General features: G+C 45.5%; 50 protein-coding genes, 5 pseudogenes and 1 riboswitch (2 of these 56 cut by a window edge). Of the genes and pseudogenes, 42 read left to right on the top strand and 13 right to left on the bottom strand.

Annotation, left to right across the window (positions count from 1 at the left end; translation table 11 throughout):
* Positions 1 to 723: pseudogene (locus ETP43_RS15650) on the top strand (NAD(P)/FAD-dependent oxidoreductase); its annotated part reaches 126 nt to the left of the window's first position; the annotation flags it as partial.
* Here the strand turns inward: ETP43_RS15650 and ETP43_RS18845 are convergent.
* Positions 627 to 932 carry a DUF6783 domain-containing protein gene (locus ETP43_RS18845; protein ID WP_408608705.1) on the bottom strand — a complete coding sequence of 102 codons (306 nt, stop codon included), beginning with the start codon at positions 930 to 932 and terminating at the stop codon, positions 627 to 629. The pseudogene ETP43_RS15650 and the gene ETP43_RS18845 sit on opposite strands and share 97 nt — an antisense overlap.
* Between ETP43_RS18845 and ETP43_RS18840 the strand changes: the two are divergent.
* Positions 831 to 1070: pseudogene (locus tag ETP43_RS18840) on the top strand (DUF6783 domain-containing protein); the annotation flags it as partial. The gene ETP43_RS18845 and the pseudogene ETP43_RS18840 sit on opposite strands and share 102 nt — an antisense overlap.
* Here the strand turns inward: ETP43_RS18840 and ETP43_RS18835 are convergent.
* Positions 1005 to 1160, bottom strand: a pseudogene (locus tag ETP43_RS18835) (DUF6783 domain-containing protein); the annotation flags it as partial. The pseudogenes ETP43_RS18840 and ETP43_RS18835 overlap by 66 nt on opposite strands.
* Between ETP43_RS18835 and ETP43_RS15640 the strand changes: the two are divergent.
* From ETP43_RS15640 to recQ, 12 genes and pseudogenes are all read left to right on the top strand, one after another.
* Positions 1159 to 2394 carry an O-acetylhomoserine aminocarboxypropyltransferase/cysteine synthase family protein gene (locus ETP43_RS15640; RefSeq protein ID WP_129259210.1) on the top strand — a complete coding sequence of 412 codons (1236 nt, stop codon included), beginning with the start codon at positions 1159 to 1161 and terminating at the stop codon, positions 2392 to 2394. The pseudogene ETP43_RS18835 and the gene ETP43_RS15640 overlap by 2 nt on opposite strands.
* 12 nt (positions 2395 to 2406) lie before the next feature.
* Complete coding sequence (locus tag ETP43_RS15635; RefSeq protein ID WP_129259208.1) at positions 2407 to 3276, top strand: 4Fe-4S binding protein; 870 nt, start codon at positions 2407 to 2409, stop codon at positions 3274 to 3276.
* Between the two features lie 13 nt (positions 3277 to 3289).
* Positions 3290 to 3541, top strand: coding sequence for a sulfurtransferase TusA family protein (locus ETP43_RS15630; protein WP_129259206.1), 252 nt, complete (start codon positions 3290 to 3292; stop codon positions 3539 to 3541).
* Positions 3541 to 3858, top strand: coding sequence for a thioredoxin (gene trxA / locus ETP43_RS15625; RefSeq protein WP_129259204.1), 318 nt, complete (start codon positions 3541 to 3543; stop codon positions 3856 to 3858). Before ETP43_RS15630 ends, trxA begins: the two co-directional genes overlap by 1 nt.
* A 33-nt stretch (positions 3859 to 3891) precedes the next feature.
* Entirely contained in the window at positions 3892 to 4098 is a 207-nt protein-coding gene (thiS, locus tag ETP43_RS15620) for a sulfur carrier protein ThiS (protein WP_106491304.1), read from the top strand.
* A complete protein-coding gene (locus ETP43_RS15615) occupies positions 4099 to 4935 on the top strand; it encodes a HesA/MoeB/ThiF family protein (protein ID WP_129259202.1) in 837 nt (278 codons plus the stop codon).
* Complete coding sequence (locus ETP43_RS17970) at positions 4935 to 5063, top strand: hypothetical protein (RefSeq protein WP_279222208.1); 129 nt, start codon at positions 4935 to 4937, stop codon at positions 5061 to 5063. Before ETP43_RS15615 ends, ETP43_RS17970 begins: the two co-directional genes overlap by 1 nt.
* Positions 5029 to 5460, top strand: coding sequence for a M67 family metallopeptidase (locus tag ETP43_RS15610; protein ID WP_129259200.1), 432 nt, complete (start codon positions 5029 to 5031; stop codon positions 5458 to 5460). Before ETP43_RS17970 ends, ETP43_RS15610 begins: the two co-directional genes overlap by 35 nt.
* A 440-nt stretch (positions 5461 to 5900) precedes the next feature.
* Positions 5901 to 6110, top strand: coding sequence for a hypothetical protein (locus tag ETP43_RS15605; protein WP_129259198.1), 210 nt, complete (start codon positions 5901 to 5903; stop codon positions 6108 to 6110).
* A gap of 344 nt (positions 6111 to 6454) precedes the next feature.
* A complete protein-coding gene (locus ETP43_RS15600; RefSeq protein ID WP_129259196.1) occupies positions 6455 to 7114 on the top strand; it encodes an IS607 family transposase in 660 nt (219 codons plus the stop codon).
* On the top strand, positions 7062 to 8225 hold the full coding sequence (locus ETP43_RS15595) for an RNA-guided endonuclease InsQ/TnpB family protein (RefSeq protein ID WP_129259194.1): 1164 nt from the start codon (positions 7062 to 7064) through the stop codon (positions 8223 to 8225). Before ETP43_RS15600 ends, ETP43_RS15595 begins: the two co-directional genes overlap by 53 nt.
* A gap of 277 nt (positions 8226 to 8502) precedes the next feature.
* A pseudogene (recQ, locus tag ETP43_RS15590) lies at positions 8503 to 10266 on the top strand (DNA helicase RecQ); the annotation flags it as partial.
* On the opposite strand, the gene ETP43_RS18675 reads toward recQ, so the two are convergent.
* The gene (locus tag ETP43_RS18675; protein WP_334295545.1) at positions 10152 to 10439 is read right to left on the bottom strand and encodes a DUF6783 domain-containing protein; all 288 of its coding nucleotides are present in this window, start codon (positions 10437 to 10439) and stop codon (positions 10152 to 10154) included. The pseudogene recQ and the gene ETP43_RS18675 sit on opposite strands and share 115 nt — an antisense overlap.
* Between ETP43_RS18675 and ETP43_RS18670 the strand changes: the two genes are divergently transcribed.
* Entirely contained in the window at positions 10359 to 10526 is a 168-nt protein-coding gene (locus ETP43_RS18670; protein ID WP_334295544.1) for a DUF6783 domain-containing protein, read from the top strand. The genes ETP43_RS18675 and ETP43_RS18670 overlap by 81 nt on opposite strands.
* Here ETP43_RS18670 and ETP43_RS15585 read toward each other — a convergent pair.
* Complete coding sequence (locus ETP43_RS15585) at positions 10489 to 11079, bottom strand: sensor histidine kinase (protein ID WP_129259190.1); 591 nt, start codon at positions 11077 to 11079, stop codon at positions 10489 to 10491. The genes ETP43_RS18670 and ETP43_RS15585 overlap by 38 nt on opposite strands.
* A gap of 238 nt (positions 11080 to 11317) precedes the next feature.
* Here ETP43_RS15585 and ETP43_RS15580 point away from each other — a divergent pair, with 238 nt between their 5' ends.
* The 6 genes from ETP43_RS15580 (at position 11318) to ETP43_RS15555 (ending at position 17657) form a co-directional block, all read left to right on the top strand.
* Positions 11318 to 12274 (top strand): 3'-5' exonuclease, encoded by a 957-nt coding sequence (locus ETP43_RS15580; RefSeq protein WP_022172863.1) that lies wholly within the window; start codon positions 11318 to 11320, stop codon positions 12272 to 12274.
* Position 12275: 1 nt separating this feature from the next.
* Complete coding sequence (locus ETP43_RS15575; protein WP_129259188.1) at positions 12276 to 12665, top strand: VOC family protein; 390 nt, start codon at positions 12276 to 12278, stop codon at positions 12663 to 12665.
* Positions 12666 to 13018: 353 nt separating this feature from the next.
* The gene (locus tag ETP43_RS15570) at positions 13019 to 13807 is read left to right on the top strand and encodes an electron transfer flavoprotein subunit beta/FixA family protein (RefSeq protein ID WP_129259186.1); all 789 of its coding nucleotides are present in this window, start codon (positions 13019 to 13021) and stop codon (positions 13805 to 13807) included.
* A gap of 15 nt (positions 13808 to 13822) precedes the next feature.
* Positions 13823 to 15013, top strand: a complete 1191-nt coding sequence (locus tag ETP43_RS15565) for an FAD-binding protein (RefSeq protein WP_129259184.1) — start codon at positions 13823 to 13825, stop codon at positions 15011 to 15013.
* A gap of 3 nt (positions 15014 to 15016) precedes the next feature.
* Positions 15017 to 16435 carry an FAD-binding oxidoreductase gene (locus ETP43_RS15560; protein ID WP_129259182.1) on the top strand — a complete coding sequence of 473 codons (1419 nt, stop codon included), beginning with the start codon at positions 15017 to 15019 and terminating at the stop codon, positions 16433 to 16435.
* Positions 16436 to 16478: 43 nt separating this feature from the next.
* The gene (locus ETP43_RS15555) at positions 16479 to 17657 is read left to right on the top strand and encodes a YkvI family membrane protein (RefSeq protein ID WP_129259180.1); all 1179 of its coding nucleotides are present in this window, start codon (positions 16479 to 16481) and stop codon (positions 17655 to 17657) included.
* Positions 17658 to 17868: 211 nt separating this feature from the next.
* Here the strand turns inward: ETP43_RS15555 and ETP43_RS15550 are convergent, their stop codons facing one another.
* Positions 17869 to 19464: a D-alanyl-D-alanine carboxypeptidase family protein gene (locus ETP43_RS15550; RefSeq protein WP_129259178.1), complete on the bottom strand. Its 1596-nt coding sequence runs from the start codon at positions 19462 to 19464 to the stop codon at positions 17869 to 17871.
* Positions 19465 to 19738: 274 nt separating this feature from the next.
* Between ETP43_RS15550 and bglX the strand changes: the two genes are divergently transcribed.
* From bglX to ETP43_RS15535, 3 genes are all read left to right on the top strand, one after another.
* Complete coding sequence (gene bglX, locus ETP43_RS15545; RefSeq protein ID WP_129259176.1) at positions 19739 to 21985, top strand: beta-glucosidase BglX; 2247 nt, start codon at positions 19739 to 19741, stop codon at positions 21983 to 21985.
* A gap of 465 nt (positions 21986 to 22450) precedes the next feature.
* Positions 22451 to 25609, top strand: coding sequence for an isoleucine--tRNA ligase (gene ileS, locus ETP43_RS15540; protein WP_129259174.1), 3159 nt, complete (start codon positions 22451 to 22453; stop codon positions 25607 to 25609).
* Between the two features lie 162 nt (positions 25610 to 25771).
* Positions 25772 to 28234: a glycogen/starch/alpha-glucan phosphorylase gene (locus ETP43_RS15535; RefSeq protein WP_129259172.1), complete on the top strand. Its 2463-nt coding sequence runs from the start codon at positions 25772 to 25774 to the stop codon at positions 28232 to 28234.
* 807 nt (positions 28235 to 29041) lie between these two features.
* On the opposite strand, the gene ETP43_RS15530 is transcribed toward ETP43_RS15535, so the two are convergent.
* Both ETP43_RS15530 and ETP43_RS15525 read right to left on the bottom strand, forming a co-directional pair.
* Positions 29042 to 29731, bottom strand: coding sequence for a response regulator transcription factor (locus ETP43_RS15530; protein WP_129259170.1), 690 nt, complete (start codon positions 29729 to 29731; stop codon positions 29042 to 29044).
* The gene (locus ETP43_RS15525) at positions 29724 to 31217 is read right to left on the bottom strand and encodes a HAMP domain-containing sensor histidine kinase (RefSeq protein ID WP_129259168.1); all 1494 of its coding nucleotides are present in this window, start codon (positions 31215 to 31217) and stop codon (positions 29724 to 29726) included. Before ETP43_RS15525 ends, ETP43_RS15530 begins: the two co-directional genes overlap by 8 nt.
* A 375-nt stretch (positions 31218 to 31592) precedes the next feature.
* On the opposite strand from ETP43_RS15525, the gene ETP43_RS15520 reads away from it, so the two are divergent.
* Both ETP43_RS15520 and glgD read left to right on the top strand, forming a co-directional pair.
* Positions 31593 to 32732 (top strand): glucose-1-phosphate adenylyltransferase, encoded by a 1140-nt coding sequence (locus tag ETP43_RS15520; protein ID WP_129259166.1) that lies wholly within the window; start codon positions 31593 to 31595, stop codon positions 32730 to 32732.
* Position 32733: 1 nt separating this feature from the next.
* The gene (glgD, locus tag ETP43_RS15515) at positions 32734 to 33849 is read left to right on the top strand and encodes a glucose-1-phosphate adenylyltransferase subunit GlgD (protein ID WP_129259164.1); all 1116 of its coding nucleotides are present in this window, start codon (positions 32734 to 32736) and stop codon (positions 33847 to 33849) included.
* 316 nt (positions 33850 to 34165) lie between these two features.
* On the opposite strand, the pseudogene ETP43_RS15510 reads toward glgD, so the two are convergent.
* Positions 34166 to 34929 (bottom strand): annotated as a pseudogene (locus tag ETP43_RS15510) (IS5 family transposase).
* Between the two features lie 94 nt (positions 34930 to 35023).
* On the opposite strand from ETP43_RS15510, the gene ETP43_RS15505 reads away from it, so the two are divergent.
* From ETP43_RS15505 to rsmI, 7 genes are all read left to right on the top strand, one after another.
* On the top strand, positions 35024 to 36433 hold the full coding sequence (locus ETP43_RS15505; RefSeq protein ID WP_243114315.1) for an MATE family efflux transporter: 1410 nt from the start codon (positions 35024 to 35026) through the stop codon (positions 36431 to 36433).
* A 100-nt stretch (positions 36434 to 36533) separates the two neighbouring features.
* Positions 36534 to 36631: riboswitch (SAM riboswitch) on the top strand.
* A 151-nt stretch (positions 36632 to 36782) separates the two neighbouring features.
* Positions 36783 to 37970, top strand: a complete 1188-nt coding sequence (gene metK, locus ETP43_RS15500; RefSeq protein WP_129259162.1) for a methionine adenosyltransferase — start codon at positions 36783 to 36785, stop codon at positions 37968 to 37970.
* A 460-nt stretch (positions 37971 to 38430) separates the two neighbouring features.
* Positions 38431 to 39012, top strand: a complete 582-nt coding sequence (locus tag ETP43_RS15495; protein ID WP_129259160.1) for a nucleoside/nucleotide kinase family protein — start codon at positions 38431 to 38433, stop codon at positions 39010 to 39012.
* 107 nt (positions 39013 to 39119) lie between these two features.
* A complete protein-coding gene (gene holB / locus ETP43_RS15490; protein WP_129259157.1) occupies positions 39120 to 40109 on the top strand; it encodes a DNA polymerase III subunit delta' in 990 nt (329 codons plus the stop codon).
* 1 nt (position 40110) lies between these two features.
* Positions 40111 to 40992 (top strand): PSP1 domain-containing protein, encoded by an 882-nt coding sequence (locus ETP43_RS15485; RefSeq protein ID WP_129259155.1) that lies wholly within the window; start codon positions 40111 to 40113, stop codon positions 40990 to 40992.
* A 15-nt stretch (positions 40993 to 41007) separates the two neighbouring features.
* Complete coding sequence (locus tag ETP43_RS15480; protein ID WP_129259153.1) at positions 41008 to 41748, top strand: tRNA1(Val) (adenine(37)-N6)-methyltransferase; 741 nt, start codon at positions 41008 to 41010, stop codon at positions 41746 to 41748.
* Between the two features lie 15 nt (positions 41749 to 41763).
* Positions 41764 to 42609, top strand: a complete 846-nt coding sequence (gene rsmI, locus ETP43_RS15475; protein ID WP_129259151.1) for a 16S rRNA (cytidine(1402)-2'-O)-methyltransferase — start codon at positions 41764 to 41766, stop codon at positions 42607 to 42609.
* A gap of 541 nt (positions 42610 to 43150) precedes the next feature.
* On the opposite strand, the gene ETP43_RS15470 is transcribed toward rsmI, so the two are convergent.
* A complete protein-coding gene (locus tag ETP43_RS15470; protein ID WP_129259150.1) occupies positions 43151 to 45034 on the bottom strand; it encodes a beta-N-acetylhexosaminidase in 1884 nt (627 codons plus the stop codon).
* A gap of 287 nt (positions 45035 to 45321) precedes the next feature.
* Between ETP43_RS15470 and ETP43_RS15465 the strand changes: the two genes are divergently transcribed.
* A complete protein-coding gene (locus ETP43_RS15465; protein ID WP_243114314.1) occupies positions 45322 to 46005 on the top strand; it encodes a nucleoside recognition protein in 684 nt (227 codons plus the stop codon).
* Between the two features lie 77 nt (positions 46006 to 46082).
* Complete coding sequence (locus ETP43_RS15460; protein WP_118619212.1) at positions 46083 to 47429, top strand: MATE family efflux transporter; 1347 nt, start codon at positions 46083 to 46085, stop codon at positions 47427 to 47429.
* Positions 47430 to 47855: 426 nt separating this feature from the next.
* Here the strand turns inward: ETP43_RS15460 and ETP43_RS15455 are convergent, their stop codons facing one another.
* From ETP43_RS15455 to ETP43_RS15445, 3 genes are all read right to left on the bottom strand, one after another.
* Positions 47856 to 48380, bottom strand: coding sequence for a spore maturation protein (locus ETP43_RS15455; protein ID WP_129259148.1), 525 nt, complete (start codon positions 48378 to 48380; stop codon positions 47856 to 47858).
* Between the two features lie 225 nt (positions 48381 to 48605).
* Positions 48606 to 49871, bottom strand: coding sequence for a M56 family metallopeptidase (locus tag ETP43_RS15450; RefSeq protein WP_279222227.1), 1266 nt, complete (start codon positions 49869 to 49871; stop codon positions 48606 to 48608).
* Positions 49872 to 49890: 19 nt separating this feature from the next.
* Positions 49891 to 50262 carry a BlaI/MecI/CopY family transcriptional regulator gene (locus ETP43_RS15445; RefSeq protein WP_129259143.1) on the bottom strand — a complete coding sequence of 124 codons (372 nt, stop codon included), beginning with the start codon at positions 50260 to 50262 and terminating at the stop codon, positions 49891 to 49893.
* A gap of 502 nt (positions 50263 to 50764) precedes the next feature.
* On the opposite strand from ETP43_RS15445, the gene ETP43_RS15440 reads away from it, so the two are divergent.
* From ETP43_RS15440 to ETP43_RS15420, 5 genes are all read left to right on the top strand, one after another.
* Positions 50765 to 51175 (top strand): hypothetical protein, encoded by a 411-nt coding sequence (locus tag ETP43_RS15440; protein ID WP_129259141.1) that lies wholly within the window; start codon positions 50765 to 50767, stop codon positions 51173 to 51175.
* Between the two features lie 78 nt (positions 51176 to 51253).
* Positions 51254 to 52387, top strand: a complete 1134-nt coding sequence (locus ETP43_RS15435) for a hypothetical protein (protein WP_129259139.1) — start codon at positions 51254 to 51256, stop codon at positions 52385 to 52387.
* 21 nt (positions 52388 to 52408) lie between these two features.
* The gene (locus tag ETP43_RS15430) at positions 52409 to 53182 is read left to right on the top strand and encodes a hypothetical protein (RefSeq protein ID WP_129259137.1); all 774 of its coding nucleotides are present in this window, start codon (positions 52409 to 52411) and stop codon (positions 53180 to 53182) included.
* Positions 53179 to 54018 carry a hypothetical protein gene (locus tag ETP43_RS15425; RefSeq protein ID WP_129259135.1) on the top strand — a complete coding sequence of 280 codons (840 nt, stop codon included), beginning with the start codon at positions 53179 to 53181 and terminating at the stop codon, positions 54016 to 54018. The genes ETP43_RS15430 and ETP43_RS15425 overlap by 4 nt, the downstream gene beginning before the upstream one ends.
* On the top strand, positions 54015 to 54656 hold the full coding sequence (locus ETP43_RS15420; protein WP_243114313.1) for an ABC transporter ATP-binding protein: 642 nt from the start codon (positions 54015 to 54017) through the stop codon (positions 54654 to 54656). Before ETP43_RS15425 ends, ETP43_RS15420 begins: the two co-directional genes overlap by 4 nt.
* A gap of 146 nt (positions 54657 to 54802) precedes the next feature.
* Here the strand turns inward: ETP43_RS15420 and ETP43_RS15415 are convergent, their stop codons facing one another.
* The gene (locus ETP43_RS15415; protein ID WP_129259132.1) at positions 54803 to 56173 is read right to left on the bottom strand and encodes an MATE family efflux transporter; all 1371 of its coding nucleotides are present in this window, start codon (positions 56171 to 56173) and stop codon (positions 54803 to 54805) included.
* Positions 56174 to 56441: 268 nt separating this feature from the next.
* Here ETP43_RS15415 and ETP43_RS15410 point away from each other — a divergent pair, with 268 nt between their 5' ends.
* Together ETP43_RS15410 and nagA are read left to right on the top strand one after the other, a co-directional pair.
* Positions 56442 to 57296 carry a MurR/RpiR family transcriptional regulator gene (locus ETP43_RS15410; protein ID WP_129259130.1) on the top strand — a complete coding sequence of 285 codons (855 nt, stop codon included), beginning with the start codon at positions 56442 to 56444 and terminating at the stop codon, positions 57294 to 57296.
* On the top strand, positions 57293 to 57671 hold the beginning of the coding sequence (gene nagA, locus ETP43_RS15405) for an N-acetylglucosamine-6-phosphate deacetylase (RefSeq protein ID WP_129259128.1). Its footprint extends 740 nt past the window's final position; 379 of the gene's 1119 nt are visible here — the first part of the coding sequence; the start codon lies at positions 57293 to 57295; the stop codon falls past the right edge of the window. The genes ETP43_RS15410 and nagA overlap by 4 nt, the downstream gene beginning before the upstream one ends.

The raw sequence follows: 57671 nt of genomic DNA, 5'->3' as shown, positions 1-57671 counted from the left end.
GAGAGCAGTCGGGTAGACAACTATCTGGGAATGCCGGGAATCAGCGGGTATGATCTGGGAGAGACATTCCGGGAACATGCCGTAAAACTCGAAGTTGAATTTCTGGAACAGGAAGTGACCAGGATCCAAAAAGAAGAGTCCGGACAGTTTCAGATGACCTTCTCAGACAGTTCTGTAATCGAATCAAAGACCGTGATCTATGCAGCGGGAGCATCCCCACGGAGGGCTGATATTCCGGGAGAAAAAGAATATGTGGGAAAAGGCGTTTCCTACTGTGCGATCTGCGACGGATCCTTTTACCGGGGCAAAAAAGTTGCCGTGCTCGGCGGCGGAGATACCGCACTGGATGATGCCGGTTATCTGGCAGGTCTGGCAGAGCAGGTGTATGTGATCCACAGAAGAAAAGAGTTTCGCGGTGCAGCTGCCACGGTAGAAAAGCTGAGAGAAAAAGAGAATGTCACATTTGTACTGGAACACCAGGTGAAAGAAATCACCGGAGAAGCGAAAGTAACAGGTGTTGCTTTGGAAGACGGAACAGCGATCGATGTAGATGGCGTATTCGTAGCCTTCGGATCGGTCCCACAGACGGCACTGGTAAAGGATCTGGTGGAACTGGATCCGGCAGGCTATGTGAAAGCGGACGAAACCGGAGAAACCAGTCTGGCAGGACTGTATGTGGCCGGAGATGTCAGAACAAAGAAACTGCGCCAGGTAGTGACAGCGGTTTCCGACGGAGCCAACGCAGCGACAGCGGTGGCTGAATATTTGAAATAAAAAGTAACGTTCCGCAGGATGATCCTAGAGCGTGTTTGAAAAATCATTCCTGCAATCTGCACGCCCCACTTTGCGGCATATTTTACCTTCATTCGGTTGACGTAGCCCGCTACGCCGCCCTCATTCAGGAAAAATCTCCCACAAACTGTGACGCACATCTTGCAGAAAGCCTTTTTCAAACACGCTCTAGAGCGTGTCTGAAAAATCATTTCCGCAATCTGCAAGCCCCACTTTGCGGGAGATTTTACCCTCATTCGGTTGCCATAGCCCGCTACGCCGCCCTCATTCGGATAAAATCTCCCACAAACTGAGACTCGCAGCTCACGAAAAGCCTTTTTCAGACACGCTCTAGAGGACGCGTTACTGAGAGAGAGGAATAAGCGTATGAGTTTTAATACAGACCTTCTCCGTGCAGGAGTGGTTCGGGAGGCAAACGGAGCAACCCTTCCCCCGGTCTATCAAAGCAGTGCGTTCGAACAGGACACAGCCGCAGATCTGGAAAAAATATTTGAAAATAAAGCTCCCGGCTACTGTTATACCCGCGTAGGGAACCCGACAGTAACCGCATTTGAAAACAGAATCACAAAACTGGAAGGCGGCATGGCTTCGATCGCCTGTGCTTCCGGTATGGCGGCGATCATGAACGCCATTTTAAATATTGTGCGAAGCGGGGACGAGATCGTATCTTCCGCAAGTCTTTACGGAGGATCGATCGATCTGTTCCGCGATATTGAGGAATTCGATATCAAAACCAGGTATATAAAAAATAATGACTGGGAAGCGATCGAGGGAGCTATCAACGAACATACCCGTCTGCTTTTTGCAGAGACGATCGGCAATCCCTGTCTGGATGTGACTGATGTGGAACGGCTGGCAGAGATTGCACATGCACATAAGATTCCACTGATCCTGGATAATACAACAGCAACGGCGTATCTGTTCCAGGGCTTGAAACACGGTGCCGATATCGTGGTCAATTCTTCTTCCAAATACATCAACGGAAGCAGCAATTCCATCAGCGGTATCCTTACTTACAGCGGAAGATTCCAATGGGATCCCCAGATGTATCCGCAGATCGCAGCCTATAAAAAGTTCGGACCGATGGCGTATATCGCAAGACTCCGAAACAGCCTTTTCCGTGACACCGGCGCGTGTCTGGCACCGATGAATGCGTATCTGAATCTGATCGGTATGGAGACGCTTGGACTGCGGATGGAGCGGCAGTGCAGCAATGCACTGGAACTTGCACAGTGGCTGGAAGAGACGTACCCGTCTGTTACCGTCAACTATCCGGGACTGAAAAGCAGCAACTGGTATGAGATTGCTAAAAAACAGTTTTCCAGAGGATACGGAGCGATCCTGACTCTGCGGGTGGGAAGCAAAGAAAATGCATTTGCACTGATCGATGCACTGAAGATTCCATACACACTTTCCAATATCGGAGATACGAAGACACTGGTGATTCATCCGGGATCTACGATCAGTCTTCACAGTTCGGAACAGGAAAAAGAAGACGCAGGCGTTTTCGAGGATCTGATCCGGGTGAGCGTGGGAATCGAGGATATTGAAGATCTGAAAGCAGATTTTGCACAGGCGATCGAAAAAATCGGAGCGTTGTAGGAGGAGAGAGCGATGGTACAGAAAGTAGATTACGCAGCCTTAAAAAAAGGCGGCTATATGAGACAGAAACAGAAAGGTTACGGTTCCCTGCGACTGGCAGTGATCGGTGGTAACCTGACTGCAGAAAATATCAAAAAAGTGGCGGAAGTAGCAGAAAAATACGGCCGCGGCTATGTACATATGACATCCCGTCAGGGGATTGAGATTCCATTTATCAAAGTGGAAGAACTTGCCGAAGTAAAAGAAGAACTGGCAAAAGGCGGTGTGGGAACCGGCGTGTGCGGACCGCGTGTCCGTACCATCACAGCCTGTCAGGGATCGGAGGTCTGTCCCAGCGGATGTATCGACACCTACACACTGGCGAAAGAACTGGATGCCAGATATTTCGGACGGGAGCTTCCGCATAAGTTCAAATTCGGTGTTACCGGATGTCAGAATAACTGTCTGAAAGCCGAAGAAAATGATGTCGGAATCAAAGGTGGCATGAACATCACATACAAAGAAGACGACTGTATTTCCTGCGGTGTGTGTGTGAAAGCCTGCCGACAGGAAGCACTGAAAATGGTGGACGGTAAAGTAGAGCTGGATGCAGAAAAATGTAATCACTGCGGACGCTGTGTCAAGAGCTGCCCGGTGGATGCATGGGAGGGAACTCCGGGATATATTGTATCTTTTGGCGGAACTTTCGGAAATAACATCTACAAAGGAGAAGAACTGCTTCCGCTGATCCCGGACAAGGAGACTCTGTTCCGTGTGACCGATGCGGCAATCACCTTCTTTGAGAAAAATGCAAATCCAAGCGAACGTTTTCGTAAGACGTTGCAGCGTGTGGGAGAGGAAGATTTCCGCAAGCAGTTGAAAGAAGCGTACGAGGGACAGTGAAAGGAGAAAAATCATGGCTGAATTAGATTTTGAAGTAACCGATGAGGTTGATATTACCGATAAAGTATGCCCCCTGACATTCGTAAAGGCAAAAGTTGCCATCGAAGAGCTGGAGGATGGAGAAGTCCTGGCTGTCCGCATGAACGACGGAGAACCGGTACAGAATGTTCCGCGAAGTATGAAAGAGGAAGGACATAAAGTACTGAAATTAATCGATAACGAAGACGGCACTTACACCATGTATGTAAGAAAGGTGGAAGAGTAATGGCAGTACGGGTAAGCAAAGCGGATTTTGAAGAAAAAGTATTGAAAGAAGCGCTTCCGGTTCTGGTGGATTTTTATTCCGATTCCTGTGTGGCGTGCAAAAAACTGGCGCCGGTGTTAGGAAACGCGGAAGACGATTATGAAGATAAGATCAAAGTATATAAGGTAAATACGAACTTTGATGTGGAACTGGCAGAGCAGTATGAAGTGCAGTCCAATCCGACCTTGATCCTCTTTAAAGACGGACAGGAAAAAGACCGGAAAGTGGGTGCACTGAAACAGGCAGATTTAAACAGCTGGATCGAAGAACAGATCTGAAGAGAGTATAGAGAAACATAAAGGAGAAAAGACATGGTTATCACAGTAGCAGGAGAGAAAAAAGAAGTAAAAGACGGACTGACACTGCCGGAGCTGATCGAGCAGGAAAATGTGGAGATGCCGGAATATGTAACCGTTTCTATCAATGAAGAATTTATTGCAACCGAGGATAAAGAGTCTACCGTGTTAAAAGAGGGGGACAATGTAGAGTTCCTGTACTTCATGGGAGGTGGATGCTAAATGGCAATGACAGATGAACAGATCGAACGTTATTCCCGCCACATCATCTTAAAAGAAGTTGGTGCCAAGGGACAGAAAAAGCTCCTGAAAGGCAAAGTGCTGATCATCGGAGCCGGTGGTCTTGGTGCACCGGCAGCCATGTATCTGGCAGCAGCCGGCGTGGGAACCATCGGTATCGTGGATGCGGATGAAGTGGATCTTTCCAACCTGCAAAGACAGATCATCCACAGCACAGCAGATATCGGAAAAGCAAAGGTAAAATCAGCGAAAGAGACCATGAATGCCATGAACCCGGATGTAGAGGTAAAAACTTACCGGATGTTCGTGGATGCATCCAATATCCGGGAACTGATCCGGGAATATGATTTTATCATCGACGGAACCGATAATTTCCCGGCAAAATTCCTGATCAACGATGCCTGTGTCCTTGAGAAAAAACCATTTTCTCATGCAGGAATCATCCGTTTCAAAGGTCAGCTGATGACTTATGTACCGAGACAGGGACCGTGTTACCGTTGTGTCTTCAAGAATCCGCCGCCAAAAGATGCCGTTCCGACCTGTAAACAGGCAGGTGTCATCGGAGCGATGGGTGGTGTGATCGGATCCTTACAGGCGATGGAAGCGATCAAGTATCTGATCGGTGTCGGTGATCTTCTGACCGGATATCTTCTGACTTATGATGCACTGACGATGGAATTCCACAAGATCAAACTGCCGAAAGACACACATAAGTGCCCGGTATGCGGAGACAATCCGACGATCCTGGAGCCGATTGATTACGAACAGGAAGTCTGCGAGGAGACAGCAGGGCGGTTTGCGACGAGAGACGAGCAGTAATGAAGAATATCAATATCAGCTTCCCGGAGTGCCTGATGTTTCCGGGCAGAAGCAGAGGAAACAGAAAAGACAGAGTGGGAAGAGGAGACAGTTATGGCGATTATAAGAATGAGAGATCATCTCTATGATGAGATTGTAAATTATGCAAAGGAACATCTTCCGGAGGAAGCCTGCGGGCTTCTCGCCGGGGTGGAAACAGAAGAGGGAAGAGAGATCCAGAAGGTGTATTTTCTGGAAAATAAGGATCATGCGGAAGATCACTTTACGCTGGATCCGAGAGATCAGATGAATGCAATCAAGGATATGCGCGCCAATGGGTTAAAACCGCTGGGAAACTGGCATTCTCATCCGTCTTCTCCGTCACGGCCGTCGGTGGAGGATATCCGGCTGGCGTTTGATTCGAAGGCCAGTTATCTGATTTTGTCGTTGATAGCGGAGTATCCGGTGTTGAACAGTTTTCATGTGGAAAGCGGAGTCTGGGAAAAAGAGGATCTGAGGATTTATTCGGAGGAGTATTTTTTCTGAGGCTTGCGGATACTTTATATGTAACTATTCAGTAGTCACTGTACCGCGAGGTGTTTTGGCATGAATATGCCAAAATCCCGAGACATACAAGCCAAAATGCCATCACCGAAGGTGATTTTACATGCATTTTGGCACGTAACTGTGAAGGTACTGAACAGTTACGTTTATATAAGATTAATGCTAAGAAGAGAAGTGCGAAGTGTATCGTTTGAAAGTAAGCGGTATGGTTCGTACTTTTTTTATGCAAGCAACGAGCCAAAGTCCATGCTTGCATGAAACCTTGGCGACTGCCGCGATAACTTGAGAAACTCGCAAAGCGTGTTTCTCATAGTTGTGGTTTGATGTGTTTGGATTCTTTCTTGTAAAGGGGTTGGGGGCGTGATATTATAGCATATGAATAATAAATAGTTAAGGGTTTTAATATAGGGAAAATACGGATTATGAATTATAGAGTGGTACGGATAGAGGAAGATGTGGATTTTGGCTGCGAGGAGCGGAAAGAGGGAGATCCGGTGATGGCAGTGGTTCGGCTGGAGGACGAGGATGGGGATGTAAAAATCGTTCTGCAGAGGGATCAGATGTTGTATGACAGAGATATTAATGAAGGGGATCGGGTTTGGTTTGATGAAAGGCAGGAGTTGGTAAAGTGAGATATTGCCTGCATGGACGAAAGACTGGCTGCACAGACGAAAGCCCGCACTGACCCGGTAAGGTCAGACAACCGCTGGCAACGCCAAGCTGAGCTAAGCGTTAACTGCAACTAAGACGCTCAGCAAAGGCTTCGCGCCTAAGTTTCCGTAAACGCTGGATCTCATCTTGGCTAAAGGCGTCAGCAAAAGGCTGTCTGTTCTTACCGGGTAAGTGCGGACTTTCTGGGCGTTGGAGACGGGAGGAGAAGGGTATTAACAGTTAAATATAGATTATAAAATTATATAAGTATATGTTGAGTTTTATAAGATATTAGAGTGGAATATTATTAAAAGGAGATAATACTTTGAGTAAATATTATTCTATACATGAATTTTCAAGAATCATAGGCGTATCTGCCCAGACATTACGAAATTGGGATGCCAATGGAAAACTTCATCCGCATCATATTACAGTAAGTGGCTATAGATATTATTCTGATGAGCAACTCAACCAGGTAATCAATGTAAAGCCTAAAAACCGCATTACAATTGGATATTGTCGTGTTTCCAGCCATAAACAAAAAGATGATCTGGAACGACAGATTGATAATGTTAAGACATACCTTCTGGCAAAAGGACGGCCATTTGAGATAATAAGTGATATCGGTTCCGGGATTAATTATAAGAAAAAAGGACTTCAGGATCTGCTCAGACGGATATCTCAAAATCAGGTGGAAAAGGTTGTTGTCTTATATAAAGACAGGCTATTGAGATTTGGCTTTGAGTTGATAGAATATATCGCTTCACTTTATAATTGTGAGATTGAGATTATGGATCATACTGAAAAATCCGAACAGCAGGAACTTGTTGAAGATCTGGTTCAAATAATCACAGTATTCAGTTGTAAATTACAAGGAAAACGAGCGAATAAAGCCAGGAAACTTATCAGGGAACTGATACAGGAGGAAACAGATGGTAAAAGCCATAAAAGTAATGTTGATACCAAACAATGTACAGAAAACTAAGATGTTTCAGTACGCAGGTGCTTCAAGATTTGCTTATAACTGGGCTTTGGCCAGGGAAAAAGAAAATTATGAAAAAGGTGGCAGATTTATTCCAGATGCAGAACTCAGAAAAGAATTTACAAAGCTTAGACATTCTGATGAATATGCATGGTTACTGAGTATTTCAAATAATGTAACCAAACAGGCAATCAAAGATGCCTGTACTGCTTATAAGAACTTTTTCAAGGGTTTGCAAAAATTCCCAAGATTCAAGTCCAGAAAGAGATCCATGCCGAAGTTCTATCAGGACAACGTTAAGATACGATTCAGTAATACCCACGTTAAATTTGAAGGCTTTTCCTCCGGCAGGAAAGCAAATAAGCAAAAAATGAATTGGGTAAGACTTGCAGAACATGGACGCATTCCTACAGATGCTAAATATATGAATCCGAGAATATCCTTTGATGGATTGAACTGGTGGATCAGTGTATGTGTGGAATTGCCTGACTGCAGGGAAACGCTTAATGATGATGGCGTTGGTATAGACTTAGGAATCAAAAATCTGGCTGTCTGCTCTGATGCTGTCCAATATAAGAACATCAATAAGAGTCAGAAAGTAAAGAAACTAGAAAAACAGAAACGCAGATTACAGCGTAGTATCTCTCGTTCTTACGAGAAAAATAAGAGAGGAGAAAGTTACTGTAAAACCAATAATGTAATCAAAAAGAAAAAACTTTTATTAAAACGAAATCACAGATTAACAAACATCCGTAAAAACTATTTGAATCAGACCATATCTGAGATCGTAAATCGAAAACCAAGATTTATATGTATTGAAGATCTGAATGTCAGCGGAATGATGAAAAACAGACATTTATCCAAAGCAGTTCAGGAACAGGGATTTTTCAGGTTTAGAAAACAGCTTGAATATAAGTGCAGTGATAAAGGAATCCAGCTTATAGTGGCTGATCGGTTTTATCCATCATCAAAGCTTTGCAGCTGTTGTGGAAACATAAAAAAAGATCTGAAGTTATCTGACAGAATTTATAGATGTGAGTGTGGGAATATGATTGACAGAGATTTCCAGGCATCTATAAACCTCAAGGCTTATGGAGAAAGATTTGCAAGCTGACACTGAAACGTTAATGCAAATATGTACGGATACGTTAATCCGGAATTTACGCCTGTGGAGAGTACAAGAACTTGTGAGTAGATTGATATTTATATCATCAAAAGCATACTCGTTGAAGCAGGAATGAAACATAAAAGTTTATAACTTTTTATAAGTTTTCAGTAACGGTGTAACCACTGTTTACAGGTGGTATCCTGTAAGGCGTTTTGTTATGGATATGATAAAATCTGAGACATGCGAGTAAAAGTTAGTACGGAAAGGAAAGATATAATAATATATGGATATGTATGAAGTTCTGAAAAGGTATTTCGGGTATGACGGGTTCCGGAACGGGCAGGAGGATCTGATCGGAGCGATCTTATCCGGGAGGGATGTTCTGGGGATTATGCCTACGGGGGCGGGGAAGTCGATTTGCTATCAGGTTCCGGCGTTGCTTTTGCCGGGGATTACGGTTGTGATTTCTCCGTTGATTTCCTTGATGAAGGATCAGGTGCGGGCGTTGAATGAGGCCGGGATTCATGCGGCGTATATTAACAGTTCGCTTACGGAAGGTCAGATTTATAAGGCGATGGAATATGCGGTGCAGGGGCGGTATAAGATTATTTATGTGGCACCGGAACGGTTGTTGACGCCGCTGTTTCTTGATTTTGCACAGCGGGTGCAGATCAGTATGGTGACGGTGGATGAGGCACACTGTATTTCCCAGTGGGGACAGGATTTCCGGCCGAGTTATCTGAATATTGTGGAGTTTGTGAATCGGCTGGCGGTGCGGCCGGTGGTGAGTGCGTTTACAGCGACGGCAACGGAGCAGGTGCGGGACGATATTTTGTGTGTGCTGGGGCTTCGGAGTCCGAGGGTGCTGGTGACGGGGTTTGACCGGGCGAATCTTTATTTTGAGGTGCGGACAGGGAATAAGAAGGCGGAGCTGCTGGATTATGTGAAGGAACACCGGACGGAGAGCGGGATTGTTTACTGTGCGACCAGAAAGAATGTGGAAGAGGTATGCACGATGTTACAGATGGAAGATATACCGGCGACCAGATATCATGCGGGGCTTTCTGCGGAAGAGAGAAAGACGAATCAGGATCTTTTTATTTTTGATGAAAAGCCGGTGATGGTGGCGACGAATGCATTTGGTATGGGGATCGATAAGTCGAATGTCCGGTATGTGGTGCATTATAATATGCCGCAGAGCATGGAAAATTACTATCAGGAAGCGGGACGAGCCGGGCGTGACGGAGAGCGGGCAGAATGTATCCTGCTGTATTCCCCACAGGATGTCCGGATCAATCAGTTTTTGTTAGAGGAAAAGGATCTTCGGGAAGATATGGACCGGGACGAGGCGGAAGCAGTCCGGGAGCGGGATGCCCAGCGCCTGCGGATGATGACGTTTTACAGTACGACGAAAGACTGTCTGCGTGGTTTTATCCTGAAATATTTCGGTGAGAAAGGTCCGAGGCGGTGCGAAAACTGTTCGAACTGCCTCCATGAGTATGTGGAGGAGGATGTGACGGAGATTTGCCGGGATATTATGGAATGCATCACGGAACTGCCGAGAAATTACGGTGCGGGAACAATCGCAGCGGTCCTCCGGGGAAGTCAGAATGCGAAAGTAAAATCGTATGGGCTGGAAGATGTGGAAAGTTATGGAAAACAGAAGCAGACTTCCGAGCCGCGCCTGAAGGAGATCATCGGGGAACTTCTGGCACAGGGGTATCTGTGGGCGACACCGGACAAATATGCGCTGATTCATCTGGAAGAAAAGGGCGAGGATTTTCTGGAGGAGGATGAGAAGATCGTGATGAAATTCTCAAAACCAAAGGAGAAAAAGACGAAAACGGATGGCAGCGGGAAAAAGATCCGGAAACGCGCCGGGCTTACGGAAGATCTGGATGCTGCCTCCTGGCAGCTATTTGAGCGGCTGCGTCAGCTTCGCCTCACGATCGCCGGAGAACAGAAAGTGCCGCCGTATATCGTATTCAGTGATAAAACGTTGATTGATATATGCGTGAAAAAACCCACCGACCGGGCTTCCATGCTGGAAGTGTCCGGTGTGGGCGAGGCGAAGTATGAGAAATATGGGGAGCGGTTCTTAGAGGAACTAGAGCGTGTCTGAAAAAGGCTTTTCGTGAGCTGCGAGTCCCGGTTTGTGGGAGATTTTATCCGAATAAGGGCGGCGTAGCGGGCTACGGCAACCGAACGAGGGTAAAATATACCGCAAAGTGGGGCTTGCAGATTGCGGAAATGATTTTTCAGACACGCTCTAGCGTCCCTGCGTTTTCAGCGGAAGCATCACAGTGATCAGCAGAGAGTGTTCATCCTGCGTGGTTGCTGTGATTTTTCCTTTATGGGCATTGACCACGGCAGCGGCAATGGAGAGTCCGAGACCGTAGCCGCCGGTCCGGGAGCTTCTTGACTTATCTGTCCGGTAAAAACGGTCGAACAGGTGTGGCAGCTGTTCACGGTCGATGGAGTCGGCGGTGTTGTATACAGAAAGTTTCACGTTGTTTCCTGCTTTTTCAAGACGAAGGAAAATCTCGCCTTCCGGAGTGGAGTATTTCATCGCGTTATCTAACAGGATCGATACCAGCTGTATGAGTGATTTTTCGTCTCCGTACAGGGAGATCATCGGCTGGATCGAAGTTTCAAAAGTCTTGTTCTGTGTGCGGGCAAGTGCCTGAAAAGACTGTACCGTTTCTTCTACCACATCCGAGAATGGGAAATCGATCATTTGCAGCCGGGTGCGTTCCTCTTCCATCCGGGAGAGTGTGATCAGGTTATTGGTCAGGGAAGTCAGGTGTTTTGTCTGCTCCTGAATATCTGGCAGCCAGAGCCCGGGACAGGGATTTTTCATCTTCTGCTATCAGTAATCGCATAAAACATACACCTCCGATTATGGATAACATATATTTTTCTGAACTCAGTATGGCAAAAAAAAGGAGAAAAATCAAATGAAAATTCTGTGTGCAGGGTCAGAGAAATTCTGTAGCTGCTGTGAATGGAGTGACCGCAACATCCTGTAACAACAGGTTGACCATACAGAAAGAATACATTATACTTGCAGATAGAGGAAAAAGGAAGGAACGACACTTATGAATTATATTGTCTTTGATCTGGAGTGGAATCAGTGTCCTTACGGAAAAGGCCAGGAAAATGAAAGAATTCCCTTTGAGATTATTGAGATCGGAGCAGTAAAACTGAACAGTGAGCGACAGATCATAGACCAGTATCAGGTACTGATACAGCCGCGGGTATATAAGAAACTTCATCACCGTACCAGAGAGATCATCCAGATGGATATGAAACTGTTGGAACGGGAAGGGATTCCTTTTTACCGTGCTGTCAAAGAATTCTTGAAATGGTGCGGTGAGGATGCCCTTTTTTGCAGCTGGGGCAATTCCGATCTGCTGGAACTGCAGCGAAACATGAAATACTACGGCATCCTGCAGCTTTTAAAAGGACCGATCCGTTATCTGGATGTGCAAAAATTATTCAGTATCGACCGGGAGGACGGAGACAGCAGAAGGTCTCTGGAATATGCCGTGGATGTACTGGAGATTGAAAAACAGCAGGAATTTCATCGGGCACTGGCGGATTCCTGGTATACGGCAAAGGTTTTGATGCGGCTCCGAAGCGAGATCGTGGACACGTTTTATTCTATTGACTGTTATCAGAATCCGAAACGGAAGGAAGAAGAGATCAAAGTCTTTTATCCGGGGTATGAAAAATTTATTTCCCGGGAATTTGACTCCAAAGAAGAAGCCATGGCGGATAAGGAGATCACCAGCAGCCGCTGTCATCTGTGCAGAAAAAATATCCGCAAAAAGATCCGGTGGTTTGCGGCAGGGCAGAAGAATTATTACTGCTTGGCGTACTGTCCGGTACATGGCTGGATGAAGGGCAAGATCCGGATGAAGAAGACGGAGCAGGGCAGAGTCTTTGCGGTAAAGACCATGAAATATACCACGGAAGAGGAAGCCATGGAGATACGGACCAAAAAAGAAGAAATCAAAAGAAAAAGACGGGCCCGTAAGAAAGGAGAAAAATAATATGTTGGTACAGGGAATTCATCATGTATGTATCCGATGCGAAAAATCGGAGATCGAAAAAGTAAAAGAATTTTATCAGGGGGTTCTGGGTATGCCTGTGATTCGTTCTTGGGGAGAACCGGAACTTGAAGGCTTTATGTTTGATACGGGTGCAGGCCTGGTGGAAGTCTTTACCGATGCTGAAGGACAGCTGCCTCAGGGAAGCATCCGGCATTTTGCACTGAAGACGGATGATGTGGACGGATGTGTGAAAGCAGTCCGTGAAGCAGGATATCCGATCACCGTAGAGCCAAAAGACATCGTGATTCCGTCCCAACCGGAATTTCCGGTTCGTGTGGCTTTCTGCAACGGACCGACAGGAGAAGAAATTGAATTCTTTCAGGAAAAATAAAACAGGAGCGTCAATTTGCAGGTGTGTTCCGGAAGATCCGGTGCGGGAAGCAGACGGAAGCGGAGTACGAAAAACAAAGGGATATAGAAACATCAAATATAAGTTTACATAATATTTAAGAGTAAAAGTTCTCGGACAGAATAAGAATCTCATAAAGAGATGGTCTGTCTGGGAACTTTTTGAATTTGCGCGGGCAACAGGCTTTAGCTCATGTTTTACGAACGAAAAAAGTAGATAGAATAATCTATCTGCGCAAATTGTCCTGAAAACCTCGACAATTTAATCAGATGATGTTATAATAATACAACCGTTTAAAGCGTTGAAGCGAGAAAGTGAAGAAAGAAGTAGAAAGTATGAAAATCGTAGTATGTATGAAACAGGTACCGGCGAGTTCCAAGGTGGATATTGATCCGGAAACCGGTGCCATGAAGAGAATGTCCGGGGAGACCAGGACCAATCCTTACGATCTGTTCGCGTTGGAGACAGCCCTTCAGATCCGTGAAAAAGTGGGAGGAACCGTAACGGTACTGACGATGGGACCGCCGCAGGCAGAGGAAATGATGCGCGATGCCTATACGATGGGAGCCGACAATGCGGTCATCCTCTCCGACAGAAAATTCGCGGGAGCCGATGTGCTTGCCACCTCTTACGCGCTGGCGCAGGGGATTCAGGTGATCGGCGGCGCGGATCTGATCATCTGCGGAAGGCAGACAACCGATGGCGATACCGCCCAGGTAGGACCGGCGATCGCAGAACATCTGACGATTCCGCATGCCGCATGGGTGGCAGAGATTGTGGATGTGAATGAGAAAGCCATTCAGGTGAGACAGGATCTCGTCAGTGTATCCCAGATCTCCGAGATCCCATATCCGTGTCTTCTGACGATCGACAAAGATACCTGTGTACCGCGTCTGCCGTCCTATCTGTTAAAGAAAGCAACCGCAGACCGCCCGATCCGTATCCTGAGTTTTGAGGATATGCCGGATCAGGATCTGAGCCGATATGGTCTGGTAGGATCTCCTACCTCTGTAGAGCGTATGTTTGCACCGCCGGAAGGCGAAAAACAGGTTTACCTGGAAGGCGGTGCGAAAGAAAAAGCAGAGGAACTTTTTTCTATTTTAACCGGAAAGAAGATCATATAGGAGGAACAGATACATATGGAATTTATGAAATTTGATGCAGACAAATGCAGTCTCTGCGGAATCTGCGTGGAAAAATGTCCCTTTGGTGCGCTGACCATAGAGGGAGCGGGAATCGTAGTCAGCGAAAGCTGCCGTATGTGTGGTCTCTGTGTGAGAAACTGTCCGGAGAAAGCCATACAGTTTGAGCAGAAAGCAAAAGCATTTAACAAAGAGGACTGGAAAAACTTCCTGATCTATGTGGAGCAGGAGCGTGGAGAGATCCATCCGGTGACCTACGAACTTGTGGGAGAGGCCAGAAAGATGGCAGGAAAAGTCGGTTACGAAGTCAACTGTGTGATCGTAGGCGGCAAAGGAACGAAGGAAAATGCCGAAAAGCTGCTTCCTTACGGTGTGGATCATGTGTATGTATATGAAGATCCGGGATTTGAAGGATTTCGGGCAGACTGCTATGCAGATGCAGTGGCAGACTGTATCGCGGCAAATAAACCGAGTTCTGTACTGATCGGAGCAACCGCACTGGGACGTTCCCTGGCACCGAGACTCTCGACCCGTTTCCATACCGGTCTGACCGCAGACTGTACCACACTGGATATCAAACCAAATACCGATATGATCCAGGTCCGTCCTGCATTTGGCGGCAATATCATGGCACAGATCGGAATCACAAAGTCCAGACCACAGTTTGCGACAGTGAGATATAAAGTCATGGATAAAGCTGAAGTGGTAGCGAACCCACACGGCGAAGTGGTTGTCTGTCCGGTCAATGAAAAGATGGCAGAATCGAGAATCAAGATCCTTTCTTCTGAGGTGATCGATAAAGTCAAGAGCCTGGAAGAAGAGGATGTGCTGGTGGTAGCAGGCCGTGGCGTACGAAATGAAAAAGATGTGGAAATGTGCCGGGAACTGGCAGAAGCCCTTGGCGGTCAGCTGGCCTTTACCCGTCCGATGGTGGAAAACGGATTTGGCGATACGGCGCATCAGATCGGTCTGTCCGGCCGTACCGTGCGGCCGAAACTGATCATCACCTGCGGGGTGTCCGGAGCGATCCAGTTCACCTCCTGTATGAACGGATCGGAATGTATCGTAGCGATCAACACAGATCCACAGGCACAGATCTTCGGTGTGGCAGATTACTGTATCGTAGATGATTTATACCAGGTTGTCCCGGAACTGACAGCATTGGCAAAAAAACAGAAGGAGGACTAAGTCATGGCATACCCTTATAAGAAAATGACTTCCCAGGATTGTGACTATATCCGTTCTGTCACCGCGCCTGACCGTGTATGGGCGGGAGCGGAGATCGCCAGCGAATATTATCGGGATGAGATGCCGGAGTACGGTGTATATCAGCCGGATCTGTACGTGGAAGTTGTAAACAAAGAAGAAGTATCAGCCATTATGGCATATGCATACAAAGAAAATATCCCGGTGGTCTGCCGTGGAGCGGGAACCGGTCTGGCAGGAGGTGCTACCTGCAAATACGGCGGCATCATGTTATCCATCATGCGGATGAACAAGATTTTTCCGATCGACCGGAAGAATCAGACGATCACCGCCCAGCCGGGTGCACTGTTGATTGATATTCAGGCAGCAGCCGCAGCAGGAGGGCTGTTCTACCCGCCGGATCCGGGGGAAAAGACAGCGTCCATCGGCGGTAATGTCATTACAAATGCCGGTGGTATGAAAGCGGTCCGTTACGGACTGACGAGAGATTTTGTCCGCTGTATCGAGGCAGTTATGCCGGACGGATCGATCATGAATTTTTCATCCAATGTTGTGAAAAATACGACCGGATATGATGTGAAAGACCTGATCATCGGTTCCGAGGGAACCCTTTGTATCCTGACGGAAGTGACATTAAAACTGCTTCCGGCACCGACCTGCACCTGTACGCTGGTTATGCCGTTTAAGAGCCTTGAAGAGTGTGCGGACATGGTTCCGAAGGTACTGGAACTGCCGTTTGTACCGACTGCGATAGAATTCCTTGAGCGAGAATTGATAGACATTGTAGAGCGGAACCTGAACAAAATGTTTCCGGTGAAAGAGGGTGAGGCGGTTCTGATCGTAATGTACGATGCTTCGAGTAAGCAGGAACTTGACAGTGCCGTGGAAGCTGCTGCAGAGGCAGCACTGGCAAACGGAGCTCTGGACTGTGCGATCGCCGGAACACCGGAACGCGCCGGAGCGGTATGGAGTGTGCGCGGGGGTATCCTGGAAGGCATGAAAGCGGATTCAGTGGCACAGGAAGAGTGTGATGTGGTTGTCCCGAGAGCAAGAATCGCAGAGTATGTAAAGGCAGCGAAAAAGATCGCAAGTGCCCATGGCATCCGTGTAGAGCCCTGTGGTCACTGTGGAGACGGAAACATCCACACCGAGATGCTTCGAGGACCGGAGATGAGTGATGAAGAGTGGAAGGCAGCAACCCACGCCAGTCTGACAGAACTGTATGCACTGTCCAAAGAATTGGGTGGACAGTTATCCGGAGAGCATGGTATCGGAAACGGCCGTCTGGAATTCCTGGAAGAGTTCGTGGGACCGCGGATGATCCAGCTGTACAAATCCATCAAGCTGGCGTTTGATGATAAACTGATCCTCAATCCGGGTAAGGTGATCGAGTTTAATAAATAATCAGAAATATTCCGACAATAAAGGAAATCGGGGGAAAGAAAGTATGAGTGAGAAAAAATCATTACTGGTCGATAAAAGTAAGATGCCTCTGGCGATGGGACTTGCGTTCGTGGCATTTACCACACAGTTTGGCGGAGGATTCGCATCCGGCGCACAGATCTATCAGTACTTTATTAATTACGGTATCTGGTGTCTGATCCTGCCACTGGTCACACAGGGCTTATATGCACTGTTTTTCTGGTATGGCATGCGTTATGCATACAAACACAAAACATACGACTACAGAAGTTTTTCAGACAGCATGTATGGTAAGACCCGCCACGTGATGTCCAACCTGTATGAGATCTGTTACCTGATCATGATCGGTACCGCGTCCGCTGCAGCATTTGCAACCGGAGGTTCTACCTTACAGACACTGTTTGGCATCCCATATTGGGTATGTACACTGATCATCGCAGCATTTATCTTCTTCATTGCTCTGTATGGAACCAATGTAGTAAGAAAATGTGCTTCTACCCTGAGTGTGCTGATCATCATCGGTCTGGTACTGGTACTGGTTCCGAATATCATCGCACAGTGGGGTGATATCACAGCCTCCATCGGGCGCATGACTTCCGGAGAGATGCCGGTGATCTCGTCTGAGACCGGTGCATTCGGTCCGGCACTGTGGTCCGCAGTCCTGTATTTCTTCTTCCAGCTGGCTTCCGTATCCGTTATGTACCAGCACATGGAAGATGTTACCGATGTAAAACAGATCAACAAAGCAGCCATCTGGATGTTCATCTGCAACTTCCTGGCGATGGAACTTTCCATCTTCGGTCTGCTTGCCATCGCATATGTCGCAGATCTGGCAACCGCATCCGTTCCGATGCTGGTTCTGGTACAAAACGGCGTAGGTGCAGGCGTCCTGACACCGATCATCTCGATCCTGATCATCCTAGGCGCTATCTCCACAGCCGTAAACATGATCTCCGGTATTGTAACCCGTTGCGTTAACGCGATGGAACGCCGCATGGACAGCAAAGAGAAAAAAGCAAAAGGCCATTTGGCAAGAAACGCAGTCTTCACTGCAATCTTTACCTTCTTGGCTTTCGCGATCGCACAGTTCGGTCTGATGACGGTTGTCAAGAAAGGATATGCTTACCTTGGTTATGCAGCACTGATCACACTGTTTATTCCGTTTGTGGTACATGTGATTGGAACGAAAGGGAAAGAGATTTAATCGGAGTGTAAAATACGAAAAAAGAGATTTGTCGTTCTATGATAGATAAAGGAAAATATACCGAATGCAATGATTTCAAAGATCCTTGGCGTAAATCAGGTAACGTTTGAAAAATGGATTGCAGAAGAAAAGTGGATAAGAAATAATTATTGGTATACGATGCAAAGAAACAGGCAGATATGATTTTATGAATTCATATCTGCCTGTTTCTTTATTTTACGTTTTTCTTTTTGGCTGGTTTTTTCTTCTTCCGTTTCTTCTTTTTCTTCATCGCAAGCACAATCTCCATAATGATGATCAGAAACAACGCACCGCCCAGTGCAAAGTAATACCAGGGGACAGCTGTAAAGACAGAGGTGACAAAAGAAGTAATCACCGTGCCCACAGGAGCGACAAATGCGAGTATTTTCTGAAAAATACCGGAAGCTGTTTCTTTTGCAGAATTTCCAAGATCAGATGCAGCAGCGCTCCCGGACTTTTTGCAGATGTTTGTGGGTTCACTGTGTAACAGTGCCTGGATCGCAGTGTCCGGGATGGATTCGCAGCCTACCGGATACTGGTTGTACGTATAGCTGCGGCAGAGGGTTCCGTCTCCCGGGTTGCAGGTGGTCTCTACGGAGGACAGATCCATGCCGGCCGGCAGCGTTACCGTGCAGGTCGGGCGGAGATTTGCAACTGTCTCGGGCTGTCCGAAGTACAGCGATGGGTATAGCATCTTTGCATCTGCCCAGGTTTTCCGGTTGAAGATGGAATAATTCTGGAAATTATTGAATCCGTAATCGAGAAGGGAAGTCGTATCCGTATAAATCTGTCTTCCGTTGGTTCGAAGCGATACACATACAAGCCGTCTGCCATTCCGCTCTGCGTAAGTGACCAGTGTGTTTAAGGCCGCCTGGGTAAATCCGGTTTTTCCTCCGGTACATCCCTCATACGTATAATCTCTGTCCGGGAGCATCTTGTGATGGTTGCTCAGCCATCGTTTTTCCCCACATTTGTTGGTGGTTCCGATGCAGTAGGTAGTGGTCTGACAGACCTTGCGGAAAGTGGCGTTATTGTATGCCGCCTGTGCGATCAGCGCCATATCATGCGCCGTCGTATAATGATTTTCGTCAGGAAGCCCGTTCGGGTTGGTAAAATGCGTGTTCGTACATCCCAGGGAAGCCGCTTTCTGATTCATCAGTTCCACGAATGCATCCACACTGCCGCTGATATGTTCCGCCACGGCGACACAGACTTCATTGGCAGATTCGAGCATCATGCCGTACAGACAGTCTTCCATAGTCAGGTTTTCTCCAAGCCGGATCCCGATATTGGAACTTCCCTGTTCGATGCCGTAGACAGCATTTTCCGAAAAAGTGACTTTTTCGGACGGACGGGAATGTTCGATCGCGATCAGTGTGGTGAGAATCTTGGTGATACTGGCAGGATACTTGGTGTCATCCATATTTTTGGAATACAGGAAAGCCCCACTGTCGAGATCCATCACCACTGCGGATTCTGCCCATACGGCAGATCCCTGTGGCCAGTCGGCGGTATCGTTGGACTGGATCGGCTCAAAGTAGGCATCCGGCTCTAGGCGTTCCGGTTCTGTGGTTTCTTCGGTTGTTTCCCCGTCTGCGGTTTCCACGGTATCAGCAGAAGCAGGATTCGAAGTGTCCGTGGAAGCAGCAGGATCGACGGTGTCCGTCACTGCCGGTTCTTCAGCGGTAATCTCCGTTGCACCAGCTATGGATGGAAACAGACTGGAAAGTCCCAGTAAAACAGCCGTCGACAGCGCCAGCAGGCGGCGGTAGAATTGTCTCTTCATAAAAAACTCCTTTTACATGATTTGTTACTGTATAAAATACAGGGGTCCAGACCCCAATCTCATCTATTATACCATAGCCACAGGTAAAATACGACAAAAAGCGCGGGAACGGTCAAATTGTAAGAAACAGAGCGCAAAAAGCGTGTTGCCGGGAACGGAGAGAACAGTAACAACAGGACTTGCAAATTACGGTTGGATTGTTATATAGTGAGTACAAATAGATATGCTGTGAGAGTACGAAAACATTTTCAGACACAGTATTAAGGAAATCAACATCAGAAAAAATAAAAGGAGAAGAGAAATGACAAACGAGGAGTTAACCGCTTTATTAAACGATATGTCACTGGAAGAAAAAGTCAATCAGATGAGCCAGGTAGTCGGCGGATTTTTTGATGACGATACGGTGATCACAGGACCGATGGCAGAGATGGGATTTACCGAAGAAAATATCGCACTGTCCGGTTCGGTGATCGGATCGATGGGTGCGGAGACGGTGAAAAAGATCCAGAAAGCCTACATGGAAAAACACCCGCATCACATTCCACTGTTGTTTATGCTGGATATTATCAACGGTTACAAAACCGTATTTCCGATCCCGCTGGGACAGGGAGCAACTTTTGAGCCGGAACTTTCAGAAAAATGCGCTGCTGTCGCAGCGAAAGAGGCATCCGTCAGTGGTCTACATGTGACCTTTGCCCCGATGACTGATCTGGTGCGTGATGCCAGATGGGGGCGTGTGATGGAATCCACCGGTGAGGATCCGTATCTGAACAGCCGTTTTTGTGAAAGCATGGTACATGGTTTCCAGGGAGAGGATCTGAGCGAGGAATACCGGATCGGCGCATGCGTGAAGCATTTTGCAGGATATGGTGCACCGACCGCAGGAAGAGATTACAATACGGTAGAGTTGTCCGAGCATACTTTCCAGGAGTTTTATCTGCCGTCTTACAAGGCTGGAATCGATGCGAAAGCTGCACTTGTGATGACATCGTTCAATACCCTGAACGGCGTGCCGACTACGGGCAGCAAGAAACTGATGCGCGATATTCTGCGTGATGAACTGGGATTTGACGGCGTGCTGATCTCCGACTGGGCAGCAATCGAGGAAATGATCTACCACGGTTACTGTGTCGACAAGGAAGAAGCAGCGATCCGTGCGGCGAAAGCAGGCGTAGATATTGACATGATGACAGGAATCTACAGCAACAACCTGTGCCGTCTGGTGAAAGAAGGAAAAATTTCCGAGGATCTGGTAGACGAGTGCTGTATGCGGATCCTGGAGCTGAAAAACAAGCTGGGACTGTTCGAACATCCGTATAAAGATGCCGACGAGGAGAAAGAAAAACAGGTGATCCTGTGTGAAGAACACCGCAGACTGGCGAGAGAAGCGGCAAGAAAATCCTTCGTTCTGCTGAAAAATGAAGAGAATATCCTGCCACTGAACAAAAACGAAAAAACCGCATACATCGGACCTTATGTAAACTCCAGAAACCTGATGGGATCCTGGTCGATCATCGGAGAAGCAAAAGATGTAAAGACGATCGAGGAAATGCTGAAACAGGAAGATCTGGCAGAGCATGCAGTCTTTGCACAGGGATCCCCGATGCTTGGCGCAGATGTGGTTCTGGAAGGATTTACCGAGGGAGCACAGACGTCTTCGAGCACACCGGAGGAAGAGGTACAGATGCTGGAAGAGGCAGTAAAGGCAGCAGCCGGAGCCAAAAAAGTAGTACTTTGTATCGGTGAAGACCGCCTGCAGTCCGGTGAGGCGACAAGCAATGCGAATATCCAGATTCCGGAGATCCAGCAGAAACTTCTGGATCGGGTAGCAGAAGTGAATGAGAATATCATCGTGGTTCTGTTCTCCGGTCGTCCGTTAGATATCCGTGCCATCAAAGCAAAGGCAAAAGCTATCCTGGAAGTGTGGATGCCTGGAACAGAGGGAGCCGGAGCAATCGCAGATGTTCTGTACGGCGCTTACAACCCGACCGGAAAACTGCCGATGAGCTTCCCGTACTGTGTGGGACAGGTTCCGGTACATTATAACGAGTACGCGACCGGCCGTCCGCATGTGGAAGGCAAAGACAAAGACCGTTTCCGTTCCAAATATCTGGACATCCCGAACAAACCGCTGTATCCGTTCGGCTACGGTCTGAGTTACACGACATTTGCTGTTTCCGAAGTCTCTCTGGATAAAAACAGCATGAAAGACGGAGAAAGCATCCAGGCAGCAGTAACCGTAAAAAATACAGGAACCTGTGCCGGAACCGAAACCGTCCAGCTGTATCTTCACGATGTTGCCGCAAGCGTGGTGCGCCCGGTCAAAGAACTGAAAGATTTCCGGAAAGTTACCCTGCAGCCGGGAGAGGAGACAAGCGTGGAATTTACGATCACAGAACCACAGCTTCGTTTCCTGAGCGAAAATCATATTTTCGAGAGCGAAGCAGGCGTCTTTGAAGTTTTCATCGGCACAGACAGTACGACAGCAAACAAAGCGAAATTTACCCTTGAAAAACAGTAAAATTCCTTGACAACCGCTTTGTAAGGTATATATAATGAAGGTTAGTAAAAACGAAGACGGAGACAGTAGTCTGTGCCTGAAAGCCTCAGCGAGCCGGGGGAGGTGGAAGCCCGGTGCCGGTCGGTCAGATGAATATCACTCCTGAGTTGCACTCTGAAACCCGCGGGCAGTAGGAGATGCCGGTTGTTCCGCCGTTAAAGGGAAGGTGTATCGGTGAAGAACCCGTACATTGTAAGAGGTGGTATAACGATGGTAATGTAGCCTTCGTCCTGTTACAGGGATGAGGGCTTTTTTGATTTACAGGAAATTTCTTTCCTGTAAATTAAAAAACGCTCCGCGGGGATGCACACTGCGGCGTATAAGGTAGATGTCGCAAGCGACCACCGCAGGCGCGAGAATGTGCCAAGGCACATTCCTTTTTATATATAAACCGCTTTTTGAAAATGATAAAAGGAGGATTCTGAGATGTATCAGAAAGTGTCAACCAATCTGAACTTTGTGGACAGAGAGAAAAAGACAGAACAGTTCTGGAAAGAAAATCATATTTTTGAAAAAAGTATGGAACAGAGAAAACAGGGAGAAACCTACACATTTTATGACGGACCGCCGACAGCAAACGGCAAACCGCATATCGGTCACGTGCTGACCCGTGTTATCAAGGATATGATCCCGCGTTACCGTACCATGAAAGGTTACATGGTACCGAGAAAAGCCGGCTGGGATACCCACGGACTTCCGGTAGAGCTGGAAGTAGAAAAGAAACTGGGTCTGGACGGAAAAGAGCAGATCGAAGAATATGGTATGGAGCCATTTATCCAGCAGTGTAAAGAAAGCGTATGGAAATACAAAGGGATGTGGGAAGATTTCTCCTCTACCGTAGGTTTCTGGGCAGATATGGAGCATCCATATGTAACATACGATGACAACTTCATCGAGTCCGAATGGTGGGCACTGAAACAGATCTGGGACAAAGGTCTGTTATACAAAGGTTTCAAGATCGTACCTTACTGCCCTCGTTGCGGAACCCCGCTTTCCGCACAGGAAGTATCTCAGGGATATAAAACCGTAAAAGAACGCTCTGCAATCGTTCGTTTCAAAGTGATCGGTGAGGACGCGTATTTTCTGGCATGGACCACAACACCGTGGACTCTGCCATCCAACGTGGCTCTGTGTGTGAACCCGGATGAGATTTACTGCAAAGTAAAAGCAGCAGACGGATACACCTACTACATGGCAGAAGCTCTGTTAGACAAAGTGCTTGGTAAACTGGGAGACGAAGAAAAACCGGCTTACGAAGTGCTTGAAAAATACACCGGAAAAGATCTGGAATACAAAGAATACGAACCGCTGTATGCATGCGCAGGCGAAGCAGCAGAAAAACAGAAAAAGAAAGCTCATTTTGTTACCTGTGATACTTATGTAACCATGAGCGATGGTACCGGTATCGTTCATATCGCACCGGCATTCGGTGAAGACGACAGCCGTATCGGACGCAATTACAACCTGCCGTTCGTACAGTTTGTAGACGGAAAAGGTCATCTGACCAAAGAAACACCGTATGCAGATATTTTTGTAAAAGATGCGGATCCGAAGGTTCTGGTAGATCTGGACAAAGAAGGAAAACTCTTCGAAGCACCGAAATTCGAGCATGAATATCCACACTGCTGGCGTTGTGATACACCACTGATCTACTATGCAAGAGAATCCTGGTTCATCAAGATGACAGCGGTAAAAGACGATCTGATCCGCAACAACAACACCATCAACTGGATTCCGGAGAGCATTGGTAAAGGACGTTTCGGCGACTGGCTGGAAAACGTTCAGGACTGGGGTATTTCCAGAAACCGTTACTGGGGAACTCCTCTGAACATCTGGGAGTGTGAATGTGGATGCCAGCATTCTGTAGGAAGCAGAGAAGAACTGTATGAGATGAGCGGTGACGAGCGTGCGAAGACCGTAGAACTGCATCGTCCATACATCGATGATATCACCATCAAGTGCCCGGAATGTGGAAAACCGATGCACAGAGTACCGGAAGTTATCGACTGCTGGTTTGACTCAGGAGCCATGCCATTTGCACAGCATCATTATCCATTTGAAAATAAAGACCTGTTTGAACAGCAGTTCCCGGCACAGTTTATTTCCGAGGCTGTAGACCAGACTCGTGGATGGTTCTACTCTCTGCTGGCAGAATCCACCCTGTTATTTAACAAGGCTCCGTACCAGAACGTTATCGTATTGGGTCACGTACAGGATGAAAATGGTCAGAAGATGAGTAAATCCAAAGGAAACGCGGTAGATCCGTTCGATGCATTGCAGACATACGGTGCAGATGCGATCCGCTGGTATTTCTACATCAACAGCGCACCGTGGCTGCCGAACCGTTTCCACGGAAAAGCCGTGCAGGAAGGTCAGAGAAAATTCATGAGTACCCTGTGGAACACCTATGCGTTCTTCGTACTCTATGCAAACATCGATGAATTCGATGCAACAAAATACACCCTGGACTACGACAAATTATCCGTTATGGATAAATGGCTGCTGTCCAAACTGAATACTGTGATCCAGACTGTAGATGACAACCTGAACAACTACCGGATCCCGGAAGCAGCAAGAGCACTGCAGGAATTTGTAGATGATATGAGTAACTGGTATGTAAGACGAAGCCGTGAACGTTTCTGGGCAAAAGGAATGGAACAGGATAAGATCAATGCCTACATGACACTGTATACTTCCCTGGTAACCATTTCCAAAGTTGCCGCTCCGATGATTCCGTTCATGACTGAAGATATCTACCAGAACCTGGTAAGAAGTATCGACAAAGATGCTCCGGAAAGTATCCATCTGTGTGACTTCCCGGTTGCCAACAAAGAATGGATCGACAAAGATCTGGAAGCAAATATGGATCACCTGCTGAACGTGGTTGTTATGGGTCGTGCCTGCAGAAATACTGCAAACATCAAGAACCGTCAGCCAATCGCAGCCATGTATGTAAAAGCTCCGTACGAACTGTCCGAATACTTTACCGCGATCATCGCAGACGAGCTGAATGTAAAAGAGGTAAAATTCACCGATAACATCGAAAGCTTTATTTCTTACAGTTTCAAACCGCAGTTAAAGACCGTAGGACCAAAATACGGCAAACTGTTAAATGGTATCCGTAAAGTTCTGAGCGAACTGGATGGCAACAAAGCCATGGCTGAGCTTCGTGCAAACGGCGAGTTAAAACTTGACATCGATGGCAATGAAGTTGTATTATCAGAGGGAGATTTGCTGATCGAAACTGCACAGATGGAAGGTTATGTAACCGAATCTGACAACGATATCGCAGTTGTTCTGGATACTAATCTGACTCCGGAACTGATCGAAGAAGGTTTCGTAAGAGAGATCATCAGCAAGATCCAGACCATGCGAAAAGAAGCTGGCTTTGAAGTTATGGATAAGATCCAGGTGTATGTGAAAGACAACAAAGTAATTGAAGACATTATGAAGGCACATGCGGAAGAGATTCAGGCGGAGGTACTGGCTGAGAAGCTGATTACCGATACCACACAGGGTTATGTAAAATCCTGGAATATCAACTCTCAGGAAGTAACACTTGGAGTTGAAAAAGTGAATGAATAATAACGGTTTGGCAGTCTGAAGACTGTATTCGGACATAAGTTATTCAACCAAGTATGTGGATCAGGGGGCGGGTACGAGCGTACCAGCCCCTTTTTTCAATGGTACAGGACTATTTGCATTCTGTATCACTATAAAAAATCATTGCAAATGAGGAGGTTTCTAATGTTAGACAGTCATTTCAAAAAAGAAGAGTTTAAGAAAGCGGTCAAAGAAAACGTAAAGATGCTTTACCGTAAAACCATCGATGAAGCAACACAGCAGCAGATCTTTCAGGCCGTTTCTCTGGCTGTGAAAGATGTTATTATCGACAACTGGCTGGCAACTCAAAAACAGTATGAGAAAGATGATCCGAAGATCGTATATTATCTTTCTATGGAGTTTTTGATGGGTCGTGCCCTGGGTAATAACCTGATCAATCTGACTGCATATAAAGAAGTAAAGGAAGCACTGGACGAACTGGGATTTGATCTGAACGTGATCGAAGATCAGGAGCCGGATCCGGCACTGGGTAACGGTGGTCTGGGAAGACTGGCAGCATGTTTCCTGGATTCCCTGGCAACTCTGGGATACTGTGCATATGGCTGTGGTATCCGTTATCACTATGGTCTGTTCAAACAGAAAATCGAAGACGGCTATCAGATAGAAGTACCGGATAACTGGCTGAAAGATGGTTATCCATTCGAACTGCGTCGTCCGGAATATGCAAAAGAAGTAAAATTCGGCGGATATGTAAGAGTAGAATATGATGCAGCTACCGGAAGAAACCGTTTCATCCAGGAAGGTTATCAGTCTGTTATGGCAATTCCTTATGATATGCCGATCGTTGGATACAACAACAAGATCGTCAACACACTGAGAATTTGGGATGCAGAGCCAATCACAGATTTCCGTCTGGACCTGTTCGATAAAGGTGAATACCATAAAGCAGTAGAGCAGGAAAATCTGGCAAAAAATATCGTAGAGGTTCTGTACCCGAACGATAATCACTATGCAGGAAAAGAACTGCGTCTGAAACAGCAGTATTTCTTCATTTCTGCAAGTATTCAGGAAGCAATTGCAAAATTCAAGAAAAATCACGACGATCTGCATGATCTGCCGAAGAAAGTTACTTTCCAGCTGAACGATACCCATCCGACCATGACAGTTGCCGAACTGATGCGTATCCTGCTGGATGAAGAAGGAATGGAATGGGAAGAAGCATGGGAGATCACAACGCATACCTGTGCATACACCAACCATACCATCATGGCAGAAGCTCTGGAAAAATGGCCGATCGAGCTGTTCTCCAAACTGCTTCCGCGTGTATACCAGATCATCGAAGAGATCAACCGCAGATTCATCCTGGAGATCCAGAACAAATATCCCGGAAATCAGGAAAAGATCCAGAAAATGGCTATCATCTACGACGGACAGGTTAAGATGGCACATCTGGCAATCGCAGGTGGCTATTCTGTCAACGGTGTAGCAAGACTGCATACCGAGATTCTGGAAAAACAGGAACTGAAAGATTTCTATGAGATGTATCCGGAAAAATTCAACAATAAAACAAACGGTATCACACAGAGACGTTTCCTGATGCATGCCAATCCACTGCTGGCTGACTGGATCACAGATCATATCGGCGATGGCTGGATCACCAATCTGCCGGAACTGGCAAAACTGAAGGTTTACGCAGATGACAAGAAAGCTTTGCAGGAGTTCATGAATATCAAATACCAGAACAAAGTACGTCTGGCAAAATACATCCAGGAGCATAATGGAATCGAAGTCAATCCGCATTCCATCTTCGATGTTCAGGTCAAGAGACTGCATGAGTACAAACGTCAGCTGATGAATATTCTGCACGTAATGTACCTGTACAACGAGATCAAGGCACATCCGGAAATGGATTTCTATCCAAGAACATTCATCTTCGGTGCAAAAGCAGCTGCCGGATATCGCCGTGCAAAACTGACCATTAAACTGATTAATTCCGTTGCAGATGTGATCAATAATGATGCTTCTATCAACGGAAAACTGAAAGTGGTATTTATTGAGAACTACCGTGTATCCAATGCGGAACTGATCTTCGCAGCCGCAGATGTTTCTGAACAGATCTCTACTGCAAGCAAAGAGGCATCCGGTACCGGTAATATGAAGTTTATGCTGAACGGTGCACCGACTCTGGGAACCATGGATGGTGCAAACGTGGAAATCGTAGAAGAAGTTGGTGCAGAGAATGCATTCATCTTCGGTCTGACCGCTGATCAGGTTATCAACTATGAAAACAACGGTGGATACGATCCAATGCAGTATTTCAACAACGACCCGGATATCCGTAACGTACTGATGCAGCTGATCAACGGAACTTACTCCAATGGAGATTTCAACATGTTCCACGAGATCTACGATTCTCTGCTGAACACAAACTGCAGCGATCGCGCAGATACTTACTTTATCCTGGCAGACTTCAAGTCTTATGCAGAAGCACAGAAGAGAGTAGAGGCTGCTTACAGAGACAGCGAAGGATGGGCTAAGATGGCTCTTCTGAACACTGCATGCGCAGGTAAGTTTTCTTCTGACAGAACTATTCAGCAGTATGTGGATGAGATCTGGCATCTGGATAAGGTTACGATTGAGGACTAATTCTCAACGGTTATGGACGCGTTAGAGTGTCTTTGTGGTGGAACGATAAAAATTTTTAGATATGTTGTGAAAATATTGCAGGCGTATGGATGAGTTTCGACTTGGAAATATGCCTCAGGGCGGACGCGGCCGGATGACCGTTTCCGGTCCTGGCAACGTGGGCAGGGGAACTTTGAACTAGCCACTAACTACGACTATATTCACGATGGTCAGCTGACCATCGCGAAAGTCTCCGTAAGTGTCGGATTTCAAAGCTTCCCCTAACCGCCCACAAAGTGTTGCCCGGCCCGGAAACGGTCATCCGGCCGCTGTGCGTTGGCGAAGGGTAAAATGTATGATTTAAAGTATGAGGAGTGGTTGTAGTGCAGGGGTTCAGGAAAGAGGATATAGAATCATAAGAACTTATGGAAAAGTCAGAAAATATGTTATGAGTAAAAAATTAGTTGGCTAAATCGTATATTCATGTACAACTTCGCAAGTCAGTTAGAAATGTGAGAACAACCTTTTGTATACCATAAGCGGAGTCAAAAAGAGCACATTCCTGGAAATTCTCAGATCATAGAAGAATATGATTTTGAGAATTTGCATAATTCCTTCTGAACTGGAAGCGTAACCTTCCCCACACCACAATCGTAGTCGAAGAAAGGCGGCCTCCCGGAAAGCTGGTAGCTTGTCGAGCACGAGTTTGAGACTACAGGCTCAAACCGAGCGCAGACCCTGCCTGCTTTCCGGGAGGTCGCCTTTCTTCGACGGACGGTTAGGGAACAATTAGAACCACCACCGTCAACCCCGGAACGATATCCTCTATTATACTTTAAATCGATATCCCACTCCCCAGATCGTTTCAATATACTGCGGTTTCGCCGTATTAAACTCGATCTTCTCCCGGATCTTCTTAATATGCACCGTAACCGTAGCAATATCCCCCACAGACTCCATATCCCAGATCTCCCGGAATAACTCATCCTTTGTAAATACTCTGTTCGGATTCTGTGCCAGGAAAGTCAGAAGATCAAACTCCTTTGTCGTAAAATTCTTCTCCTCTCCATTCACCCAGACTCTCCGCGCCGTCTTGTCGATCTTGATCCCGCGGATCTCGATGATATCATTTTCCTGCACGCCTGTTCCGATCAGCCGTTCGTACCGTGCCAGATGTGCTTTCACCCTTGCCACCAGCTCGCTCGGGCTGAAAGGTTTTGTCATATAATCATCCGCTCCAAGACCGAGTCCCCGGATCTTGTCAATATCATCTTTCTTGGCGGAAACCATAATGATCGGTGTATTTTTCTGTGCCCGGATCTCACGGCAGATATCAAAGCCGTTCATCTCCGGCAGCATCAGATCCAGGATCACCAGATTAAAATCCTCTGTCAGAGCACGTTTCAGTCCAACATCTCCGCGATGCTCGATCTCCACCTCAAACCCGCTCAGTTCCAGATAATCCTTCTCCAGATCCGCGATCGCCTCTTCATCCTCAATAATCAAAATCTTACTCATGTACCGGTACCTCCTGATATTTTCTCAAAGCCAGATACATTGTTGTACCTGTGCCCTCTTTACTTGTAGCCCAGACCTGACCGCCGTGATCCTCCATGATCTTCTTGACGATCGAAAGTCCGATACCGCTTCCGCCTTTTGAAGAATTTCTCGAAGCATCCGTGCGGTAAAAACGTTCAAAAATATTTGCCAGATCCTTTTGTGCGATGCCCTTGCCGTTATCTTCGATCTCAATCTGGATAAAATCACCTACATCGCGCAGGCGGATGTTAATGACGCCCTTCGGTTTGTCCATATATTTGAGAGAATTGCTGACGATATTGTTGATGACACGCTTCAACTGTTCTGCGTCTGCGATCACCACCGCATCCTCCTCCAGATAATTAAAATACGTCAGCGATACGCCGCTCGATTCCAGTTCCACGCTCAGTTCATCCACACAGTCCTCAAAATAATCACTGATATGGATCTTGTTAAATGTATACGGAATCCGGTTCGTATCGATCTTGGAATAAAAAGTCAGCTCATTGATCAGCCGGTCCATCTCGTTAGCTTTATTATAGATGGTGCGGATATACCGGTCCATCTTCTCCGGTGTGTCTGCTACGCCGTCCATGATTCCTTCCACATAACCCTTGACCGCTGTGATCGGCGTCTTCAGATCATGGGAAATATTACTGATCAGCTCTTTATTTTCCTTGTCAAATGCCACTTTTTCTTCCGCGGATTCCTTCAGACGCTTGCGCATCTCCTCAAAGTCATCACACAGATCCCCAATTTCATCGACACCCGTTTTCTCGATCGTAAAGTCCAGATTGCCTTCTTTGATATTTTTCGTCGCCTCTTTTAACTGATTCAGAGGTGTCATCACACCCCGGTACGTCCAGGTACAAAGTCCAAGAGCGGTAAGAATCAGGATCAGAACGATCACAAAGACGGTATCCAACAGAATTCTCTTTAGCTGCGGAACCATGGAATTCGAATGAAAGATGATAAATGCACTGCCTTTTGTACCGTCTGTAAAGGTAAAATCCACCTGTTTGACAAGGGACTGCACATCAGCACCGATATAGACGCCACGGTCATTGCCCGCCGATGCATCGCCGTATTCCGGAAGTTCCGAAAAGAGTAGTTCATCCTGGGTCTGTGCACCACAGTAAAATACATCATCATCCTTCCGTACCAGCAGATAAGCATTTTTCCCGGTCAGATTCTGGTTCAGTGAATCCAGATAAGATGTATCTTCCAGCTTTTCAGAATCCGAGGATGCCGTTTTCTCGAGTGTGGAGAATGTTTTCTGCGTCATCTTGCTTAACAACATGGTATTATTGGAGAGATTTTCATAAGTGACTCCCTCGATACCATATTTTTTTTCGAGTGACCAGACCTGATACATGGTAAAACCGGCAACAGCAACGCCGGTCAGGATCAGTGGAACCAGGATGATCACGAAAAATGAGATAACCATACGATTTTTCAGTTTCATAGTCTTAGTTTCACCTGTTTTCTGCTTTTATAGATGGACAAAATTGTCCATAATGATATCTTCAGTATAGCATACGACCTGTGTTTTTTCATCTAAACAAAGTGGGATATTTCTAAAGATTCTGTAAAGTTGTCGGAATTTTTCCGATTTACCGCAGGGATTCAGACAGAAAAAAAGAAACCGGCAACATCTGGATTTGCAAAGAAAAAGCAACAGGAAGCGAAAGAAAAGGATGAATGTCCCAAAAAACAGACATAGTATTGTAAGAATTTAGTTAAATTCTTCAATGAATTAAGTTTTCCTATGGAAATATGTAGCATAATAGCATAAAAAATAGTATAATGGACACAGAAATATGAAAGAGAGGGCTTACATATGAAACAAAATAACATGTTGGCTATGATCCTGGCTGGAGGAAGAGGAAGCAGACTTCATGACCTGACAAAAAAAGTTGCCAAACCTGCAGTATCATACGGCGGAAAATACCGGATCATCGATTTTCCACTGAGTAACTGTGCAAACAGTGGAATCGATGTAGTCGGCGTACTGACTCAGTACGAATCCGTCCTGCTGAACAGTTATGCAGCCGCAGGAAGAAGATGGGGTCTGGATACCAAAGACAGCGGCGTATATATTCTGCCACCACGGGAGAAAGCAGATGCAAACCTGGACGTATACAGAGGAACTGCGGATGCTATTTCTCAGAACATTGACTTTATTGATACTTATGCACCGGAATATCTGCTGGTTCTTTCCGGTGACCATATTTACAAGATGGACTATGATGAGATGCTTGCTTACCACAAAGAACATCATGCAGATGCAACCATCGCCGTTATTGAGGTTCCGATGAAAGAAGCAAGCCGTTTTGGTATCATGAATACAGAAGAAGGCGGAAAAATCGTAGAATTCGAGGAGAAACCTGCGGAGCCTAAGAGCAATCTGGCATCCATGGGAATCTATATCTTTAACTGGAAACTGCTTCGGAAGATGCTTCTTGCTGATATGAAAGATCCGGATTCCAACCATGATTTCGGAAAAGACATCATCCCAAGAATGCTGGAAGATCAGAAAACACTGTATGCATATAAGTTCAAAGGATACTGGAAAGATGTGGGAACCATCGATTCCTTATGGGAAGCCAATATGGATCTGCTGGATAAGAACAATGCACTGGATCTTGCCGACAGTTCCTGGAAGATCTATACCCAGGATACCGATGCGCTGCCACAGTATATCGGTGCACAGGCAAGTATAGAGAGAGCATTTATCACACAGGGATGTATCGTGGATGGTCTGGTTAAGAACTCTGTCCTGTTTACAGGAGCAAAAGTAGCACCGGGAGCAAAGATTATTGACAGTGTACTGATGCCGGGTGTGGAAGTAGAAGAAGGTGCAGTCGTAACACGCGCCCTTGTCGCGAACAACGTAAAGATCGGAAAGAATGCGGTTGTCGGCAGTGCAGACAGTGAAAATATCGAACTGGTTGCAAAACGTGTAAAGGGGGAAGAATAAGATGAGTAGAGCATTTGGAATCGTAAATTTCGCAGGCAATAACATACAGGGGAATCCGATGCAGGCTTATCGTCCGACCGGAGCGATCTCTTTTCTTGGAAGATATCGTGTGATCGACTTCCCGATCTCTAATATGAGTAACAGTGGAATTGATTCTATTCAGGTGTACATCCGCAGAAAGCCACGTTCTCTGGTAGAACATCTGGGAACCGGACGGCATTACAATATCAATTCCAAACGTGGTAATTTAAATCTTCTGTTCTGTGAAAACGGAGACGAAAATAGTATTTACAGTACGGATCTGGCAGCTTATGTGGAAAATCTGGATGCCATTGAGGAGATGAGTGAAGAATACGTGGTTATCGTACCAAGTTATATGGTTTATACTGCGGATTACGAAGAATTTTTGCAGAACCATATCGAATCCGGTGCGGATATCACACTGATGTATCAGAATGTGGACAATGCAAAAGATCATTTCCTGAACTGCCAGGTGCTGAATCTGAACAAACAAAAAGGTGTGCTGTCTCTGGAACCAAACCATGGAAATGTAAAAAACAGAAATATTTTCATGGACACCTATGTAATGAAAAAAGAGATCTTCCTGGATCTGATCGATAAAGGACGCAAGCTGTCTTCCGTATATACACTGGCAGATGCACTCAACGAATCCTGTAAAGAGATGGATATCCGTGGAATATCTCACAGAGGTTATTTTGCAGCAATGACCGATCTCAAGAGTTATTTTGATGCCAACGAAGAACTGATTGACCGCAGGAAAGCAAGAGAACTGTTTCATGAAGAATGGACGGTTTACACCCGTACCAACGATTCCTGCCCGACCCAGTATTTTGAAGGCAGCAATGTAAAATCATCCGTAATTTCCAATGGATGTCTGATAGAAGGAACGGTAGAAAGTTCAGTCATCGGACGTGGATGTGAGATCAGGAAAGGTGCGATTGTCCGCAACTGTGTGGTAAATGCAGACGTAGTGATCGGCAAAGATGTGCATGTGGAAAATATGGTCATCGACAAACATGCGAAACTGATCCACAGCAATCAGATTATTGCAGAGCCGGAAAAACCGGGTTATATCCGCAGGGGAGACAAGCTGTAAGAACAGACAGGATATTATAATGCAGATTGTGTGGCAGGATCACGGATCAAAAAATCCCATGGTTTATTGATCACGTAAATAATCGTATCTCTGTGGGAAAGTGACGAAGATGCATGCGAAAAGCGGAAGCTCTTTTGCTACTGAACGATCGGTAGAAAAAGAGCTTCTGTTACTTATTTTATTCTGATTATTTTTCCGGAAGTGTTCGAATTTTGAACTGTGCAATCGGATTCGTAGACAAGTGAATGATACAGTTATTGCGGAAATGATTTTTCAGACACGCTCTAGAGCGTGTTTGAAAAACATTTTAAGTTGTTCATTTTAACCAAATTAATATTGAAACGATACATAAGAAGCCTAAGTAGGTGAATGCTAATTTATCATAACGTGTTGCTATTCGGCGAAATGCTTTCAATTTCAAAAAATAATTTTCGACCAGATGTCTTTCCTTGTAAAGCCACCAATCGCAACAACGGTCAAATTTAGCTCCTCGACGGGATGGAATGGTCGGCTCTCCTCCGTGGTCGTAAATGTAATCCATCAGTTGATTACTATCGTATCCACGGTCCGCCAGAACCTTGCTGCCATCTATTCGGATATGATCCAACAAAGGGATTGCGTAATTGATATCATTACGCTGCCCTTCACTGATCATAAAATACACCGGATACCCATAGGCATCTACTACTGCATGGATTTTGGTACTGGCTCCTCCACGGCTATGTCCGACTTCATTTGGGAGCCCCCCTTTTTAGCACCTGCACTATGCTGGTGAGCCTGAACAATAGAAGCATCTATAGATAGTTCTTCCAATTCAGCTTCCAGACTTAGAACGCGAAAAATATTATCCAGAATCCCATCATCAATCCATTTGCGAAAACGACTATATACGGTTTGCCAGGATCCATAACGTTCTGGGAGATCTCGCCAGGGTGCACCACTGCGTGCCAACCAGACCATCCCATTAAGAATGATGCGGTTATCTTTTCGTGGACGTCCCTGTTTCCCTGTATTTTCAGGCGGGAGTAACGGTGCAATGCGGTTCCATTCTTCATCTGTTAACTCATATCGTCTCAACATAGTGAACACCCCTTTTTCTTTATTTTATCATGAAAAAGGGAAATGAAACATGCGTTTTGTGCAATTTTTATTTTTCAAACACGCTCTAGAGTACATGAGAAAGAAAAGGAGTGAGCAGATGGAAGGACACTCGGTATCCGGCGAAAGCCGGAAAAACGGATGGGTGGAACAGAAAAAGGAATTGACGAAGGTATTGAAAATCGCATGGCCGGCAGTCTTTGAGTCTTTTTTTATCTCGCTGGCGGGCATGATCGATGTCTATATGGTCAGTGGACTCGGTTCGGAAGCAGTGGCTTCGGTGGGACTGACGACACAGCCAAAATTCCTCGGACTGTCTTTATTTTTTGCGATGAACGTGGCGATTGCCGCGATCGTTGCCAGACGAACAGGAGAAAAAGACAAAAGAAGAGCAAATGAAACGCTGGCAGAGGCAATCCTTCTTACGATTCTCTTCGGCACGGTCATCACGGTTGCCTGTGTGAGTCTGGCAGGATGGCTGATGGAAAAGTGTGGATCCGCACCGGATACCCATGACGGAGCGGTGATTTATTTTCAGATTATTATGGGTGGGATGATCTTTAATATTATATCCATGGTGATCAATGCTGCACAGAGAGGGGCAGGAAACACCAAAATCGCGATGTATACCAACACCATATCCAGCATCGTCAATATTATTGGAAATTATCTTTTGATCGGTGGTCATCTTGGATTCCCTAAACTGGGGATCCGCGGAGCAGCACTGGCGACGGTGCTTGGAACGGTTGTGGGGTGTACGATCAGTGTAATGTCACTGTTTCGGAAGGATTCCTTCCTCAGTATTCCGTATATTATAAAAGAAGGGCTGTGGAAACGGTTCGAATCGGTAAAAATAATCTTAAAACTTTCAAGCAGTACATTCGTGGAGCAGATTCTGATGCGTATCGGTTTTATGTCAACCGCTGTGATGGCGGCTGACATGGGAACGGCGGCGATGGCGGCACATCAGGTGGGAATGAATGCGCTGAGTCTTTCGTTCTCTTTCGGTGATGGTATGCAGGCGGCAGCCGTGGCACTGATCGGGCAGAGTCTCGGAAGCAAAGAACCGCAGGAGGCAAAGCGACACGGGATGACCTGTGAAAAAGTGGCACTTGTGATGGCTGTTTTTATGTCCATGTTCTATCTGTTCTGCGGAAAGTGGCTGTTCGGACTGTTCTTTGCGGAAGCACATATCGTGGAGATCGGTGTGAGGATCAGCCGGATTCTGATAGTGATCGTGCTGTTCCAGATCTGTCAGGTGGTATTCACCGGAGCACTGCGCGGCGCGGGTGATGTGGTGTACACCATGATCAGTTCTACCATCAGCGTTACCTTTGTGAGAACGGCTGTTTCGTATATATGCTGCTATATTGTTGGCTGGGGAATCTACGGAATCTGGATGGGTATCGTAGCGGATCAGTTCTGTCGTCTGATGCTAAGCGGCATACGGTTCCGGAGCGGAAAATGGATGAAAATCAAGATTTAACTTATTTATAAAAATTTTATGGTGCCTGACACCGTTTCCCTCTTGACGAACAGGCAAAACTGCGTTATGTTATTAGACGTAAATTGTATAGAAAGCTTTTCTCTTATTCAGAGTGATGGAGATACATAGGATCTGTGAAGTCACGGCAACCCCGGATACGGAAGGTGCCTACCTGAGCGAGTAATCGAACAATAAGGGGATTTGATATATCGAAGTATTGAGTCCGCTTTTGGCGGGCTCATTTTTAGATTATACGTTGGAAAGAAAATGCGATATGACATTATCTTAAACGATAAACCCGGGAGAAAAGCACCCAGGGGTAAACCCCAAAAGAAAAAGGAGAATGAGAATGGAAAAACGTTTATTTACTTCCGAATCTGTAACCGAAGGCCATCCGGACAAAATCTGTGACCAGATTTCCGATGCAGTCCTGGACGCACTGATGGAACAGGATCCGATGAGCCGTGTAGCCTGCGAGACAGCTATCACTACCGGTCTGGTACTGGTTATGGGTGAGATCACAACAAAAGGATATGTAGATATCCAGAAAATCGTAAGAGATACCGTTCGTGAGATCGGATATGACAGAGGAAAATACGGTTTTGATTCAGAGAACTGTGGTGTGATCACAGCCATCGACGAGCAGTCCACCGATATCGCTATGGGTGTCGACAAAGCGCTGGAAGCAAAAGAACATAAAATGTCTGACGAAGAGATCGATGCCATCGGAGCAGGAGATCAGGGTATGATGTTCGGTTTCGCAACCAACGAGACAGAAGAATATATGCCGCTGGCCATCTCTCTGGCACACAAACTGACCAGACAGCTGACAAAGGTAAGAAAAGACGGCACACTGGGTTATCTGAGACCGGACGGAAAATCCCAGGTAACTGTAGAATACGATGATAACGGAAAAGCATACCGCCTGGATGCAGTCGTACTGTCCACACAGCACGATCCGGATGTAACACAGGAACAGATCCACGAAGATATCAAAAAATATGTCTTCGATGAGGTTCTCCCGGCAGAGATGGTAGATGCAGACACCAAATTCTTTGTAAATCCGACAGGAAGATTCGTAATCGGCGGACCAAACGGTGACAGTGGTCTGACAGGAAGAAAGATCATCGTAGATACTTACGGTGGATATGGCCGTCACGGCGGCGGAGCTTTCTCCGGAAAAGACTGCACAAAGGTTGACCGTTCCGCAGCTTACGCAGCACGTTACGTTGCAAAGAACATCGTAGCAGCAGGTCTGGCTGATCAGTGCGAGATCCAGCTGTCCTACGCGATCGGTGTTGCACATCCGACTTCCATCAACGTAGATACCGCAGGAACCGGTAAAGTGAGCGATGAAAAACTGGTAGAGATCATCCGTGAGAACTTCGATCTGAGACCGGCCGGAATCATCAAGATGCTGGATCTGAGAAGACCGATCTACAAACAGACAGCAGCTTACGGACATTTCGGAAGAAACGATCTGGATCTGCCATGGGAAAAACTGGATAAAGTAGACGTTCTGAAAAAATATCTGTAAGATATTCGTACGCAGAGTAAATAGAAAGATTGAGAAACGAAACTGCCGCAGGAATTTTAACATCCTGCGGCAGTTTCGTTTTACTTATATATAATTAGAAAAGGGAGGGCCGGGGCTCTTGTGCCCCGGCAGTATGAAAAAGTGTTTTGGCAGCTGGTGCAAACAGCTGCACGAATCTATATAAATGGTAATTGTTTTTTGTCGAGGTCCGACAGTCACAGGGCTTGTAAAAATGTTCCGGCAATGAGTTTCAGTCTTTGTTACCGGCTCTGGCTGTCATCATCTGCATCCGCCGTCCTCTTTGTTTTGATACTGTAAGTATACCGTGAGTTTGTGTCCATTTTATGGAAATGAGATAAAGGATTTCTAAACTCTTTTAAGAAATGTTTAAAATATCTGGAAGAGTTTTCGGTGGTCTGGTAAGATAGATGAGAGTGAATGGAAAGAGAGAAGAGAAGCTATGGGCAGATTATTTTATATTATGGGAAAGAGCGCATCGGGAAAAGATACGATTTATCAGCGCCTTTTAAGAAATTCGGAGTTTTCTCTGGAACGTCTGGTGATCTACACCACGCGTCCGATCCGGGACGGGGAACTGGATGGCAGAGAGTACCATTTTGTGACGGAAGAGGATTTTCAGAAGCTGAAAGCAGCAGGGAAGATTATCGAGGACCGGGGATATGAGACGGTTTACGGGCTGTGGAGGTATTTTACGGCGGATAATATGGATCTGGAAGAGAAAAACTATCTGGGAATCGGCACGCTGGAGTCTTATGAAAAATTAAAGGCATATTATGGAGAGGAAAAGATCCGTCCTATTTATATAGAAGTGGAAGACGGCGAACGGCTGAAGAGAGCAATCGCCAGGGAAGAGACGCAGGAAGTGCCGAAATACGAAGAAATGTGTCGGAGATTCCTGGCGGATGCGCAGGATTTCAGCGAGGAAAAGATCCGGCAGGCAGGAATTGACTGTCGTTTTTCTAATATGGACGGGGCGGGAGGATACTCTGAGATTGAAAAGTATTTAAGGAGTGTGCTATAATAATTATATTCCGCAGAAAGTCTGCAATATTAATATAGTATCTTTGATACATATAAATGTTGAGAAAGACCGGAGTGGGAAAACAAAAGAACACAGGAGGTGATTGTATGGCAGGATTTCATGAGATTATCGGACATGATGATGTTGTAAATCATTTACAGAATGCCATTCAGATGGGGAAAGTTTCACATGCGTATATTTTTAACGGTGAGGTAGGAGCAGGAAAGAAGATGCTGGCTTCTGCATTTGCCATGGCACTGCAGTGTGAAAAGCATGGAACGGATCCATGTATGGAATGTGACTCCTGTAAGAGAGCATTAAGCAAAAATCACCCGGATATTATTACGATCACACATGAGAAACCGAACTCTATCGGTATCGAGGATATTCGTATCCAACTGATCGATGATGTATCCATCAAACCTTATACAGGTCCTTATAAAATTTATATTCTGAACGAAGCGGAAAAACTGACGCTGCAGGCGCAGAATGCGCTGTTAAAGACGATCGAGGAGCCGCCGGCTTATGCGGTGATCCTGCTTTTGACCAGCAATGCGGATGCCCTGCTTCCTACGATTTCTTCCCGGTGCGTGACTTTGAACCTGCGTCCGGTGAAAGAGAACGAAGTGAAAGAATATCTGATGGAGCATATGCATCTGCCGGATTATCAGGCACAGATCGACGCGGCATTTGCGCAGGGAAATATCGGAAAGGCGAAACAAATCGCAGAGTCCACGGAATTTGCGGAGATGGCAGAGCGGGCTTTCCGGATCCTGAGAAAGAGCAATGAGCTGGAGCTGTATGAACTGGTGGAGATGATCAAAGAGCTGACAGCAGAGAAACAGAATATTTACGATTATCTGGATCTGTTTACCATGTGGTTTCGGGATGTACTGTTGTTTAAGGCGACAAAAGAAGTAGATGGTCTGATATTTAAAGACCAGTATAATTATATTAAAGAAAGAGCAAAGAAAAGTTCCTATGAGGGTATAGAAAATATTATTGATGCCATAGGAAAGGCCAGAGAGCGTTTACATTCCAATGTAAACTTTGACCTGGTGATGGAACTGCTCTTCATGACAATCAGGGAGAACTAGAATGGTAAAAATTATCGGTGTCCGGTTTCGGAATGTAGGAAAGATTTATTATTTTAATCCGAAGAGTTTTCAGATGAAACCGGGAGATCATGTAATCGTGGAGACAGCTCGCGGTGTGGAATACGGAACGGTGGTACTGGGTCCGAAAGAAGTAGAAGACAAGCAGGTGGTACAGCCTTTAAAAGATGTGATCCGCATGGCTACACAGAAGGATGATGCCAAAGAAGAGAGTAATCGTAAAAAAGAGAAAGAAGCATATCAGGTCTGTGTCAAGAAAATCCGTGCGCATCAGCTGGAGATGAAGCTGATCGATGTGGAATATACCTTTGACAACAACAAGATTCTCTTTTATTTTACCGCAGACGGAAGAATCGACTTCCGTGAACTGGTAAAGGATCTGGCGGCAATCTTCAAAACACGTATTGAGCTGCGTCAGATCGGTGTGAGAGATGAGACGAAGATTCTCGGAGGTATCGGTATCTGCGGCCGCCCGCTGTGCTGCCATACCTATCTGTCAGAATTTGCTCCGGTATCGATCAAGATGGCGAAAGAGCAGAATCTGTCACTGAATCCGACCAAGATCTCAGGTGTCTGCGGCCGTCTGATGTGCTGCCTGAAAAATGAGCAGGAGACATACGAGTACCTGAACAAACAGCTGCCGAATATCGGAGATCAGGTAATGACACCGGAAGGTATCAAGGGTGAGGTACAGAGTGTCAATGTACTTCGTCAGCTGGTAAAAGTGATCATGGATGTCAACGATGAGAAAGAGATCCGTGAGTATAAAGTAGAAGAGTTAAAATTCCGTTCCAGAGGATGCTGCAGGAAAGAGAAGATGAAGCTTTCCAAAGAAGAGCAGAAGATGATGAAGGAATTGGAATAATGACAGGAGAAAAAGATGAATATCCCATTGAAGGAAAATGAGCGTTTGGATGACCTGCAAAATGGCTACCATATTATTCAGAATACCAGGGATTTTTGTTATGGTATCGATGCGGTGCTGCTGTCTGACTTTGCCAGGGTGAAGAAAGGGGAACAGGCGTTGGATCTGGGAACCGGAACGGGAATTATTCCTATTCTGTTAAAAGCAAAGACGCAGGGAGAGCATTTTACCGGTCTGGAGATTCAGGAGCAGAGTGCCGAGATGGCAGGGCGCAGTGTGGTGTATAATCATCTGGAGGATGCGATTACCATCAGAACGGGAGATATCAAAGAAGCCACTGCCATCTTTGGCAGGGCTTCTTTTTCGGTAGTCACCTGTAATCCTCCGTATATGCATGGCAATCACGGTCTGACCAATCCCCATCTGCCAAAGGCAATTGCAAGGCATGAGATTCTGTGCACACTGGAAGATGTGATTTCTCAGACTGCACAGTTATTAAAGCCACGGGGACGGTTCTATATGGTACATCGCCCGTTTCGTCTGGCGGAGATCATGAGACTGATGATGCAATACAAACTGGAGCCGAAGCGGATGCGCCTGGTGTATCCATATGTGGACCGGGAGCCGAACATGGTTCTGATCGAAGGGCTTCTGGGAGGGAATTCCAGAATTACAGTGGAAAAACCGCTGATCGTATATGAAAAGCCGGGCGTGTATACACAGGAGATCCGGGAAATCTACGGGGATGGAAGATAGGAGGATACCGATACTATGGCAGGAAAATTGTATTTGTGTGCGACACCGATCGGGAATCTGGAGGATATCACCTTTCGTGTGATCCGGACATTAAAAGAAGTGGATCTGATCGCGGCGGAGGACACGAGAAATAGTATCAAGTTATTGAATCATTTTGAGATTTCGACGCCGATGACCAGTTATCATGAATATAACAAGATCGATAAAGGGCATTATCTGGTTGGTCTGATGCAGCAGGGACAGCAGATCGCGCTGATCACGGATGCAGGAACACCGGGTATTTCGGATCCGGGTGAAGAACTGGTAGCGATGTGTCATGAGGCAGGGATTCCTGTGACTTCTCTTCCGGGACCGGCGGCGTGTATCACGGCGCTTACGATCTCGGGACTGTCGACGAGAAGGTTTGCGTTCGAGGCATTTTTGCCGACGGATAAGAAAGAGAAACAGGCGATTCTGGAGGAACTGAAGGAAGAGACGAGAACGACGATCCTCTATGAGGCACCGCACCGGCTGGTACGGACGCTGGAAGAGCTGGCAGCTGCCCTCGGAAACCGGAGGGTGACGATCTGCAGGGAGCTTACGAAGAAGCATGAGACGGCGTTTCTTACAACGCTGGAGGATGCGCTGGAGTACTACCGGCAGGAGGACCCACGCGGAGAGTGTGTGATCGTGATGGAAGGCAGAAGCCGGAGAGAGATGATCGAGGAGAAGCAGCGGGCATGGGAAGAGATGTCACTGGAGGAACACATGAAGATCTATGAGGATCAGGGGATCGGACGGAAGGACGCTATGAAGATGGTGGCGAAGGACCGGGGAATCTCGAAACGGGAGGTTTATCAGGGCCTGCTGGAAAATTCTTAAGAGTAGTTGCAAGGGGACGCCCGGTGTGAGAACAACAAGGGGGCGGAGGCAGCGTGCAGAGCGACTTTAAGCTATCTGCCAACTACGACTCAGCCCATATTGTCAAAAAAAGCATACCACTCGCTTGTCTACGAATCCGATTGCACTAACAAAAAAGCCTCAGCGTAGCCCGCTACGCCTCCGTTTTTTTGTTAGCACACTCGAATCCGTATCCTACGCGATTGATATGCTTTTTTTGACAATATAGGCTGTTCACGAGGGTCGGCTGACCCAAGCGAAAGTCTCCGTAAGTCGAGGATCTTAAAGCTCACTCTAAGCGGCACGCAAAATGCCTCCGCCCCTTGCTGTTCTATCTCCGGGCTGTGTTTTGGCTGAAACTTAAATTGTCTGTAGAGTTTGGTTGTGGCAACCTCTGATAGGTGGAAGGGGGTGGATGAAAGTTGTATATGAATGAATATAGCTTAAAAATGATAATGCACTTTGTTGACATATAAAACCCCCTCGGGAGATGTGCTCCGAGGGGGTTTTGAAGAGTAGATTGTTAGATTGTATCCATAAGGTCTGCGCCGCTGATGATGCGGTGCCAGAGGTTTTCGCGTTTGGGGGTTCCCGGGAGGAAGTAGGGGAGGCGGTCGGCTTCCAGTTCTTCCAGGCGCTTTACTCTGCCGTCGATATAGTAACGGAGACGGAGGCGGGTGCTGGTGAGGCGGGCGATGACGCCGGAGAGTTTGATGTCTACGAGTTCATAGCCGAAAGGTTTTGCGTCCTGCATCCAGAGGTGTTCGCGCAGAAGTCTGGTTGTGGACAGATCGTTGATGATTCCGGGGATAACTTCTTCGCAGATGGTCTCCAGTGTGGATAAGTCATGGGCATCGTATGCTTTTTTCAGGCGGACGCCAAGGTCGGCCTTACCGGCGAGCGTGCTGGCGAGACTGTGATAGAAAGCAAACAGCGTATCATAAGCCGGAGTATGTTTTCGGCAGATTTCCAGGCGGTCTGCCAGATCCTGATAATAACGTTCAGTGTCCAGATCCAGATCTTCGATATGGCGGTCAAAGATGCCGAGAAGAGGATCCTGATACAACAGATATTTGGATGGATTATCGGTGTCCAGATTCGGCTGTCCGTTCTGGAACAGGGAGTCCAGGGCATCCAGTTCCAGGAAGTCGTTCAGGCCGGCACCGGTCACATCGTGGAATTCTTCTGCCAGTGCTTTCTCATCGAAGTCTTCATGGAAGCCAAGGTGAGCAAACAGCACCAGACCGGGCAGAACGGCATCTACAGGGGTTTCTGCACCGTTATCCATCCAGGCGGTACAGAATACTTCCGGCAGATGATATTTTTTGCATGCGGCAAGTCCCGCACGGGTGCAGGTAAAGGTCTTGGAATAGTTTGGTGATATTCCGTTCCAGATCCAGGAACCTCCGGCAAAGATGACTTTGTTGGAAAGCTGCTGATGAACGCGGATCATTTTTTCATAGATTTCCTGATCCGGGTTATAGTAGTCCCAGTAAACCAGTCCAAGCTCCGGATCCGGTTTTTCCCAGTCACTGCAGTCTGTATCGTCGGCAACATCATAATAACTGCCGCCGGTGTTGGCAGTGATATACATATCGCTCCAGATCATCGGTTCCAGTCCCAGCTTTTTGCAGATTTCAAAAACGCGGGCACTGTGTTCGCGAATCAGGACGGAACTTTTGGTATATCCGTTTTCCCGGAGGTACTTTCCAAGGCCGAGCTGTGCAGCTTCGTCCATACCCAGATGTACCCGGTTGGTGGAAAAGGACTCTTTTACGGAGCAAAGCATTTTTTCAATAAGGGTGTAGACTTCTTCTTTCCCTACCTGAAGAATGTCGGCGGTGTCCTTAACGGTTTCTCCAAGCGGCCATTTCAAAGCATTGTGAAGATGAGCCAGTGTCTGGATACACGGAACAAGTTCAATGCCGAAAGTTCTTGCATAAGCATCCATCTCGCGGATCTCATCCTGGCTGTAGCGGCCACGGTAGGCACCGAAATAAGGTTCATCCGGTACGGTGTAAGTCTCTTCGGTGTAGAGCATCAGGGTGTTCATTCCCAGTTTCGCCATGATACGAATAAAAGATTTTACCTTTTCTACGGTAAATACTGCATTTCTGGAGCAGTCCAGCATCACCCCGTTTCTGGAAAAGTATACAGGTTCACTTTTCGTGCTCCAGGTATCCCCCAGATGATGTACCGCCCAGTTCAGTCCCCGATAATAATGCGCCGGTTCCTGACAGGTAATATGCAGGTGATCGCCGTTTCGTGCGATGGTAAGCGGAGCATTTTCCTGAAACTCCACCTGAATCGCCAGTTCTTTTTCTGATTTGATATCCCCCAATAAAAGTTGCGTTCCTTCTTCCACTTTTTTCAGGTCAGTGGAGGAAGGGGAAAATGAAAATTTCATAACCTTCTCCTTTCTTCCGAAAAGTTTTCGGACAAGCTTTTGCTTTATGATTTATTGTAACGAATGGAGGGGGGAAAGTAAAGATAATGGGGGAGAAAGAAGTTTCAGAAATAAAAAATATACGTGTGATCATAAAAAGCTGCTGTATTACATGAACGGGAATATCGTCGCAGCAATGCTTTTTCAACATTACAGCATGTTCATAAAGAACGGTAGAGCAGTTACGTATATTTTTACGATGCAGGGCGTATACATAATAGAATCCAACAAAAACGGAGCAGCTTTTTATGAATTATCTCTGGGGCGGTATGATTCTGATCGGGATTATCTACGGGACAGTGACCGGGCATCTGGAGGAAGTATCAGAGGCGGCGATTCAGTCTTCAAAGGAGGCAGTGAGTCTGTGCGTGGTGATGGCTGGGGTTACGGCACTCTGGGTGGGGATGATGCGGATTGCAGAGAAGTCCGGACTTCTGGAGGCGATGGAGCAGAGAATGCAGCCGGTGCTGAACTTTTTGTTTCCGGAAATCCCCGGGAATCACCCGTCGAGGAAATCGATTGCAACGAATCTGCTGGCGAATATCCTGGGACTCGGCTGGGCGGCGACACCGGCAGGACTGAAGGCCATGGAAGAACTGGCAGATCTGGAGGAAGAGCGGCGGAGAAAAAAGCAGCGGGCGGTAGCTGTGGGTGCAGCAAGTAATGAAATGTGTGATTTTCTGATCCTGAATATATCTTCCCTGCAATTGATCCCGGTCAATATCATTGCTTTTCGGACAGAATATGGCAGTGTGACGCCAACGGCGATCGTTGGTCCGGCAATCCTTGCGACGGCGATCAGTACGGGTGCTGCCGTTTTGTATATCAAAACAAAAAACTGGATGGCCAGATCGGAAAAAGCTAACAATATTTTTACGAAAATGGTATTGAAAAATGAAAAAGCATCGCATATAATGGGTGAAAGTAAATAACGTGATAAAGATCCCGGGGCTGTGTCCCCGGATTTTTATCGCGCAAAATGAGGAGTTTTTATGAGAGGAGGAACTTTATGGAGAGAGATATGACGGTGGGAACACCGTGGAAGATTATCCTGAATTTTACGATTCCAATTGTTATTGGAAATATTTTTCAGCAGTTTTACAGCATGGTGGATACGGTCATTGTCGGTAAGTTCGTGGGAACGAAAGCACTGGCAGCTGTCGGCTCGACCGGAACGATCGGGTTTCTGATCCTGGGATTTCTGATGGGACTTACGGCAGGTTTTACGGTGCTGACCAGTCAGCGGTTCGGTGCCGGAGATATGCCGGGGATGCGAAAGACGGTCGGGTCTGCGGCAGTGCTTTCGGTGATCGTCAGCGTGGTGATGACGGTGATCAGTATGGCGTTTATGAAGCCTTTGCTGATTCTTATGAATACACCGGAGGATATTTTCCAGGATGCGTATAAGTATATTATGATCATTTGTGCGGGGATTTTTACACAGGTTATGTATAATCTGTTAGCGGGTATCCTGCGTGCGCTGGGGAACAGTAAGACACCGTTGTATTTTCTGCTGTTTTCCGCAGCACTGAATATTGTGCTGGATCTGGTACTGATCATTGTGTTTCACCTGGGAGCAGCAGGAGCGGCGTATGCGACAGTTATTGCGCAGGGAGTTTCGGCGTTGCTTTGCCTGATCTATATTATTAAGAAAGTGCCGATTCTGAAGCTGGATCGCTGGGATTTTAAACTGGATGGTCATCTGGTACGGCAGCAGCTGGCCATCGGTTTTCCGATGGCACTGCAGTATTCGATCACTGCAATCGGTGCGATGATGGTGCAGGCTGCGCTGAATGTGCTTGGTTCTGTGCATGTGGCAGCGTTTACTGCGGCAAATAAGATCGAACAGGTGGTAACACAGGTTTATGTGGCACTGGGTACTACGATGGCTACTTACTGTGCACAGAATATGGGTGCGGGTAAGGTGAAGAGGATCAGCAGGGGCTTCCGGGCAACAACGATCATGGGCAGCATGTATTCGGTCGTGTTCGGAGTGCTGGTGTTCTACTTTGGTAATATGCTGACCGGACTGTTTGTGTCTGAGAATCTGGATCAGATCGTGGGTCTGGTGGATATTTATATGAAATGCGTGGCGCTGTTCTTTGTTCCGCTTAATGTGGTAAATGTGTATCGAAACGGTATCCAGGGAATGGGATATGGATTCCTTCCCATGACGGCGGGGATTGCAGAACTGGCAGGACGAGGACTGACAGCTGTGGTTGCTTCGCATTATAAGAGTTATCTGGGGATTTGTCTGGCGAGCCCGGTGGCGTGGATTTTTGCGTCTGCACTGCTGTTGGTGATGTATTTTGGGATTATGAATAAGTATAAGAAGGCTGGGAATTTCCGGGAGTAAGGGAAGTTTGTTGTGGCAAAAGGGACGCGGCAGACTCCTGGCTTCCTGGTCTGGCAACGTGGGCAGGGCAACTTTGAGCTAGCCGCCAACTACGACTATATTCACGCGGGTCGGCTGACCCGCGCGAATATAGTCGTAGTTGGCGTCGGATCTCAAAGCTTGCCCTAAGCGCCCACAAAGTGTTGCCGGACCAGGAAGCCAGGAGTCTGCCGCTGTTTTTTGCGTGGGGGAGATAGTGGTTGAGAGCGGAGGGGGTTGGCTGGTATGGGAAAATGAATGAATGCTATAGGGGTAGTACAGGAGAAAATGTGTGCGTTATACGTTGTATCGGAAGTGGTTTTTGGGATAATTGGTGGTATAAGTAAGAGATTATAGGCATATGGTTGTTTTTATGTAAACCAGGTGAGAAAGTAAACGAATAGAGATTTACATAAGGTTTGCTATGACGGTGCTGGCGATGATTCCGGACAGGGTGGCGAGAAGGGCGCCGGGGAGGGTGTATCTGGTTTTTTGGACTTTGGCGGCTATGTAGTAGACGCTGAGTGTGTAGAAGATGGTTTCGGTGCTGCTGAGGATGAGGGAAGCGGTCAGGCCGGTGGTGGAGTCGGGGCCGTATTGTTTGTAGAGGTCGAGGAGGAGACTGGTGGCGGCGCTGGAGGAGAACATTTTTACGATGGAGAGGGGAACCAGGGCAGAGGGGAAGCCGGTGGGTTTCAGGAGGTTTTCGAGGAGGGATGCGAGGGCATCCAGGAAGCCGGAGGCACGCAGGATCCCTGCACTGGTCATCAGACCGATTAGCGTTGGCATGATTTTTATCACTGTTTTCAAACCATCGAAAGCACCAGTGACGAAGTCGTTGTAGATGTCCTTTTTCATCAGAAGACCGAAGCCGATGATGTAGAAAAAGAGGAGTGGGATCATCAGATCAGAAAGAAAAAGCAGGATACGCATACAAAGCTCCGGGAAGGATTGTTCTTTGTAAATACATGCGGAAAGAGGACAGGAAAGTACAGGGAGAAGAATAGAAAATAAATTTCATTTTTCAAAAAAGATCCTTTGTAAGGAGAACGGTGAAAAACCTTTTCTTACAGAGGATCTTTTTGATTTCCGAAGGGAGGGTGAAATGTGGTATTAGCTGACAGCTCCTTTGCGTCATTTATGCAATGATAAAATTAATTAGTGTGTACATTTCACATATGTTGCTGTAGATATTTTTACCATATTTTTTTTGTAGTTGCATTTTGTACATATTTTTGCGGAATAGCGGGTAATAGTACAGCCTCCATTTTTATTTGCTGTGTGGAGGTAAACATATCCATTTTCATATGTATGTGAGCAACTGACACGTGACTCTCCCGACGAATTCGAAACAGCACCATCAAGCACGGATCCATCTTCAAGAACGATACATTCGTTTGAAGATGAAAAATCAACCAGTTCGTCATATGGGTCAGCATAGTTAGAAGGTGTTTCATCGATAAGTGTTATGATTTCTTCCGTTGACTTTGAATATTCGTCCGGAGAAAATGTTGAGGTTTGTTCCAGAGGAGTATAGGCATAGGTGGTTAGCGGTAAAATCATAAGACATAAAAGTGATAGAGCACCATATAACACTATTCTTTTACTCAGAGCTGTAGTGTTCATAATATACAATAATCTCCTTTTTACTATTTTTTTTGAAACAGAAAAGTTATTTTGCCAAATCTTTGGAAAAGGCGATTCTGTGGAAGCAATATTTAATAATAGAGTGGCGTATTCTTTTCGCTCTGCATGAGAGGAAAATCGCTGGATTACTTTATAATCGCATAAACATTCCGCAGAATATGAGTACACCGGTAAAAAAAACCATACGAATGGGTTGTACCAGTGCAGGCAAAAACATATCATAATCAGAAATTTAAAAATTGAATCTTTGTTTTCAATGTGCGCCGTTTCATGAATAAAAAGCATTTCATTTTGAGAACCAGTAAGATTTTGATCTGGAAATAAAATATAAGATTTAAAAAATCCAATGGTACAAGGTGTTTTCAATAAGGGATTCTTATATACCCACGAATGTTTTTGAAAATGGAATGGCATCGATGTTTTTAAAAGTATGTTACATGTTTTTCTGTATGTTCGGAATTCATAAATACAGAATATAAAAATACTGCCCGTAACAATCAGAAGCAGAAAAAACATCCAAAACGGCACCAATACTGTTTTTGCATGGAAATGCAACTGCAATTTATTTTTTAAAGAAAGAATATAAGTATAATTATTATCAATGGTAAATAAATTATGAGTTACAGGAATCATGTTTTTAATAAGCTGAAGTGGTAGCAAATAAAGAATAACACTCAGTTTAAACAATGAATTTACATAATAGAAATTTGTTTGCTCTTTTCGGAGTATCATAACAAACAATCCGATACAAAGTGGGATTGACCCGGCTAAAGACATTGAAAAAAACAGTGGCATATTATAATCCTTTCAGAAAATCCATTAATTCTTCCTTATCTGAAGCGGATAATTTTTTATTCCCGGTAAATGCGCTGATAAAAGAAGTTAAAGAACCATGGAAAGAGGTTTGGATTATCTGAGAAGTGTATTGTTGGTAATATTCTTCCGAAGATAATGCCGGATAATAAGTGACTTTTGCTTCTTGATGGTTGGCGTATAAAACCCTCTTTTTTACTAAGCGGAGTAAAAATGTGCTCAGCGTCTGTTTCTTCCAGTTCTTGTTTGTGGTAGCTTCAAAGAAAGCTTTTATTTCTGAAAAAGTTTTGGGGATGTTTTGTGACCATAGGTATTCCATAATTATAAGTTCTGTATCACTTAGTTGTTGAAACATAGAAGAACTCCTCCTTTCATTTTTGTACTACAGATTATAATACTGCAAAAAAATAGAAAAAGCAATTGTGAAAACAGATGAAAACAGAAGAATATTTCTGTGAATATTGTCGATAGTAAAAAGCTTGTGAAGAAACATAAAAAATGTTATAGTAATCACACGGAATTACAACGTGTAGTACACAATCTTATTAAAGAGGTAGGATGAAATGTCAATATATAAGAGATATATGTTGCAAATATTCTATAATTCAAACTTCCAACACGGAGGATCATACTTAAAACAGCGCTGTGTCCATTTCTTTGGAAAAAGCTTTAAGTTATGAGCTAAAGAAAAATTATAACAAAAAGATAAGGAGGGAAGAACTCAGTCCACTAGTGTTGAAACTTAAGTAAGAGTGTGTTGAACAGCGTTGAAAATTGTCCAAAATACCAAGACATAAGAAAATTTGTATTCTTGGGAAAATGAGACAAATTATTTTGCTTATGAAGGGAGAAATGTGATGAGAAATATTAAAAAGATGATTGTTGTAGGCTTTACTTTAGGAATGTTAACGGCATCAACAACTGTTTTTGCAAATACACGAGAGTTTATTTTTCATATGGATCAAAGCTATTTGCACGGAACAAATAATTATAATACAGGCTATGTTGCCTCAAAAAATGATAATGAGCAAGCAGCATATATTACAGTAAGTAAATTTGAGAGAAGTAATAATGCCATAGTATCTATGTGGGTTTCACCAGCGGGGCGTGCCTCAACAGAATTAACGGATCCTTGGTCTTGGCAATCTACACAGCCAAGAAAAAGATTGCAGTATGCTGTTCAACGCAAAAAAGGAGATACACATCAATTATCAGCAGAACAGTTTCGTTCAGGAACAGCTGTATTAAGTGGAAAATGGACACCGTAGATTAAAGCTATAGTTATATAACTAAAATAGAATGTTCAAATTATTTGGACATTCTATTTTAATAGAGGGAGAAGCGTCATGAGACTAAGAAAACTGATATGGATATTAGCCGGATGTTGTCTGCTTTCCGGATGTAGATCTGGTAATGAAAATCTTAGTGAGAAAAATGTGAGTGATACTGAGGTTACAGAAGAATCTGCAGAGAGCAGGAAAGAAATCGAACAGGACTTTCCACAGAGGATTCAAGAGGATGTCGGGGAAAATGTTCATATAGATGCAGAATGTGTATATCCTGAGAATTTTCAGGAGGGGAAAGGGCTAAAAGCGGTTCAGTCCGGAAGCACCCTGTGGGAACAACGGGAGCAGATTGTAGACAAATTTGCGAAGGGAAATCCGGTACTGGATGTGGAAGAGACGTCATATGATGATTTTCAGTCAGAATCTTATACATTAACAGAAACGACAGGAATTTCCATTACATCTGAAAATGTTTTAAATTATTTCAGTGATCAGGCTACGTACATATTAAATACTATTATGGAAGATGACCGGTTTGATACCTATAATGGAAATGAGTTTCAAACAACAACAGATCTTGCTTTCATATCACAGGAAGAGGCATGGAATCAGATAAAGTCCTTTTTACAGGAAATAGGAGTAGAAGTTACAGATGCGTATACCTGTTATGTCATGGATTACAAAACGATGCAACAGGAGGAAGAAAAAATATATCAGCTTTTACAAGAGGAAGATACAAAGACATTCGAGAAGAAAGAACAGTGGTCGGCAGATGATGACAGTTATTATTTTAAAACGAGCATAGCATGGAATGGGTATCCTGTAATTCCTTATATGAGCGGTGAAGGAAATGACGAACAGAATGTAAGTGTTGTTTACGACAAAAGCGGGATCATCTCAATGATGATCATCGGTCATTATCCCATGCAGGAAAAAGAGGAAGTCGATATAGAATCACCGGTAAAGGTGGCAGAACTTTTAGCAGAACCTTTAAATAATATTATTTCAGATACGACATATGAGATACAGAAACTGACACTTTGTCAGGTCGTTATAGGAAAAAATCATGAAACGGGAATGGCAGAGATTGTTCCGTGCTGGAAGTGTTCTGTACAGGTAAAAAATGATCAGGAGGATCCGGGATATACGACCTACTATTATTATAATGCAGAAACCCTGGAAAGCATAAGTTAAGTGAACAACGGGAGGGTATAAGTGAAATCTATTATAAAGACGGATTTTTCCAGAGCATTCATAAATTGGAAATTTCCACTGGCGATTCTTCTGATGTTTCTTGTATGGGATCTTAACAGCAAACGGTTTGGTTTGCGGGAAGATGTTCTGTTTTATTTTATCAATGTTTGGGGGAGGTCAATTACTTATCTGATGGCTATATTGATCTCTACGATTCCATTTTTATCTGCACATATAGAAGAAAAAGAAAATCATTTTTTACGATATGCGATTCTACGGACAGGTGTATGGAAGTATGTTTGTTCCAAATTAATTGTATGTTTTATGTCAGCATTTTCTGTGTGTGTTCTTGGAACGGTTCTTTTTTTGATAAAACAGAGTTTCTATGTTCCGTTTCTGGCGGAAAATAGTGTTACGTTAGATAATTTTGCGCCTATGAGCTGTTTTCGTGGATTGATGATTAGTCATATTAAGTTAGCGGTCACGATACAGACCATATTATATGGAATGTTATGTGGCAGCATGGGTGTGCTGACTATGGCATTTTCTGCTTACATTAATAATTCTTTTGAAATCTACGTCATTCCTTTTCTTTTATATTATTGTTTTTATTTCTTATTTGCGGGATTCTTCAAATATTGTCCTATGTTAAGTATAGAGCATATCTATGAAGCAATTGGTTGTTATACGAAAAATCCTGTGTTATTTTTCAGCTACGCATTTTTCATAACGATATGTTTTGGGATAGTGGGTGGAAGATTGATGTATCGTAAGATGAAGGGGGAATTCCAATGAAGATGATACTGTATAGTCTGAAAGTATGTTTATATCAGATCCGTATTATGTCTAAAAATTACAAAATATATACAATCCCCGTATGTCTGTTTATTTTTATGAAAAGCTTCCTGGATCCTTTTCGTGAATTTCTGATTGCATCAGGGGAGAAAGCAACCCCTTTTTTATTTCCTTTTTTTCTGAATGGAAAATTCTGTGCGGCGGTGGTGTTTGCAGGGATAGTATTGTTTTTTGTGGATGCTCCGTTTTATGATAAAGATAAACTATTCGTAATGATCCGGTGTGGAAGAGCGAAATGGGTTACAGGACATTTTTTTTATATTATTTTTGTTAGTATTGGTTATATGCTGTGTTGGGTTGGAATTAGTGTTCTGATGCTGATACCGAGAATTGATTTCAGCAATGAGTGGGGAAGGGTGTGGACCACACTGGCACTTACAGACAAAGCATATGAGTTAGGATTATCATTTTATGTAACTCCAGAATTAGTTATGAATTATCAGCCTGTGCGGGCATTTTTTCTTGTGTTTGGCATGGGATGTCTGATCTGTATTTTTTATGGGTTATGTATGTGGCTCTTAAACATCTATTTAGGGAAAATTATAAGTTTTGCGGTGATCATGGCTTCTGTATTACTGGTTACAAGAGTAGAGTATATGCCGCCCTGGATGATTTATCTTGTTCCAAGTGGATGGGCAGATGTTGGAAATCTTTCGGCGTATACAGTTCATGGACTTTCAATAAATAAAGCGAACCTGATTTTGATTATCGGCAGTATATTCCTGGGAATATTAGTGTATTGGAAAACAATTAGAATAGATATGGCAAAGGGATGATAAAGAAAATGAGCAAACCGGTGATTTCTATAGAAAATGTAGTGAAAAGTTTCGGAACAGCTGTTGTCTTGGATGATGTTACACTTGCTGTGGAAAAAGGAAAAATTTGTGGAATCATAGGAAGAAATGGTTCGGGAAAAACGGTGTTATTTAAGTGTATCTGCGGGTTATTAAATATTGATTCCGGAAAGATACAGGCAGATCGGACACAGTTGGGTGTAATCATAGAGGAGCCTGGATTTCTACGGCAATATAGTGGAAAGAGAAATCTTCAACTTCTGGCGGGACTTTCTGATAAGCCACATATGGATATTACTGAAGTGATGACATTGGTTGGGTTAAAGGATGCAATGAGTAAAAAAGTCGGAAAATACTCTATGGGAATGCGGCAGAGGCTGGGAATCGCGCAGGCAATTATGGAGTATCAACAAATCTTGATTCTGGATGAACCTATGAATGGACTGGATAATCAGGGTGTGAAGGAGATGCGGGAGTTGTTGATGCAGCTGAAAGAGAAGGGAATAACAATCTTACTGGCGAGTCATAATCGTGAGGATATAGAAGTTTTATGCGATCAGGTCTATGAAATGGATGCGGGAAAGTTAAGTCCGCGCTCAGTAGGTGAAAGTTCTCACTGACTGTGGAGAAGTGGCTACATTTATAAACAAGTAGCGAGTGTCCGATTTAACAATTACATATGTATATAAAAAGGGGCTGTCGGAAATGACAGCCCTTTTTTATATGTTATACGAACAAACAGTGAAAGGATATTATCGGCATAAGATTAAGCCGTTTTTTTCGCATAAGATTTCGGCCATTTCTTTGCCCGGTAACAGTAGTAAACGATAAACATCACCGCCGTGATCGCCCAGGTGACCGGGTAACTGAGGACGATGGTGTTGAGACCCGGAGCGAGTGGTTCGATGAAGAAGAGCCAGGCGATACGCAGCAGGCAGACACCGAAACAGGTGATAAGCATCGGGATCACAACATCTCCGGTTCCGCGGAGCGCACCGGAGAGCAGTTCGATGAAGACGAACAGGCAGTATGCCGGAGCAACGTGGTGTAACATCTGCATACCGATAGAGACTACATTTTCATCGGAGGTAAACAGACGAAACAGCGGAGTGCCGAAGTTATAGAATATGAGAGTCAATGTCAGAGCTGTACAAAGTCCCATACAAAGTCCGATGCGGACACTCTTTTTCATGCGGTCATATTTTCCGGCACCAAAATTCTGTCCTACGAAAGTCGTAACAGCGATACCGAACGCATTATTGACCATCCAGTAGAGAGAATCGATCTTTCCGAAAGCACTCCAGGCAGCTACGGTATCGGTTCCCAGATTATTCAAGAACGTCTGGATCAGCATGTTGGTGACACTGTATAAAATGGACTGGATGCCGGTAGGACAGCCCACCCAGATCAGACTGATCAGAGCAGATTTGTGGAAGCGGATCTTTTGGAACTCCAGCTGATACAGATCATCGGAACGCATCAGGGCGCGGGTGACCAAAACAGCACTGACTCCCTGAGAAAAAATCGTGGCGATTGACACACCGGCAACGCCCATGTGAAAAACGATCACCAGAACGATATCCAGCACAATATTCAGGATACAGCAGACGATCAGATAATATAACGGTCTGCGGGAATCTCCCATCGCACGAAGGATACTGGAACCCACATTATAGATAAAGACAAAGATAATACCGGCGAAGTAGATCCGCAGATAGAGCAGTGCATCCGCCATGGTTTCCTGTGGTGTGTGCATCAGTTCAAGCATCCAGGGAGCGGTCAGAATTCCCAGAGCGGTGATGAAAATACTTCCAACGATAGAGAATGCATAGGCAGTATGCAGGGCACGGTTCAGCTGCGCTCTGTCCTTCGCACCATAAAACTGGGAAATAATAACCGAAGCACCGGAAGCCAGTCCGACGAAGAATCCCACGATCAGACCGACAATCTGTGCGGCGGAACCACCGACAGCGGCAAGAGCTTCTTTGCTGACAAAACGCCCGACAACGATCGTATCTGCCGTGTTGTACAGCTGCTGAAAAAATGTTCCCAGAACAATGGGAAAAAAGAACAACAAAAGTTGTTTCCAGATTACGCCCTCGGTGATCTGATTGGTTGTAACAGTTTCTTTTTTCATTTGTGTAAAAACCCTCCTGTGTAAAAAAACGCCCTGCATTTTCCCCCATGAAACATGCAGCGCTCTTATGTTCAGCATAAGCGAAACCATCCGGAAAGTCAATGGGTGGAAGGATGGAATTATGAATTTTCAAGGAAGATGAAAGGACTTGAAAGTAAAAGAAAACATGTTATACTGGATGTAGAAATACAATACTTATTTTATGACAGGAAAAGGTAGCTGTGAATGAACGGAACAGCTGCAAGCAGATGCCGGAAAGGATTGGAAGATGAGTTATTACAGAAAAACAATAGTACCCAACATAGAAGCCCATTATGAAAATCTGTCTGCAGTGGAAAAAAATATCGCTGATTTTTTTATTTCCAATGAGGAAGATATGGATTTTTCATCCAGACATATTTCTTCGATGCTGTATGTGTCAGAGGCATCTCTGTCCCGATTCGCGAAAAAATGTGGTTATAAGGGCTATCGGGAATTTGTGTTCAAATACAAAGAATCATTCGGAGAAAAAGATCACCAGATCACAGGACAGATGAGAGAAGTATTTGACTCTTATCAGGAGTTACTGAACAAAAGTTATAATCTGGCAGATGAGGCGCAGCTTCGCCGGATTGCCGGGAAGATGTCAGAGTGCCGGCGGGTGTTTGTTTACGGGAAAGGCAGTTCCAGCCTGGCAGCCAGAGAGATGCAGTTCCGGTTCATGCGTCTGGGGCTGGATATGGATGCGGTAGATGAGACTCATACGATGCGATTTCATTCGACGATCGTACAGGAAGACTGTATGGCGATCGGCATCAGCATCAGTGGCAGAACCGAGGAAGTAATAGAATGTCTGAAACAGGCACACCGCCAGGGGGCTTATACCGTGCTGCTGACTGCAAATGACCGCCCGGAATACAGTGAATTCTGTGAAGAGGTAGTGTGTCTGGCGGCAAAGAAAAATCTGGACTTTGGAAATATCATTTCTCCGCAGTATCCGATCCTTGTGATGACGGACATTTTATATGGATACTATCTGGAGATCGATTCATCGGTGAAACGGGCACGGCATGATAATTCCGTCATGTTGATAAAATCAAGGCAGATTCAGGATAAGGACGAAGGAGGAGAAGAGGAACAATGATCATCAAGGGAGCAAAAGTCTATACCGAAGAGGGAACATTTGCAGAGAAAGAAGTCTGCACAGAAGGGGAAGTTTTTACAGAAACCAGTGGGGACGGAGAAAAAGTGGTCGACGGCAGCGGCTGCTATCTGATTCCGGGACTGACAGATATTCATTTTCATGGATGCATGGGAAAGGATTTCTGTGACGGAACGGAAGAATCCATTCAGGTAATGGCGGATTATGAGGCCAGTCAGGGTGTGACAACGATCGCACCGGCAACCATGACGTTTGACGAGGAACGCCTGACCCGGATCGCAAAAGCGGCGAAAGCCCATAAAAATGAAAAAGGTGCGATTCTCTGCGGAATCAACATGGAAGGACCGTTCATCTCCA

The organism is Blautia faecicola, from assembly GCF_004123145.1.
Taxonomy (GTDB): Bacteria; Bacillota; Clostridia; order Lachnospirales; family Lachnospiraceae; genus Oliverpabstia; species Oliverpabstia faecicola.
Note: the sequence above shows the minus strand (reverse complement) of the source record. Positions and strands in the feature narration are given on the sequence as shown.

Excerpts from the sequence above, each read along its gene's own strand:
- ETP43_RS18845 (WP_408608705.1), bottom strand. The coding sequence starts at position 932 with ATGTGCGTCACAGTTTGTGGGAGATTTTTCCTGAATGAGGGCGGCGTA.
- ETP43_RS15640 (WP_129259210.1), top strand. The coding sequence starts at position 1,159 with ATGAGTTTTAATACAGACCTTCTCCGTGCAGGAGTGGTTCGGGAGGCA.
- ETP43_RS15635 (WP_129259208.1), top strand. The coding sequence starts at position 2,407 with ATGGTACAGAAAGTAGATTACGCAGCCTTAAAAAAAGGCGGCTATATG.
- ETP43_RS15630 (WP_129259206.1), top strand. The coding sequence starts at position 3,290 with ATGGCTGAATTAGATTTTGAAGTAACCGATGAGGTTGATATTACCGAT.
- trxA (WP_129259204.1), top strand. The coding sequence starts at position 3,541 with ATGGCAGTACGGGTAAGCAAAGCGGATTTTGAAGAAAAAGTATTGAAA.
- thiS (WP_106491304.1), top strand. The coding sequence starts at position 3,892 with ATGGTTATCACAGTAGCAGGAGAGAAAAAAGAAGTAAAAGACGGACTG.
- ETP43_RS15615 (WP_129259202.1), top strand. The coding sequence starts at position 4,099 with ATGGCAATGACAGATGAACAGATCGAACGTTATTCCCGCCACATCATC.
- ETP43_RS17970 (WP_279222208.1), top strand. The coding sequence starts at position 4,935 with ATGAAGAATATCAATATCAGCTTCCCGGAGTGCCTGATGTTTCCGGGC.
- ETP43_RS15610 (WP_129259200.1), top strand. The coding sequence starts at position 5,029 with ATGGCGATTATAAGAATGAGAGATCATCTCTATGATGAGATTGTAAAT.
- ETP43_RS15605 (WP_129259198.1), top strand. The coding sequence starts at position 5,901 with ATGAATTATAGAGTGGTACGGATAGAGGAAGATGTGGATTTTGGCTGC.
- ETP43_RS15595 (WP_129259194.1), top strand. The coding sequence starts at position 7,062 with ATGGTAAAAGCCATAAAAGTAATGTTGATACCAAACAATGTACAGAAA.
- ETP43_RS15585 (WP_129259190.1), bottom strand. The coding sequence starts at position 11,079 with ATGAAAAATCCCTGTCCCGGGCTCTGGCTGCCAGATATTCAGGAGCAG.
- ETP43_RS15580 (WP_022172863.1), top strand. The coding sequence starts at position 11,318 with ATGAATTATATTGTCTTTGATCTGGAGTGGAATCAGTGTCCTTACGGA.
- ETP43_RS15575 (WP_129259188.1), top strand. The coding sequence starts at position 12,276 with ATGTTGGTACAGGGAATTCATCATGTATGTATCCGATGCGAAAAATCG.
- ETP43_RS15570 (WP_129259186.1), top strand. The coding sequence starts at position 13,019 with ATGAAAATCGTAGTATGTATGAAACAGGTACCGGCGAGTTCCAAGGTG.
- ETP43_RS15565 (WP_129259184.1), top strand. The coding sequence starts at position 13,823 with ATGGAATTTATGAAATTTGATGCAGACAAATGCAGTCTCTGCGGAATC.
- ETP43_RS15560 (WP_129259182.1), top strand. The coding sequence starts at position 15,017 with ATGGCATACCCTTATAAGAAAATGACTTCCCAGGATTGTGACTATATC.
- ETP43_RS15555 (WP_129259180.1), top strand. The coding sequence starts at position 16,479 with ATGAGTGAGAAAAAATCATTACTGGTCGATAAAAGTAAGATGCCTCTG.
- ETP43_RS15550 (WP_129259178.1), bottom strand. The coding sequence starts at position 19,464 with ATGAAGAGACAATTCTACCGCCGCCTGCTGGCGCTGTCGACGGCTGTT.
- ileS (WP_129259174.1), top strand. The coding sequence starts at position 22,451 with ATGTATCAGAAAGTGTCAACCAATCTGAACTTTGTGGACAGAGAGAAA.
- ETP43_RS15535 (WP_129259172.1), top strand. The coding sequence starts at position 25,772 with ATGTTAGACAGTCATTTCAAAAAAGAAGAGTTTAAGAAAGCGGTCAAA.
- ETP43_RS15530 (WP_129259170.1), bottom strand. The coding sequence starts at position 29,731 with ATGAGTAAGATTTTGATTATTGAGGATGAAGAGGCGATCGCGGATCTG.
- ETP43_RS15525 (WP_129259168.1), bottom strand. The coding sequence starts at position 31,217 with ATGAAACTGAAAAATCGTATGGTTATCTCATTTTTCGTGATCATCCTG.
- ETP43_RS15520 (WP_129259166.1), top strand. The coding sequence starts at position 31,593 with ATGAAACAAAATAACATGTTGGCTATGATCCTGGCTGGAGGAAGAGGA.
- glgD (WP_129259164.1), top strand. The coding sequence starts at position 32,734 with ATGAGTAGAGCATTTGGAATCGTAAATTTCGCAGGCAATAACATACAG.
- ETP43_RS15505 (WP_243114315.1), top strand. The coding sequence starts at position 35,024 with ATGAGAAAGAAAAGGAGTGAGCAGATGGAAGGACACTCGGTATCCGGC.
- metK (WP_129259162.1), top strand. The coding sequence starts at position 36,783 with ATGGAAAAACGTTTATTTACTTCCGAATCTGTAACCGAAGGCCATCCG.
- ETP43_RS15495 (WP_129259160.1), top strand. The coding sequence starts at position 38,431 with ATGGGCAGATTATTTTATATTATGGGAAAGAGCGCATCGGGAAAAGAT.
- holB (WP_129259157.1), top strand. The coding sequence starts at position 39,120 with ATGGCAGGATTTCATGAGATTATCGGACATGATGATGTTGTAAATCAT.
- ETP43_RS15485 (WP_129259155.1), top strand. The coding sequence starts at position 40,111 with ATGGTAAAAATTATCGGTGTCCGGTTTCGGAATGTAGGAAAGATTTAT.
- ETP43_RS15480 (WP_129259153.1), top strand. The coding sequence starts at position 41,008 with ATGAATATCCCATTGAAGGAAAATGAGCGTTTGGATGACCTGCAAAAT.
- rsmI (WP_129259151.1), top strand. The coding sequence starts at position 41,764 with ATGGCAGGAAAATTGTATTTGTGTGCGACACCGATCGGGAATCTGGAG.
- ETP43_RS15470 (WP_129259150.1), bottom strand. The coding sequence starts at position 45,034 with ATGAAATTTTCATTTTCCCCTTCCTCCACTGACCTGAAAAAAGTGGAA.
- ETP43_RS15465 (WP_243114314.1), top strand. The coding sequence starts at position 45,322 with ATGAATTATCTCTGGGGCGGTATGATTCTGATCGGGATTATCTACGGG.
- ETP43_RS15460 (WP_118619212.1), top strand. The coding sequence starts at position 46,083 with ATGGAGAGAGATATGACGGTGGGAACACCGTGGAAGATTATCCTGAAT.
- ETP43_RS15455 (WP_129259148.1), bottom strand. The coding sequence starts at position 48,380 with ATGCGTATCCTGCTTTTTCTTTCTGATCTGATGATCCCACTCCTCTTT.
- ETP43_RS15450 (WP_279222227.1), bottom strand. The coding sequence starts at position 49,871 with ATGTCTTTAGCCGGGTCAATCCCACTTTGTATCGGATTGTTTGTTATG.
- ETP43_RS15445 (WP_129259143.1), bottom strand. The coding sequence starts at position 50,262 with ATGTTTCAACAACTAAGTGATACAGAACTTATAATTATGGAATACCTA.
- ETP43_RS15440 (WP_129259141.1), top strand. The coding sequence starts at position 50,765 with ATGAGAAATATTAAAAAGATGATTGTTGTAGGCTTTACTTTAGGAATG.
- ETP43_RS15435 (WP_129259139.1), top strand. The coding sequence starts at position 51,254 with ATGAGACTAAGAAAACTGATATGGATATTAGCCGGATGTTGTCTGCTT.
- ETP43_RS15425 (WP_129259135.1), top strand. The coding sequence starts at position 53,179 with ATGAAGATGATACTGTATAGTCTGAAAGTATGTTTATATCAGATCCGT.
- ETP43_RS15420 (WP_243114313.1), top strand. The coding sequence starts at position 54,015 with ATGATAAAGAAAATGAGCAAACCGGTGATTTCTATAGAAAATGTAGTG.
- ETP43_RS15415 (WP_129259132.1), bottom strand. The coding sequence starts at position 56,173 with ATGAAAAAAGAAACTGTTACAACCAATCAGATCACCGAGGGCGTAATC.
- ETP43_RS15410 (WP_129259130.1), top strand. The coding sequence starts at position 56,442 with ATGAGTTATTACAGAAAAACAATAGTACCCAACATAGAAGCCCATTAT.